General features: G+C 69.2%; 45 protein-coding genes and 6 pseudogenes (1 of these 51 running past the window's edge). 27 read left to right on the forward strand and 24 right to left on the reverse strand.

Annotated elements, in window-relative coordinates; genetic code table 11:
• Positions 1–45 precede the first annotated feature (45 nt).
• From ACIRQP_RS33700 to ACIRQP_RS33735, 8 genes are all read left to right on the forward strand, one after another.
• Positions 46–99, forward strand: a complete 54-nt coding sequence (locus tag ACIRQP_RS33700) for a hypothetical protein (RefSeq protein WP_403897247.1) — start codon at positions 46–48, stop codon at positions 97–99.
• 37 nt (positions 100–136) lie between these two features.
• On the forward strand, positions 137–298 hold the full coding sequence (locus ACIRQP_RS33705) for a class II lanthipeptide, LchA2/BrtA2 family (RefSeq protein ID WP_403897079.1): 162 nt from the start codon (positions 137–139) through the stop codon (positions 296–298).
• 110 nt (positions 299–408) lie between these two features.
• A complete protein-coding gene (locus ACIRQP_RS33710; protein WP_403897082.1) occupies positions 409–3426 on the forward strand; it encodes a type 2 lanthipeptide synthetase LanM family protein in 3018 nt (1005 codons plus the stop codon).
• A 2-nt stretch (positions 3427–3428) separates the two neighbouring features.
• On the forward strand, positions 3429–5621 hold the full coding sequence (locus tag ACIRQP_RS33715) for a peptidase domain-containing ABC transporter (RefSeq protein WP_403897085.1): 2193 nt from the start codon (positions 3429–3431) through the stop codon (positions 5619–5621).
• The gene (lanM, locus tag ACIRQP_RS33720) at positions 5618–8467 is read left to right on the forward strand and encodes a type 2 lanthipeptide synthetase LanM (protein WP_403897087.1); all 2850 of its coding nucleotides are present in this window, start codon (positions 5618–5620) and stop codon (positions 8465–8467) included. Before ACIRQP_RS33715 ends, lanM begins: the two co-directional genes overlap by 4 nt.
• Before the next feature lie 26 nt (positions 8468–8493).
• Positions 8494–8661 (forward strand): hypothetical protein, encoded by a 168-nt coding sequence (locus tag ACIRQP_RS33725; protein ID WP_403897089.1) that lies wholly within the window; start codon positions 8494–8496, stop codon positions 8659–8661.
• Positions 8662–8667: 6 nt separating this feature from the next.
• Positions 8668–9651: an LLM class flavin-dependent oxidoreductase gene (locus ACIRQP_RS33730; RefSeq protein ID WP_403897092.1), complete on the forward strand. Its 984-nt coding sequence runs from the start codon at positions 8668–8670 to the stop codon at positions 9649–9651.
• Positions 9652–9795: 144 nt separating this feature from the next.
• A complete protein-coding gene (locus ACIRQP_RS33735) occupies positions 9796–11127 on the forward strand; it encodes an NAD(P)/FAD-dependent oxidoreductase (RefSeq protein WP_403897094.1) in 1332 nt (443 codons plus the stop codon).
• A gap of 471 nt (positions 11128–11598) precedes the next feature.
• Here the strand turns inward: ACIRQP_RS33735 and ACIRQP_RS33740 are convergent, their stop codons facing one another.
• On the reverse strand, positions 11599–12552 hold the full coding sequence (locus ACIRQP_RS33740; protein WP_403897097.1) for a LuxR C-terminal-related transcriptional regulator: 954 nt from the start codon (positions 12550–12552) through the stop codon (positions 11599–11601).
• Positions 12553–13466: 914 nt separating this feature from the next.
• On the opposite strand from ACIRQP_RS33740, the gene ACIRQP_RS33745 reads away from it, so the two are divergent.
• Positions 13467–14432, forward strand: coding sequence for a BTAD domain-containing putative transcriptional regulator (locus ACIRQP_RS33745; RefSeq protein ID WP_403897250.1), 966 nt, complete (start codon positions 13467–13469; stop codon positions 14430–14432).
• Positions 14433–14687: 255 nt separating this feature from the next.
• Positions 14688–15656, forward strand: coding sequence for a cupin domain-containing protein (locus ACIRQP_RS33750; RefSeq protein ID WP_403897100.1), 969 nt, complete (start codon positions 14688–14690; stop codon positions 15654–15656).
• A gap of 1082 nt (positions 15657–16738) precedes the next feature.
• Here the strand turns inward: ACIRQP_RS33750 and ACIRQP_RS33755 are convergent.
• Positions 16739–17637 (reverse strand): annotated as a pseudogene (locus tag ACIRQP_RS33755) (helix-turn-helix transcriptional regulator).
• 103 nt (positions 17638–17740) lie between these two features.
• Between ACIRQP_RS33755 and ACIRQP_RS33760 the strand changes: the two are divergent.
• A complete protein-coding gene (locus tag ACIRQP_RS33760) occupies positions 17741–19267 on the forward strand; it encodes an MFS transporter (RefSeq protein ID WP_403897102.1) in 1527 nt (508 codons plus the stop codon).
• A 492-nt stretch (positions 19268–19759) separates the two neighbouring features.
• Here ACIRQP_RS33760 and ACIRQP_RS33765 read toward each other — a convergent pair whose 3' ends face one another.
• From ACIRQP_RS33765 to ACIRQP_RS33775, 3 genes are read right to left on the reverse strand one after another with little or no spacing between them, the layout of a single operon-like run.
• On the reverse strand, positions 19760–20533 hold the full coding sequence (locus tag ACIRQP_RS33765) for a copper homeostasis protein CutC (RefSeq protein ID WP_403897105.1): 774 nt from the start codon (positions 20531–20533) through the stop codon (positions 19760–19762).
• Entirely contained in the window at positions 20530–22053 is a 1524-nt protein-coding gene (locus ACIRQP_RS33770; protein WP_403897107.1) for a M81 family metallopeptidase, read from the reverse strand. The genes ACIRQP_RS33765 and ACIRQP_RS33770 overlap by 4 nt, the downstream gene beginning before the upstream one ends.
• A 23-nt stretch (positions 22054–22076) precedes the next feature.
• Complete coding sequence (locus tag ACIRQP_RS33775) at positions 22077–23309, reverse strand: ROK family protein (protein ID WP_403897109.1); 1233 nt, start codon at positions 23307–23309, stop codon at positions 22077–22079.
• Between the two features lie 304 nt (positions 23310–23613).
• On the opposite strand from ACIRQP_RS33775, the gene ACIRQP_RS33780 reads away from it, so the two are divergent.
• From ACIRQP_RS33780 to ACIRQP_RS33800, 5 genes are read left to right on the forward strand one after another with little or no spacing between them, the layout of a single operon-like run.
• Positions 23614–25431, forward strand: a complete 1818-nt coding sequence (locus ACIRQP_RS33780; protein ID WP_403897112.1) for a peptide ABC transporter substrate-binding protein — start codon at positions 23614–23616, stop codon at positions 25429–25431.
• Positions 25432–25481: 50 nt separating this feature from the next.
• On the forward strand, positions 25482–26441 hold the full coding sequence (locus ACIRQP_RS33785; RefSeq protein WP_403897115.1) for an ABC transporter permease: 960 nt from the start codon (positions 25482–25484) through the stop codon (positions 26439–26441).
• A complete protein-coding gene (locus tag ACIRQP_RS33790) occupies positions 26438–27337 on the forward strand; it encodes an ABC transporter permease (protein ID WP_403897117.1) in 900 nt (299 codons plus the stop codon). Before ACIRQP_RS33785 ends, ACIRQP_RS33790 begins: the two co-directional genes overlap by 4 nt.
• Positions 27334–29043, forward strand: a complete 1710-nt coding sequence (locus ACIRQP_RS33795) for a dipeptide ABC transporter ATP-binding protein (protein WP_403897120.1) — start codon at positions 27334–27336, stop codon at positions 29041–29043. Before ACIRQP_RS33790 ends, ACIRQP_RS33795 begins: the two co-directional genes overlap by 4 nt.
• Before the next feature lie 14 nt (positions 29044–29057).
• On the forward strand, positions 29058–29975 hold the full coding sequence (locus tag ACIRQP_RS33800; protein ID WP_403897252.1) for an ROK family protein: 918 nt from the start codon (positions 29058–29060) through the stop codon (positions 29973–29975).
• A gap of 500 nt (positions 29976–30475) precedes the next feature.
• Here ACIRQP_RS33800 and ACIRQP_RS33805 read toward each other — a convergent pair whose 3' ends face one another.
• A complete protein-coding gene (locus ACIRQP_RS33805) occupies positions 30476–31633 on the reverse strand; it encodes a Dyp-type peroxidase (RefSeq protein ID WP_403897122.1) in 1158 nt (385 codons plus the stop codon).
• An 88-nt stretch (positions 31634–31721) separates the two neighbouring features.
• On the opposite strand from ACIRQP_RS33805, the gene ACIRQP_RS33810 reads away from it, so the two are divergent.
• Positions 31722–33068 (forward strand): right-handed parallel beta-helix repeat-containing protein, encoded by a 1347-nt coding sequence (locus ACIRQP_RS33810; protein ID WP_403897125.1) that lies wholly within the window; start codon positions 31722–31724, stop codon positions 33066–33068.
• Between the two features lie 7 nt (positions 33069–33075).
• On the opposite strand, the gene ACIRQP_RS33815 is transcribed toward ACIRQP_RS33810, so the two are convergent.
• Positions 33076–33792, reverse strand: coding sequence for a hypothetical protein (locus ACIRQP_RS33815; protein ID WP_403897127.1), 717 nt, complete (start codon positions 33790–33792; stop codon positions 33076–33078).
• A 228-nt stretch (positions 33793–34020) separates the two neighbouring features.
• Between ACIRQP_RS33815 and ACIRQP_RS33820 the strand changes: the two genes are divergently transcribed.
• Positions 34021–36519, forward strand: coding sequence for an SdrD B-like domain-containing protein (locus ACIRQP_RS33820; RefSeq protein ID WP_403897130.1), 2499 nt, complete (start codon positions 34021–34023; stop codon positions 36517–36519).
• Between the two features lie 66 nt (positions 36520–36585).
• Here ACIRQP_RS33820 and ACIRQP_RS33825 read toward each other — a convergent pair whose 3' ends face one another.
• The 3 genes and pseudogenes from ACIRQP_RS33825 to ACIRQP_RS33835 form a co-directional block, all read right to left on the reverse strand.
• Positions 36586–36762 (reverse strand): hypothetical protein, encoded by a 177-nt coding sequence (locus ACIRQP_RS33825; protein WP_403897134.1) that lies wholly within the window; start codon positions 36760–36762, stop codon positions 36586–36588.
• Positions 36731–38962, reverse strand: coding sequence for a penicillin acylase family protein (locus tag ACIRQP_RS33830; RefSeq protein ID WP_403897137.1), 2232 nt, complete (start codon positions 38960–38962; stop codon positions 36731–36733). The genes ACIRQP_RS33825 and ACIRQP_RS33830 overlap by 32 nt, the downstream gene beginning before the upstream one ends.
• An 826-nt stretch (positions 38963–39788) precedes the next feature.
• Positions 39789–40127: pseudogene (locus tag ACIRQP_RS33835) on the reverse strand (DUF317 domain-containing protein); the annotation flags it as partial.
• Positions 40128–40524: 397 nt separating this feature from the next.
• On the opposite strand from ACIRQP_RS33835, the gene ACIRQP_RS33840 reads away from it, so the two are divergent.
• On the forward strand, positions 40525–40884 hold the full coding sequence (locus tag ACIRQP_RS33840) for a PadR family transcriptional regulator (RefSeq protein WP_403897139.1): 360 nt from the start codon (positions 40525–40527) through the stop codon (positions 40882–40884).
• Positions 40881–41924: a hypothetical protein gene (locus ACIRQP_RS33845; protein ID WP_403897262.1), complete on the forward strand. Its 1044-nt coding sequence runs from the start codon at positions 40881–40883 to the stop codon at positions 41922–41924. The genes ACIRQP_RS33840 and ACIRQP_RS33845 overlap by 4 nt, the downstream gene beginning before the upstream one ends.
• 263 nt (positions 41925–42187) lie before the next feature.
• Here the strand turns inward: ACIRQP_RS33845 and ACIRQP_RS33850 are convergent.
• Together ACIRQP_RS33850 and ACIRQP_RS33855 are read right to left on the reverse strand one after the other, a co-directional pair.
• Positions 42188–42301: pseudogene (locus tag ACIRQP_RS33850) on the reverse strand (alpha/beta hydrolase); the annotation flags it as partial.
• A gap of 613 nt (positions 42302–42914) precedes the next feature.
• Positions 42915–43361, reverse strand: coding sequence for an anthrone oxygenase family protein (locus ACIRQP_RS33855; protein ID WP_403897142.1), 447 nt, complete (start codon positions 43359–43361; stop codon positions 42915–42917).
• 91 nt (positions 43362–43452) lie between these two features.
• On the opposite strand from ACIRQP_RS33855, the gene ACIRQP_RS33860 reads away from it, so the two are divergent.
• The 3 genes and pseudogenes from ACIRQP_RS33860 (at position 43453) to ACIRQP_RS33870 (ending at position 44558) form a co-directional block, all read left to right on the forward strand.
• Positions 43453–44031 carry a TetR/AcrR family transcriptional regulator gene (locus ACIRQP_RS33860; RefSeq protein ID WP_403897144.1) on the forward strand — a complete coding sequence of 193 codons (579 nt, stop codon included), beginning with the start codon at positions 43453–43455 and terminating at the stop codon, positions 44029–44031.
• Positions 44028–44195: pseudogene (locus ACIRQP_RS33865) on the forward strand (hypothetical protein); the annotation flags it as partial. The gene ACIRQP_RS33860 and the pseudogene ACIRQP_RS33865, both read left to right, overlap by 4 nt.
• A 12-nt stretch (positions 44196–44207) precedes the next feature.
• Positions 44208–44558, forward strand: coding sequence for a hypothetical protein (locus ACIRQP_RS33870; protein ID WP_403897147.1), 351 nt, complete (start codon positions 44208–44210; stop codon positions 44556–44558).
• 115 nt (positions 44559–44673) lie between these two features.
• On the opposite strand, the gene ACIRQP_RS33875 is transcribed toward ACIRQP_RS33870, so the two are convergent.
• A complete protein-coding gene (locus tag ACIRQP_RS33875; protein ID WP_403897150.1) occupies positions 44674–45333 on the reverse strand; it encodes an RraA family protein in 660 nt (219 codons plus the stop codon).
• Between the two features lie 101 nt (positions 45334–45434).
• Between ACIRQP_RS33875 and ACIRQP_RS33880 the strand changes: the two are divergent.
• A pseudogene (locus ACIRQP_RS33880) lies at positions 45435–45644 on the forward strand (transposase); the annotation flags it as partial.
• A 3-nt stretch (positions 45645–45647) separates the two neighbouring features.
• Here the strand turns inward: ACIRQP_RS33880 and ACIRQP_RS33885 are convergent.
• Positions 45648–46013 (reverse strand): MerR family transcriptional regulator, encoded by a 366-nt coding sequence (locus tag ACIRQP_RS33885; RefSeq protein ID WP_403897153.1) that lies wholly within the window; start codon positions 46011–46013, stop codon positions 45648–45650.
• 146 nt (positions 46014–46159) lie between these two features.
• Between ACIRQP_RS33885 and ACIRQP_RS33890 the strand changes: the two genes are divergently transcribed.
• Positions 46160–47065: an NADP-dependent oxidoreductase gene (locus ACIRQP_RS33890; protein ID WP_403897155.1), complete on the forward strand. Its 906-nt coding sequence runs from the start codon at positions 46160–46162 to the stop codon at positions 47063–47065.
• 131 nt (positions 47066–47196) lie between these two features.
• On the opposite strand, the gene ACIRQP_RS33895 is transcribed toward ACIRQP_RS33890, so the two are convergent.
• The 4 genes and pseudogenes from ACIRQP_RS33895 to ACIRQP_RS33910 form a co-directional block, all read right to left on the reverse strand.
• Positions 47197–47517: a NifU family protein gene (locus ACIRQP_RS33895; RefSeq protein WP_403897158.1), complete on the reverse strand. Its 321-nt coding sequence runs from the start codon at positions 47515–47517 to the stop codon at positions 47197–47199.
• Positions 47518–47522: 5 nt separating this feature from the next.
• Complete coding sequence (locus ACIRQP_RS33900) at positions 47523–47891, reverse strand: amidohydrolase family protein (protein WP_403897255.1); 369 nt, start codon at positions 47889–47891, stop codon at positions 47523–47525.
• Positions 47883–48062, reverse strand: a pseudogene (locus tag ACIRQP_RS33905) (hypothetical protein); the annotation flags it as partial. The gene ACIRQP_RS33900 and the pseudogene ACIRQP_RS33905, both read right to left, overlap by 9 nt.
• 141 nt (positions 48063–48203) lie before the next feature.
• Positions 48204–49940, reverse strand: a complete 1737-nt coding sequence (locus ACIRQP_RS33910; protein WP_403897161.1) for an NACHT domain-containing protein — start codon at positions 49938–49940, stop codon at positions 48204–48206.
• A 134-nt stretch (positions 49941–50074) separates the two neighbouring features.
• Between ACIRQP_RS33910 and ACIRQP_RS33915 the strand changes: the two genes are divergently transcribed.
• The gene (locus tag ACIRQP_RS33915; protein WP_403897257.1) at positions 50075–50722 is read left to right on the forward strand and encodes an alpha/beta fold hydrolase; all 648 of its coding nucleotides are present in this window, start codon (positions 50075–50077) and stop codon (positions 50720–50722) included.
• Here the strand turns inward: ACIRQP_RS33915 and ACIRQP_RS33920 are convergent.
• The 3 genes from ACIRQP_RS33920 to ACIRQP_RS33930 all read right to left on the reverse strand — a co-directional run bounded on the left by ACIRQP_RS33920 (position 50647) and on the right by ACIRQP_RS33930 (position 52242).
• Complete coding sequence (locus ACIRQP_RS33920) at positions 50647–51009, reverse strand: hypothetical protein (RefSeq protein WP_403897164.1); 363 nt, start codon at positions 51007–51009, stop codon at positions 50647–50649. The genes ACIRQP_RS33915 and ACIRQP_RS33920 overlap by 76 nt on opposite strands.
• 225 nt (positions 51010–51234) lie before the next feature.
• Positions 51235–51798 carry a hypothetical protein gene (locus tag ACIRQP_RS33925; protein WP_403897166.1) on the reverse strand — a complete coding sequence of 188 codons (564 nt, stop codon included), beginning with the start codon at positions 51796–51798 and terminating at the stop codon, positions 51235–51237.
• A gap of 195 nt (positions 51799–51993) precedes the next feature.
• Positions 51994–52242 (reverse strand): hypothetical protein, encoded by a 249-nt coding sequence (locus tag ACIRQP_RS33930; RefSeq protein WP_403897169.1) that lies wholly within the window; start codon positions 52240–52242, stop codon positions 51994–51996.
• Positions 52243–52492: 250 nt separating this feature from the next.
• On the opposite strand from ACIRQP_RS33930, the gene ACIRQP_RS33935 reads away from it, so the two are divergent.
• Positions 52493–53128, forward strand: a complete 636-nt coding sequence (locus tag ACIRQP_RS33935; protein WP_403897172.1) for a TetR/AcrR family transcriptional regulator — start codon at positions 52493–52495, stop codon at positions 53126–53128.
• A gap of 67 nt (positions 53129–53195) precedes the next feature.
• On the opposite strand, the gene ACIRQP_RS33940 is transcribed toward ACIRQP_RS33935, so the two are convergent.
• The 3 genes in view from ACIRQP_RS33940 to ACIRQP_RS33950 are tightly spaced (each overlapping or abutting the next) and all read right to left on the reverse strand, a layout consistent with a single transcriptional unit that may run on beyond the window.
• The gene (locus ACIRQP_RS33940; protein ID WP_403897175.1) at positions 53196–54737 is read right to left on the reverse strand and encodes an aldehyde dehydrogenase family protein; all 1542 of its coding nucleotides are present in this window, start codon (positions 54735–54737) and stop codon (positions 53196–53198) included.
• A complete protein-coding gene (locus ACIRQP_RS33945; RefSeq protein ID WP_403897177.1) occupies positions 54730–55812 on the reverse strand; it encodes an amidohydrolase family protein in 1083 nt (360 codons plus the stop codon). The genes ACIRQP_RS33940 and ACIRQP_RS33945 overlap by 8 nt, the downstream gene beginning before the upstream one ends.
• Positions 55809–57087, reverse strand: the 3' portion of a protein-coding gene (locus ACIRQP_RS33950) for an amidohydrolase family protein (protein ID WP_403897180.1). It continues 197 nt past the right edge of the window; the window shows 1279 of its 1476 coding nt (coding positions 198–1476); its start codon lies beyond the right edge, outside the window — the gene reads right to left on this strand; the stop codon is at positions 55809–55811. The genes ACIRQP_RS33945 and ACIRQP_RS33950 overlap by 4 nt, the downstream gene beginning before the upstream one ends.

Genomic DNA, 57087 nt, shown 5'->3' on the forward strand with positions numbered 1-57087 from the left:
GCCGACGTCACCGGTGGTACCACGCCGGTCTCCATCGCAATAACGGTGGCGGCCAGCGTCGCCTTCTGCCCGACCACCAAGTGCACCAACGCCTGCTAGCCGACTGACTGCTGTCAGGGGTGGGGAAGGAACGATTGTGCGTAACGACAAGGACATCCTCGGGGAGTACGACGAGGCGGAGCTCATCGAGCTGAGCGAGGCCGACGTCACCGGTGGTACCACGCCGGTCTCCATCGCAATAACGGTGGCGGCCAGCGTCGCCTTCTGCCCGACCACCAAGTGCACCAACGCCTGCTGAGTGCTCGGTAGGTCGGTGTAAGCGGGCGGGGTGGAATGGATCGAAACCTTCAAAGGTCCATTCCGCCCCGCTTCTGGGGGCCCCTTCACATCGCGCGCAGAAGGACAGCAATGAGATCTGCGATCAACCTTTATCCGGAGTTCGACGACACGGAGATCGGTGAAACGATCACGCCGCTCGCATCATTCGACGACCACGTTCTTGCCGTGGTCGCCGGTGAGCCGCAGAAGCCTGCCGCGGCATTCGCGCGGCCCGGGGTCGTCAAGGACTGGCTGACGCGACCGGAGGAATACCCGTTCCAGCACGTAATCAGGGCGATCGCGGCGGGTGCCGCGGACGGAGATCCGCTGGCCGCCTTCCCCGGCCTGTTCGCCGACCCCGACGACGCACTGGTCGAACTGCTCGGCAGGGCGGAGATCCGCATCCGCGAGATGTACACCCGTCCGCTGGTGGCAGCCGTCAACCACGCCCGCGAGCAGGGACTTCTCGAGGGGGACAGCCCCCAGGAGCGCTACCTGTACTTCGTGGACGAGGCGATCCGCAGTTCGTTCGCCGCCGCCGGAGGCCTCAGCTTTCCCGTGCTGCGGGATCTCACGCCGGTGGTGCTGGCCGGCGCCGTCGATGCCGTCGTCGAACTCTGCTCAAGGCTGGTGGCCGACCGGGAGGTGCTCCGTGACAGCTTCGGTCTCGCACCGGACGACCGGCTGGTCTCCTTCGGCGCCCCCGAGGGCGACACCCACCATCATGGCCGGGCAGTCTGCGTCCTCACCTTCGAGTCCGGCGAACGCCTGGTCTACAAACCGCGCGACGTGTCCTGCGAGGCCGCCTTCGTCCGGCTCGCGGACGAACTCAACACGGCCTTCGGCACCCGTCTCGTCACCGCCGAGGCACTCGCCCGTGACGGCTACGGATATGTCGAGTACATCGAGGCCGAGGACGTCTCCGACATCTCCGAGCGTTTCATGCGCGACAGCGGTGAACTGGCCGCGGTCCTCTATGTGCTGAACGCGCGTGACATGCACTTCGAGAACATCGTGCCGACCCGCCGCGGTCCCGTCCCGGTGGATCTCGAGACCCTTCTCCATCCGGAGCGGGTACACGACGGGCCGGTTCCGGAAGCCGAGGGGAACGCGTACGCCACGATTGGGCAGTCGGTCTACGGGGTGGGGATCCTGCCGCTGGTGATGGCGGGGAGGAAGGAGAACCGGGGCGGACATGTGGACCTCGGATTCCTCGGCGGGCCGGGACGCGGCACATCTCCGTTCAAGCAGATGAGTTTCGATGCGCCATACACGGACCGGATCAGGCTCGCCCTCAAACCGCAGGCGGTGCAGGAACGCAAGACCGTCGTCGGCGAGCGGACCGAGGAGGAGATCCTCCGCCTGGGCCGGGAGATGGCGGACGGCTTCACCCGGACGTACCGTGCGATCCTCGCGGCACCCGGCACCTGGACCACGCTGCTGCGCACGATCGTCGACGGCCTGCGGATCCGCTATGTCCACAACCCCACAGCGCTCTACTCCCAGACCCTGCGCATGACCACGGGGCCGAGCGCGCTCGACGACCCGGCCACCTATCTCGCGCTGCTCAAGCGCATCGCCATAGCCAGCAAGACCTCGGCCCGGCCGCTGATCGTGTCGGAGCTCCGGCAGATGGCCGAGCGTGACGTCCCGTACTTCACCGTCAGCGCCACCGGCACCCGGATCTGCGACGGAGACGGCCGAGAAGTGGGCGCCGTGCTCAGCCGCTCCCCGCTGGAACTCGCCCTCGGCAAGGCAGCCAGCCTCGGCGAGACCGATCTCGTACAGCAACTGCGGCTCGTCCGGTCGGCGTTCACCGCTCAGTTCCCGGACAACCACCTGTCTCCCGCACGGCACGCGGAAGCCCCCGCGGCGGACGGCAGTGCCGGCTCCGGTGAGCGTCAGGACCTCGTCTCCCTCGCGCGGGAGCTCTGCGACGGCCTGGTCGAGACCTCCCTGCCCGACCGCTTCGCGCACCTGCCCAGGACCTGGATCGGGCCGCTGGCGTCCGCGGAGGCGGACCGCCCCTGGCCGCCCGGCGTGCTCGGCTACGATCTGTACACCGGCCGGACCGGAATCGCTCTCACCCTCTGCGCCGCCGGACGTGTCCTGGACGACGAACGTTACCTGAGTGCGTCACGGCAGGTCTTCTCGGCGACCGCCGACATCCTGCACTCGCACCGCTACGAGTCCCGCAGCCTCCAGCAGGCCGGTTACGGCGGCTACACCGGCATGGCGGGCGTCCTGTTCTGCCTCTCGGCGGCAGGCCGCCTGGCAGGTGAGGACGACTGGTCGCGCGCCGCCCGGGAAGCGGTACCCCTGGTCCTCGATCAGATCCGCGCCGAGCCGGCCGACGGGCTCCCGCTGGACGTCATCAGTGGTCTCGCGGGTGTGCTGAACTGCGTCACGGACATCGTGGGTCCCGACGCGCCCGAAACGGTCACCGAGGTGGCGCTCCTTCTCGCCCGGGCGATCCAGGGGGACGGGGCCTTCGCCCGGTCGGTCCTGGACCAGTCGGGGTTCGCCCATGGCATCAGCGGGGTCGTCCACGCCCTCGGCCGTGCCCATCCCCTGCTGCCGGCGGAACACAGGCCCCTGGTCGAGACGGTGCTGACCGCACTCGTCAAGCGGCTCGACGTGTTCTTCGACCCGGACGAGCGGAACTGGTCGTCCCGGGCCTCGGAGGAAGGAACCTTCGCGACAGGCTGGTGCCACGGCTCGACCAGTGTCGCACTAGCCCTGTCCACCTACGGGACCGTGCCCGGCAGCGAGGACGTCACGACCCTGCGGGACCAGGCGGTCAGCAATACGCTGCGTCTCGGTTTCGGCCGAAACCTGACCTGGTGCCACGGCGACCTGGGGAACCACGCGGCCCTGCGCTACGTAGCCGGCCCGGCCGGCACCCCGCTGCACGCCGAGGTGCGGGAGCAGGAACGCCGATGGCTCCGACCGGAGGTGTTCCGCCGCAAGATGGCCGACCCCGACAGCCGCTACGCGCACACCAACAGCCTCATGGTCGGCAGCGCCGGCCTGGCACTGCACCTGCTCAACCGGGTCGACCCGGACCTGCGCCTGTGCCCGCTCACCCTCACAGTGGGGGGGCGTTGATCATGACGACATCCCACCGGAAGAAGATCTCCACGGCACGCCGGGTACCGACCGTGACCCAGGTCGCGCAGACGGAGTGCGGTCTGTGTTCGTGCATCGCCCTGCTGCGGTACTACGGGCGCGCGGAGGAGATCGTCAGCGCCCGCGAGGTCATGGAAGCGGGACGGGACGGCCTGTCGGCCAGCCAGTTGGCGCAGTTCCTGGAATCACACGGCATGCGTGTCAAGCCGTACCGGGTCAGGAACGTGACCGCCCTCGAGAACTTCACCTCACCGGTGATCCTCTACTGGGAGAACTACCACTTCGTCGTCCTGGAAAGCTTTGACGGCCGGATGGCCGTCGTCATGGACCCCGCGGTCGGACGGCGCCGGATCAGCCGCGAGGAGCTGGAGAAGAGCTTCACCGAGATCGTCCTCGCCGCCGAGCCGGCCGAAGGGTTCGAGAAGAAGCGCGCCAGGCCGTTCTCCGAGTGGCGCAAGTTCCTGCTGCTCACGACGGACGCGAAGAAGCGCATAGGTCTGGTTGCTCTGCTGTCGCTCAGCGGGTACGGGACGGTTCTCGGCATTCCCGTCCTCACCCGATGGGCCGTCGACCGGTACGCCCATTGGAACGGACTCGGCGATTCGGCCGTCCTTTTGGGGGCCGTGCTGGCTGCCGCCCTGTGCTATTACGTGCTGCACTTGGCGAGGGTCATGCTGCTGTCCTCGTTGGTCGCCGTGCTCGGCAAGGACCTGATGAGTCAGACATTCACCAGGCTCCTCAACCTGCCGTTCAAGTTCTTCACCACACGGCCGCCCGGTGAACTGATCTACCGGCTCAACAGTGTGACGTCGGTACGCGACCTGATTTCGTCCCGGATGGCCCAGGGCGTGCTCGACGTGGGCACACTGATCTGCGTCACGGTGTACCTGCTGGTCACGGAGTGGCGCCTGGGCCTGGTCGCCGTCGGCCTCCTCCTGCTCAACGCTCTGTATCTGATGAAGACGCGGTACCGGGTCACCGAGGCGGTCGACTCGGAGATCGCGTATCTCTCCAAGAGCCAGGGAACCCAGCTCGACGCCATCGTGTCGATCCCGGCGATCAAAATGGGCGGCTACGCCGAGGAGTTCCTGACCGGCTGGAACGAGACGTACAGCAACTCGCTGGACGCGATGAAGACGCGGATGCGTCTCCAGCAGGGCCGCATAGCCGGACTGTCGACCACGACGCAGATGTTCGGGCCGCTGCTCCTGCTGCTGTACAGCCTCCACCTGGTCAGCCGCGGCGGCATCTCCCTCGGGGCCGCCGTATCGGTCCAGGCGATCTCCGCGACCTATTTCTCCCTGGCCAGTTCGGTGTTCCAGACGTACACCTCGTTCAACGAGGTGTCCCGGTACGTGTCCCGGCTGGCGGAAATCTCAGAAGAGGAGCCGGAGGTGCCCGGCGGCACCCGTACCGAGCTCGCCTCCTCGTCCATCAGCCTCAAGAACGTCAGCTTCCGGTTCACCAAGCACAGCGACCTGGTGGTCCGGGACGTCACGATGACGATCGGTGCGGGAGAACGCGTAGCCCTCGTCGGACCCTCGGGATCGGGAAAGAGCACCCTCGGCCGCATTATCTGCGGGCTCTACGGGGCCACGAGCGGAACGATCGAGTTCGGCGGCCACGACCTCGAGGAGTACGACAAGACCGCCCTGCGCCGCACCATCGGCTACATCCCCCAGGAGGTGCATATGCACAATCGCACCATTCTGGAGAACCTGACACTGGGTAAGGACCTGTCTGAGGAGTACGTCCGCGAGTTCTGCGACCGGCTGGGGATTCTCGACTTCGTCAACGACCTGCCCATGGGGTTCAACACCCTGGTCTCCGACATGGGAGCCAACTTCTCGGGCGGTCAACGCCAGCGGATCGCCATCGCCCGGGCCCTGCTGGGAAATCCGAAGATCCTGGTCATGGACGAGGCCACGGCGGCACTCGACAACATCAACGAACGCCGTGTCACGCGGGTCATCTCGGAGATCGGGGCCACTCAGGTCGTGATAGCGCACCGCCTGGCTACCGTGAAGTCGGCCGACCGGATCTACGTCCTCGACAAGGGTTCGATCACGGAAGCCGGAACCCACGAAGAACTTCTCGGCGAGGGTGACTTGTACGCGAATCTGTACGGTGAGGACCAGCGGGAGGAAACGCTGGTGGGGGGAGAACGCACGTGACCGACCCGCAGGTGGCAGTCATCGACTTCCTGCCGTTCTACAAGAACCGCATACCCCGTCAGGCAGTCGTGGACCGACTGCACGGCCCCCTGTCCCGGGTGTCCACGCCTGAGCACGAGGAAGAACTGACCGACCAGGTCTGGGAAGACCTTGTCACCAGCGTGGAGGGACACTCCCTTCGCGCGCTGATAGGGGAGTTCCACGAATTCCGGGGAGCGCGGGGGCTGCCCATGTCCGCGGAGAGCGACGAGGCGCTTCAGAAGTTTCACCGGCACCTGGACGACCCGAACAACTGCCGTGACATCCTGGCTCGTTACGAGGTGTTGCGCCGTCGGCTCACCGTGGTCCTGGACCACTTCCTCGACGCCTACGACGAGCTGTTCACGGCCTTTCACCAGGACCGGCCGCGGCTTGTGGCGGGCGGGTTGCTGGAGGACGAGAACGACACGCTCGTCTCTCTGATCACCACGGGCGGCGACCCCCACAACGACAACCGGCGCGTCGTGGGCGCGCGCCTCGCCGGCGGCGGAAAGCTGATCTTCAAGCCGCGCACCCTGGCGGCCGACGACCTCGTCCGGGACCTGTACGCCGCGGCCGAGCCGTATCTCGCCCACTCCCTCGACGGATGTGTGCCGGCATCGCTGACCGTCGGTGACCACGGATGGCAGCAGTTCGTCACCTCCCGCGCCATGACCGCGCCGGACCAGCCGGCCCGGTACTTCTACCGCTTCGGCGCGCTGTGCGCGCTCTTCGGCGCCATCGGCGCGTCCGATCTCCACGACGAGAACCTGCTGGCCGCCGGGGAGCACCCGTGCGCCATCGACACGGAGATGATGCTGCGGCCGGGCGCCGGGTCGGGGAACGACTCGCTGGAACACCGGCTGATCAACCACGTCGAGGTTTCCGTGGCGTCCACCATGCTGGTTCCGAACGTCAGACCCGAATCGCCGATCGATGTGATCATGGCGGGCGTCGGCGTCGGCGGCGAGCAGGTGTCCGGCAAACTGAAGAAGACCGTGATCCAGGACGGTGGCACGGACGCCGTCCGCCTGCGCTGGGAACCCGTTGTGTACCGGCACAAGGAGAACGTGCCGCGGCTCGGCGAGGAGAAACTGCCGGCCGTGCGGTACTACCGCGAGATCGTCGCCGGATACACCGACGCCCTGGGAGCCGTCCGGCAGCGCGAGGTGATCGAGGGCATCCTCGACCGGTACGCCGACCTGCCCGTACGCTGCCTGATCCGCTCGACGATGGTGTACGGCCGCTTCCTCGACGCGGCCACACAACCGCGGTACCTGCGCGACACCGGTGAGACCGAGCGCCTCCTGGGGCTGCTGAGGGAGTTTCCCCGGCATCTGACGCCCGAGGCCCGCGCGTTCGCGGGCGAGGCCGAGCGCACCGCGCTGGCCACCGGGAACGTGCCCTACTTCACGGCACGGGCCGGCTCCACCGAGCTGGCCACGAACACCTCCCGGCAGGAGAGGGCCCACCCGTCCTCACCGGCGGACTTCGCCCGGGCGGGCCTCGCGCTCCACGCCGGGCAGAGCGACGCCTACCACCGGTTCGTACTGGAGGAGTGCTTCGGCGAAATCGCCGAGGGGGCGCCGGACGTCATGTCCTCTCAGAGCGTCTTCGCCCCGGTCCTCCACACCGCCGCGGACGAGGCATGGTGGCCCCTCGTGGCCCGCACGCTTCAGGGCGTGCGGGTGACCCACCAGGACGAGCACGGTGCGCAGTGCGGCTGGATCGGCGGGGTGGGGCCCGACCGCGGGGTCCCCACCATCGTCCCGGGAAACTTCCTGTCGTTCCACGACAACGGAGGAATCGTCACCTTTCTCCAGGACGCCGCGCAGCACGACCCGGAGCTGGGAGAGCTGCACCTGAGTGCCGACCGCGGCCTGAGCGCACTTCTCGAGGTGTACGGGGAGGCGCTGCTGCGGGCCCCGGAGAGCGTGTTCACCGGGGCGGCCTCGCTGTTGCTCACCCGGCCTCGCCGACAGGACCGTGCCTGGGTGGCCCGGCTGCTGGAGCGAGTTCCGGAGCGGATCGAGGCCGGCACCCTGGAGACGGACCTGGTCAATGGTCCTGCCGGTTTCCTCATGGCCGTGCTGGCCCGTCTCGAAGCGGGCCAAGATCCCCTGATGGATGAGGCTCAGCTGACGCGTCTGTGCGACCTGGTGCTCGCACAGGCCGGGACGACGCTGGACCGCGCGTGGTTCGACGTGGCCCACGGCGACGTCGGCATGCGGTGGGCCGTGTCCCGGATCGGCCGGTACCTGGGTGACCCGACCCTGACCGACGCGGCCGCGGACTGGCTGACGGAACGCCTGGCCGACGGGGAGCTGCCGCCTGTACCGGGATGGTGCAACGGCAGCGCTGGGTTGCTGCTGGTCTCGGCGGAGATCCTGACGGCGGCGGGCCGGCCGCGGACACTCACCGACGGCCGCCTCGCGGAACTGGCGGACCGGGCCACGTCGCTGCGGGAGCAGAACCCGGTGGACCTGTCGGTGTGCCACGGCTCCAGCGGCGTGATTCAGTCGCTGATTGCGGCGAGCAGCCTGCTGGAGGACCCGTCCCTGCTCGAGCGAGCGGCCGACTACCGGGGCCGCGTGGCGCAGGCAGCCCGGGGCGAGCAGGGGTTCCACACGGGTTGTCCGGGGAGAACCTCGCTGCTGGGCTACATGTTCGGCTGGTCGGGCATCGGCCATACCGACCTCATGCTGAACAGGGCACTCGACGGCCATGCCCCGGCCTTCGTGCCGGTCGCGCTGACCGCCTCCGGCATGCCGGAGGCGTCGTTGCCGCGACCGCGCGGCGAGAGCGCCGTGACGGAAGTCCTGCGCTGACCACCAGAGACAAGGAAGAACCAGTTGTGAACCAGAACAAGCAGAACAGTATGGCGCCTGCGTTTCCCCTTTTCATCGGGGCTGTTGTCGCGGCCGTGGCCTTCAGCCAGGACAACTGGGGCGGTGCCGTGCTGGGTCTGGTAGCCGGCGCCGTCATCTCCCTGATCGTGTCGGTACGTCGACGGAAGCGGTAGCGCACGATGAAGTACTCGATATTGCTGCCGGTGGTACCGGCCCGTCCCGAGCAGGCGGTGCTGTTCGCGAACCTCGTGCAGTGGACCGTCGCCGAGCGCCTGTGGCAGGGGCAGTCGCTGGTCCTCGACTCCCACCACCTGGCCACCTGGCTCGCCGGAATCGGGGTGCGCGTCCCGACGGGGTTCGGGGTCTCCCTGATGCCGTTGCGGTCGCCCTACCAGGCGGCCTTCGAGGCGCGCTCGGTCGCACTCGCCACCGGGCACTCCGTGGTGGCCGGGTTCGGGCCGGGGCCCGTTTCCTTCCAGAGCGCTCTCCTGGGGCAGCCGTACGCCAGTCCACTGCGGGCCTCCCGGGAGTACGCGACGATCGTGCGCGCCCTGGTGTCGGGTGACGACGCCATGGTCGAGGGTGAGTACTTCTCGGTGGCCGCCCGGCTGCTGAAGCGTCCGGCGCCACCGGTGGAGGTGGGCCTCGGGGTGCTGCGCCCGAAGATGGCGGCCCTCGCGGGCGAGGTGGCCGACCGGGCCATCACCTGGCTTCTGCCGGCCGGTTACCTCGCCGAGACGCTGATCCCGGCGATGCACGGCGCCGACCGCAAGCTCGAGGAGCCCGTGCGAACCACGGCCATCGTGCCGCTGGCGGTCGCGCGCAAGGGCCGTGACGTCACCGCCCTGGTCGAAGCGACCTGCGGAAACCATCTGAAGGCACCCCACTACCAGGACGCACTGCGGAAGGCCGGAATCACCGTGTCCGACCAGGGCGACGCGCAGGATGCCGCGCGGGTCGTGGACGCGGGCGCCTTCCTGTACGGCACCGTGGAACAGATCCACGACCGGCTCGCCGAGTTCGCCGCTGCCGGGGTGGACGAGATCGTCCTCAACACGATCGGTGTCGCGCAGACGCACGGACCGAAAGCTGCTGCCCAGGACCTCCTGCAGATTCTCGGCAGCGCGACGGGTGTGTCGGCAGCCGATGTCGGACTGACCTGACGCGTGGCCGGCCGGGCGGCACCCCGCTCGCCCGGCGTGGCCCGCAGGAGCCGGTCCACCCGGCTGGGACGCGCGACCGAGCACGCGTCACCTTTTCCATGCTCTGATCACACAATTGTCCGTCAGCAGAGAGGGCGAAAGCGCATGTCCCGCACCGAGAACGTCGATGTCGTCGTCGTGGGAGGGGGCCCGGCCGGCTCCACGGTCGGAAGCCTGCTCGCCAAGGCCGGCCACACGGTACTCATCCTGGAACGGGAGACCTTCCCCCGTTACCACATCGGGGAGTCCATGGTGTCCGGCATGGCTCCGCTCATGGAGGAACTGGGCCTCGTAGAGGAGCTGGACGCGCGCTTCCGGCACAAGAGCGGGATCAGCCTGCGGTGGGGCAGGGACCCCGAGCCCTGGCGCAGCGACTTCTCCGCGGCCTTCTCCTCGACCGGCAGCCACTTCACCCACGCCTGGCACGTCACGCGGAGCGAGTTCGACGAGCTGATGCTCGACAACGCCCGGAAGCTCGGCGCCATGGTTCACGAGGCCGCCCAGGTCACGGAGATCCTTCGGGACGAGACCGGCAGAGTGACCGGGGTGGCGTACACGCAGGACGGTGAGACCCATCGGGCCACCGCCCGCTTCGTGGTGGACGCCTCCGGCCAAGGCCGCCTGCTGACCCGTCAGCTGACCCGGACCGAGTGGCAGGAGGACTTGCGCAACGTCGCGGTGTGGACCTACTTCGACTCCTACACGCCCATCGAGTACGAGGACGACATCCTTGTCGAGGCCATCCAGGGCGGCGGCTGGGTATGGGGCATTCCGCTCTCGGACACCAAGCTGAGCATGGGTTACGTGCTGTCCGCCGAGAAGCTCTCCGAACAGACCCGTGGCGGCCGTACTCAGCGGGATGTCTTCCTCGACTGCCTGAGGGGCAGTCACGTCGCGAAGACGATGGTCGACGTGGAGGCCCTCGGTGAACTGAGCACCACGCGCGACTGGTCCCATGTGTGCGACACGTTCCACGGCCCGGGCTGGGTCGCGGTGGGAGACGCCGCCGCGTTCATCGACCCCCTGTTCTCCTCCGGCGTGTGGCTGGGCACCTCCGGGGCCTGGCTGGCCGCCCGGGCGCTCGACGCCGCGTTGGGGGACGAGGAGCAGGAAGAGCAGGCTCTGGAGCGGTTCGACTCCCTCTACCGCCAGTTGTTCAAGGACATCCTGGCTTACGTGCGCTTCTTCATGGACCCGACCCGGCTGCGCGAGGAGTACGAGGAGCGGGCGCGGGAGATCGGGAACATGGTCACGCAGAGTTCGCGTGTCGGGTTCGTCTCGATGATCTCAGGCGTGAACGCCGTCGCGGATGTCGTGGACTTCGACCCGATGAGTGTCGAGGATGTCGAGGGCGTCATGCAGGAATGGGACGAGCAGACCATCACGAGCCAGGAAGCCGGCGAAGGTGACGTGAGCGGTCCCCTGCTCAGGAGGTGAACGCGTCCCAGGAGGCGTGCCCGGAGCCCTGACACCCCGGGGTGCCGCGCCGCCCACGCTCGGCACCCCGCTTCCCGTCCGATGAGAGGATCCAGCTTTGTCTGAAGAAGTCTGTCGGCCCGCCATCGTGGCTCCCCTCGTGACGGCGGCCATGTTCCTGTGTGCCGTGACCGCACAGGCCGAAGAGAGTGCCGGTCCTCCGGCGGAACCGGTCGCGTCGGACTTCACCTGGCCGAGTCCGCCGGGTGCGCCCTCGCCCGTCCTGGGGGACTGACACCGGGCGACAGCGCCCCCTGTGCGTCCGGCGCAAAGAGGGACGCAGGCATGGGTCGACCGGTCATGCGGATCGCACATGGCCGACCGACCCGTACCTGCGTTCCCGTGGTCCGGTTCGTCGGACAGCGGCGGGCATCACCGGGCGAGCGGCTCCCCGGCCGCCGGCACCGTGTGGGAGGACATCCGTCCGGTGCGTCAGATCCAGTGCCTGCGAGTCGCCTGCACGCCTGCCGCGAAACGGCTGGAGACGCCGAGCCGCTCCATCAGCGCGGCTAGTTTCCGTCGCTCCGTGCGCACGCTGATTCCCAGTGTCCGTGCCACCGCGCTGTCGGTGAGCCCTTCGGCCAGCAACTCGAGCAGCTTGCGTTCCTGGGGTGTGATCTCGTCGGGCATCCTCTCGAGGGAAGTGGCTCCCTGGCGAAACCAGTTCGCATGGTCCCAGTACGCCTCGAACAGGGCCCGCATGGCCAGGACCACCGGCCTGCTGCTGAAGAGCAGTGTCGAGCCCGAGCCCTGCCCGGGCAGCCCACTGACCACAGCGGCCGTCGTGTCCACGATCAGCAGCCGCATCGGCAGGGAAGGGGTGGTACGGACCTCGCAGTTGTGCTCGACCATCCACTGGGCGTGCGACCTGGTGACGCGATCGCGCATGATGCTGTCGATGTAGATCGAACGAAAACGCACGCCGCGGCCGAAGGCGCGCTCGTTCAGCTGCCTGGCGGCCTCCACCGACTCCTCGGTCAATCTCCCCGCGGGGTGGAAGGCCAGGCTTTCCTGCTGGCAGGACTCTGCCAGGGCCTCGATGCGTGTACGGATGTCGTCGATGTGGTGCAGTCGCTCGATGCCGTCACCATGGGCCGATTGCCCGGCAGCGGCGTATTCCGCGGCTACGGCGTTGAGCACCGTCGTGTTGTGCTTGATGCGGTGTTCTCGCCATGCGAGCTCCTGCTGCTCCCGCTGGAGCAGGACTCTCACCCCGCGCAACGGGTCCACGGCTCTCAGCCCTCCGGGCGAGTCCTTGGAGGGAGCGAGCAGCGACAGGTCGGTGAGCCGTGCGATGGCCGCCTTGACGCTGCCGTCGTCGCTGCTGCTCAGTTGGGCCAGCTCGTGCGCGTCCTGTTCGTTGTGGAACAAGAACGCGCGGTACACCCGGAGTGTCTCCTGGTCAAGAGTTAATATATCCGCCAAGTGTTTTTCCCCCTTTGAGTCGCCCTGGGCGCTAATGCGCGTAGACCACGCGCCCTGGACCGGGGACACCAGCTGGTGCGTTCCTGGTGGTTTTCCTGTCAACAGTCTGCATGATCGTCATGATAGCGACTGATGTCGTCCGGCGTGGCTCCCGGACGCCCCGTCACTTCCGTGCCTTGCGGTCCGGAAGGACAACGGGAGTTGGCCGAAAGGTACTTCCGCCGCCCGGCAGCGGGAGTTGGCCGAAAGGTACTTCCGCCGCCCGGCAGCCGTCGCGAGCGGTACCGGTTCGTCCTGTCATGTCCTGGCTCAAGGTGGCAGCAGGCTGCCTGGCAATTTGCTGACAGATCCTGGATGCGGACAGGCGGGATACCAGAATGATTTCCTCTCCTCGGTCGCCGGTGCCGCCGGAGGAAGGCGAAGCGGCCGGAGCGAAGGGGGCACCACCGGCTCGATGCCCTCCCAATGACCGTTGGAGACACACGAATTGGAGTCGAGCCATGTTCCTGGCAGGCGCGCTCACCGTGACCTTCACTCCGAGCTCCCCGTGACCGGTCGGGTCGCCGGCCGCCGGCCTTGGCCGTGCGCCTCGCACCGCCGGTGATCGCGGGCGACGACGTGAACACCGGCGCACGCCGCGCCTGCCCGTGCCGGTCCGCATCATGGCCGGCCAGGCCACCGGGGCCCGGACGGCCCGGCTCTCCGCAGGTCACGCCACGGGCAAACTGAACAGATCATCACATCGAGGAATTGTGGGGGACAATTATGGCCTCGTTCATGAGACGCTGCTCCGTTTTATTGACATTTCTTCCCGAGAGGAGGGCGTTGTCCACAGCCGCGTGCTGTCCGCTCCTATGAAACGGGTAGGTGGCGCGATGCTGTTCAGAATTCTGGGACACCTCCGAGTTGAGGAAGAGGTCGAGGTTCGTTCCCCCACGCGGCGGGCGATTCTCACGGCCCTGCTCCTGCGGTCCGGTCACCCCGTCGGAATGACGGAACTGGCCGAAATGCTGTGGGACGATCCGCCCTTGTCGGCCAGGGCGAACATTCGCAGTCACTTCACCGGACTGCGGCGCGATCTCGACCAGGCCCTGCCGGGGCTGAGCCACAGGATCAAGACATGCCGCGGCACCCAGAGTGGCTACAGGATCGAGGTCGGGCCGGGAGAGGTGGACCTGCCCACGTTCGTCCAGTCTTCCAGGCAGGGCCGCAACTACCTGGCACGGGGCGAGGTCGAGAGGGCCACTGCCGTCCTCGAGGATGCACTGGCCCTCTGGCGCGGTCCGTTCGGGCAGGATCTGCCGATGACGCGCTGGTTCGACGCACACGCGACGGGACTTCGCAACGGGCGCCTCGACACGTACGAGGACCTCTTCACCGCGTTGCTCATCGCGGGCCGGACCGAAATGCTGTCCTACCGCATCGAGACGATCATCGCGGAAGCGCCGTACCGGCAACGTCTGTGGGAGCTCCTGGCGGCCGTGTACTGCGTCCAGGGCGACTCGGCAGGGGCCTTGAGCGTCCTCAGGCGCTGCAGGACGGTCCTTGTCGAGGACCTGGGCCTCGACGTGCCTCCGAACGTCGAGGCCATGAGGGGGGCGGCGCTCACCTGGGACGGCGACGAGGCCCTGCGCCTGGTCGCAGGCGCCGCCTCGTGCCGGGCTCAGACCACGGGGCGCGGAGTGGGCCCGGGACGCGAGGAAGGCCGGGCACTTCCGTCGATGCCAGCCCAGGCTTCTTTGCCGGGAGTCGACAGGGTGAAATTCCCGACTGTGATCGGCCCGCCCGGTATTTCGTCCGCCGACTTCCCACGACGGAAAAGGGGGTTGACGCCCCTGTAAACGCTCGGCCTATGTTCTCGCTGTGACTTCGGCCCAAAAGTACTCCACCGCATAGAAGCGCTTTTCTGCACAGGGACTTCCATTGTCCCGAGGTGCCGAATGGAGAGCCGAGGGCCAGGCCGACGGGTGGGATGCTGCCGCTGCGGTCTTTTCGAAGTTTTCGAACATGGTGGCGCACGGCGCCGGTCCCATTTCCCGCAACAGTAGATACCGCAACCGGCCGGTCGTGCGCCGATGGTGAATCACGGAGGAGCCATGGAATACCCGAGAGACCTCTCGGATGCAATAGACGAATTCGTCTCCACGCTGATGGCCGACGACTTCCTGTCGAAGGTCTACCACCGCGAACACCGCGTGTTCCCCGGGGCCGCGGAGAAGATCAGGAGCCTCTTCGGCTGGGACGACCTGAACGAGATTCTGGAGACACATCAAGTCAGATCACCGCAGATGCGGTTGTCGCGGGACGGCAAACAGCTTCCCGAGGCCTCCTACATGGAGGCGCGCGTCGCCCGACGCGGACGCCGGCGAATCCGCGTCGATCCGGCAAAGCTGCGAGCGGCGTTGCACGCGGGCCACACGCTCGCGATGCGGTACGTGGACGAGATCCACCCCGGTCTGTCGCAGCTCTCCGAAGCCTTCGAGCGCAGGCTGCTCAGCGACTTCGAGTTCAACCTCTACGCCTCCTGGGCGCCCACCGGCGGTTTCAACGCCCACTGGGACAACCACGACGTGTTCGCCATCCAGCTCCACGGCAGTAAGCGGTGGCGCATCTTCGGGCGCAACGAATTCTCCATGCACCCGAGGGACTCGGCGATGGGTACGCCGCCCACCGAGGTCGTCGACGACCTGGTGCTCTCCCCCGGCGACGTGCTCTTCCTGCCACGGGGCTACTGGCACGATCCGGTGACCGAGGAGGGCCCCTCCCTCCACATCACCGGTTCGATCCCCTGCACCACCGGCCTGGACCTGGCCCGCTGGCTGCTGGACCAACTCCGCGAGGACGAGACCATGTGCGCCGAGCTGTTGCGCTTCGGTGACCCGGAAGGCCCGCGGGAGGTGCTGCGGAAGGTGCGGGAGCGGCTGGACGGGGCGCTCGGGGAGGAGGACCTGCTGAAGCGGTTCTTCGCCGTCCAGGACAGCGCACAGTTCGGGAGGTTCCAACTCGGCCTCCCGGACGTCGGCCCCCCGTCCGCCGCGCGGAGTGGTCCTCCGGCAGGGCTGTGACACCGGCGCACCCGTCCTGATTCTGGACCCTCGCTCGGTACTCCATGACACAGGTCGTAGAAACCGTCTTTGGGCGTCCAGCTGGTCCAGGACAGTCCTGAAAGCCCAGGTCAGGCTCCGCTCGGTCAGCGGAGCCTGACAGGACATCTCCGTGTCGCCCGACCAGACGATGTCCCCGTCGGGCTGGCAGCAACCCCTGGCACCGTAGGCGGTTGTTGTTCCGAGACACGTGGCGGACGCCGCAGCTCTGGCGCAGGCACGTTCCGATGTGAGGTGTGCGAGAGCAGCGGGAGGGAAGTCCAGACGTTCATTCAGGGCGTCAGGGAAGACCGGTTCTATGCTCCTCTTCTGCTTTCCCTCATGGGTTTGCGTCCGGGTGAAGTCTGCGGACTTCGATGGGAAGATGTCGGCTTGGAGGATGCCACGATGACCATTGCCAATGCGCTGACGATGATGGGCAATCGGTATGTGGTGGAGAAGGGAACTTAATTCCCGGCCGGAGAGCGCGATATTACTTGGACTCCGGGTACGTCGTGGTGCACGAGACCGGGGAACCTTTCAAGATCAAGCAACTCCGCAGATGCGCATACCGGCTCATGGAAATCCTTGGTCTCCGCCGAGTACGCCTGTACGACGCTCGCTCGTCCTGCCTCACATATCTCGCCAACAACGGCGTGCCGGATCACATCCCAAGCGTGAGTCAGGAGGCCGGGGGCGAATTTCCCAGCCGTATGAAAGCCACGTTCGAGGTGGATCCGGACACCGGCTGCTGGTCGATGAGACGCCAAAAGTATCTACTGCTGGCAGAAAGCAGCATCCTCATGGACAAGGATGCAGGAGGAGGAGGATGCGCTGCGGGAGTTCGCGGAGCAGCGACTGGCCTTGCCAGTTACTCCGCCGAGTCAGATGACCCAGCGGTTTCAGCGGCATGGGCATTCTGGTCGAGAAGTTGCCGACTCGACGGACGGGCACGGACGTTGTTGCGAAGCTCTTACCCCGGCTACAGTTGTTGCGGGACAGGACGTTCGCGACGCCCTGCTGGTGTGTAGACCCACCGCTTCCATGAGGGTGATAAGCGGCAGTCAGCCGTCCAGATGTCGGGGTGCCTCGGAGAGGGCGACCTCAGGTTCCTGTTGATCGGAAACTTGGTTGTACAACAGTCGTAGCGCGTCGGTCGAGGCGCTGTCGTTGGGTGTATAGACCTCAAGCCGGTGGTCCGGGCTGTCGGGCTGGAGCCACACCTGGTAGTCGACGTCGACCCCTCCGACGGTCGGGTGTTGCAGGCCCATAGTGCCCACGGTGCAATCCGCGACGTCGCCTTTGGCCCATAGCGTGGCGAAGTCGCGGCTCTGCGTGGCGAGTTCACCGATCAGTTCAGCCAATCGGGCGTCGGTGGGGTACCTGCCCGCGGTGAGCCGCAGGTAAGCGACATGGGTTCGAGCCAGTTCATCCCAGTTTCGGTGCAGGTCGCGGGTGAGAGAGTCGAGGAAGAACATCCGGGGATGGACGGCCGTCGCGCGAGATCGTGGGGCGCGTCGAAGGCGACGTGTTCTGCAACGAGGGCATTTCCAGTGCGGTTCCAGGCCAGCACGTCGCCGCGGCGACCAAGTACGACGGCCGGCGTGGTTCCACCCACGGACGCAAGGAGCGCCAGTACTCGTGGGTGCGGTCTTTCATGGCGGGGACGGACCAGGCGTGATGTGGTGGGCTGACGGGCGAGGTTGTGTAGGTGGGCTGTCTCGGCCGGATCGAGCTGGAGCGCGTTGGCGAGCGCGTCGAGGACCTGTTGGGAGGCTGTACCGGCCTGACCTTGTTCCAGCCGTGTGTAGTAGCCGGCGCTCACGCCGGCGAGCTGCGCGAGCTCCTCACGACGCAGGCCCGATACTCGGCGAGCGGTGCCGTAGGTGTGCAGTCCGACGTCGGCGGGCGTGACCCGGCCGCGGCGGCTCTTGAGATATGCCCCGAGGTTCTCCAGCTCCATGACTGCGAGCGTAGGCGCGACGGTCCCTGTCTGGGTGTCCCTGGGAGGTGTACCCATGACACGGGTCTGGTTGCCGAGCGGCCGGCGCCGCACCGTCAGCAGCATGAATGATCAGCGTGTTTCTCACTCACCCGGTCTGCGGGAGTGGCTCGGTCTGTTGGTGGTACTCGGGCCTGTACTGCTGGTCGCGATGGATGGTTCGGTCCTGTTCCTGGCCATGCCCAAGGTCGCCGAGGAACTGTCTCCGACTGCCGATCAGGCGTTGTGGATCCTGGACGTCTACGGATTCGCCGTCGGGTCGTTGCTCATCGCGTTCGGGAACATCGGCGACCGGTACGGTCGGCTGAAGTTGCTGATGACAGGCGCGGCGGCGTTCGGCGTCGGCTCGGTGGGAGCGGCGTTCGCAACCGGGCCGGAACTGCTGATCGCCTTCCGGGCGCTGATGGGCGTGGCAGGTGCCACTCTGCTGCCGTCGGCGCTGGCGGTACTCAGCGAACTGTTCACCGACCCACGTCGGCGAGCGCAGGCGATCGGGATCTTCGCAGCTACCTTCGCTGCCGGGTTCGCAATCGGCCCGGTCATCGGCGGACAACTGCTGAGCTGGTTCTGGTGGGGATCGGTCTTCCTGATCAATCTCCCTGTCGTCCTGCTGTTCCTGGTTCTTGCCCCGATCCTGCTCCGTGAGGTGCGCGCCACCCGAAGCGGCCGCATCGATGTCTTGAGCGTTCCGCTCTCCGCTGCGGGCATCCTGCTGACCGTCTACGCGATCAAGCATGCTGCCGTGGAGGGGCCGACCGCGACCGCGGTGGGCACGGGGATCGTCGGCATCGTCACCCTGGGTTGGTTCACCCGGCGGCAACTTCGCCTTGAGTTCCCGCTGATCGACTTCCGTCTCTTCCGCGACCGGGTGTTCACGATCGCGGCCATCACCGGGCTTCTGCCGCTGGCAGCATGGTCGGCAGTGGCCTACCTCGGCGGCATCTACCTCCAGTCCGTTCTTGGGCTGTCCGTCCTGGACGCGGCTCTGGTCGCGCTCCCCGGCGCCGCTGTGCTCACCGTCACCTGCATCGTCACACCGGCACTGGTCGCACGTATCGGCACACGCGCAGCGCTCATCACCTGCCACTTCTTCATCGCCGCAGGTCTTCTCCTGCTGTTGCCCACCAATGTCGCCGGCGGGATCGATTGGTACATAGCGTCCACCGTCATCGCCGGCATCGGCTACGGCATCTCCTTCAGCGTTGTCGCCGACACCGCCGTCGCCGCAGTTCCCGCAGAACGTGCCGGGTCCGCCGCAGCGATCGCCGAGACCAGCAACGAGATCGGCAACGCCCTCGGCATCGCACTCCTCGGCTCGCTGGCTGCCCTGATCTTCCGGCTCCAGGGACCTGACCTCGCCGACACCCTCAACGAGACACTCCGGATCCCCGGACTCGCGCCCGCCGTGATCGGAGACGCGAAGACCGCCTTCGTTACGGGTCTGCACGCCGCTGCCGTCATCGCAGGCATCCTCCACGGCGCACTCGGTGCATTTGCCCTGCGCCGGATACCGAGAACCCTCCTCGGCACAGGCGACGCCAGCACGGAGCCTTTGGCTCAGGACGCGGTCGATGGAAGCAGCGTTCGATGACCCATGCCAACTCCCCGCTCATGAGGGGCTCGGGGCTACTGGTCCGGCTCCGTGGGCGAATGGAGCGGCGTGTACAGCCATGCGGTCCCACCCGCCCACTCCTTCCAACCGTTGACGTGAATGCCCCGGAACGTCTCACGGTGGGTAGCCAGGTTCCCCCGCAGCCGGGCCCGGTCCGAAAAGTACGAACCGGGGCGCGCCCGGCGTGGACGGCGTGTCCGTCGACGCGGTGGCCGCTGCCGGGGTGGAAGAGTTCCTCCAGGGTCTGTCGGAGCGGTTGCGGACGCATACGTATCGTCCGTCGGTGCTGCGGCGGGTCCAGATTCCCAAGCCGTGGCGGCCGGGGGAGTTGCGGCCGCTTTCGACCCACCGTGGCGGACCGGGTGGTGATGACGGCCGCGAAACTGGTTCTCGAACCGGTCTTCGAGGCTGGGTTCACCGGCCGGCGCGGGCGGCATCGACCTGCCCGGCACCGTCTTGACCGATGCTTGCCTACCCTGGCGCAGGGCCCCGGCCCTCCCTTTCCACCGCCCGCCGTGCCTCGGCCACCACTTCGGGATCGGTGACGAAGTGGGTGTCCTGCTCGGCCGACGCGCCCCCGGCGCCGAGCGGTACCCAGCGGCCTCCCCGCCGGGGCAGCGCCCTGGTCTTGGCGGAGAGGTGGACGGCGGAGGCTCCGGCGGAGGTCAGGGCCGGGATGTCGGCGGGGCGAACCCCGCCGCCGGCCATCACCTGCACCCCGGCTGCGGCGGCGGCCATCGCGGCGATCGCCTCCAGCCCCTCGGCCGCGGTGGGGGCGCCGCCCGAGGTGAGGACCCGGGTGAGGCCGAGCGAGGGCAGCAGTGCGGCGGTGGCCACCGGGTCGGCGGACTGGTCGATGGCGCGGTGCAGTGTGATGTCCACCGGGCGGCCCGAGGCGCGGGCCGCTTCGGCGAGCCGGGCGACCGCCACGGTGTCCAGGGCGCCGTCGGCGGTCAGCGCGCCGATCACCACGCCACAGGCGCCGGAGGCGATGACGGACCGCACCTCGGCGGCCATCAGCGCGATTTCCTCCGCGTCATGGACGAAGTCGCCGGGCCGGCACCTGACCAGCACCTGCACCGGCAGCCCCTCCCGGGCGACCGCCTCCACCAGGGCTGCCGACGGGGTCAGGCCGCCCAGCTCCAGGGCGGCGCAGAGCTCGACCCGGTCGGCGCCGTTCTCCCGGGCGGCGCGGGCGCCGGCCGGTGAGGTGACGGCGATCTCCAGGGCGGGTCGTGTGGTCACTCGTCGTCCCCGCTCAGGGGCTGGTCGGAGGCGGGGATGAGGCGTGCCGACAAGTCGGGGTCGGTCATCTCGCGGTCGAAGGGGAACATCGGGCGGCGGATGCGGTGGTGGCCCAGGCGTACCAGGTCCTGGTCCACACCGCCGGGGGTGAGCGCCATCTTCCAGCCGACCGACATGTCGAAGAGCTCGGGCTCCAGGTAGCCGATCTTCACGATCACGATGTCGGCGCCGCGCGGGTCGAGGTCCAGGTCGGTGAAGTCGTGCTCGTGGTGGTAGGGCTTGCGGAGCTTGGTGAGGATCGCGTACACGCTGCCGACACGGATGACGACCTCGGTCCCGGCGTCGCGGTCGCCGTGCCGGATGGCGTGCACCACACCGGTCAGGGTGACCGGGCCCGCGTGCCGGTCGTCCACCTCGGCACCGGCGGTGACCGTGACGGTGGCGCCGGCACCGGCGGCGACGGCGGTCTCGATGGCGGCCGGTCCTGGCACCGAGGCGTAGATGACGGTCGGGCCGTCGTCCTTCTGGAACTCCGGGCGGGTCAGCAGCCGGGTCAGGCCCCAGGTCACGTCGCCGGCGCCGCCGGCGGTCGGGTTGTCCCCGGTGTCGCTGATGAAGTACGGGCGCTGGTCACAGGCCAGGGCCTCGTCCAGGATGCCGTCGAAGGTGCCGGTGGGGGCGACGAAGTCGAAGTCGTCGCGGGCCTTCCAGAAGCCCTGGGCCAGGCGCTCGGCACCGGCCGACACGGCGGCCTGATCGGTGCCGGTGACCACCACCACGGCGCGGTTGCGCGGTTCGTCGGCCCAGGCGTAGCCGACCCATATCGCGGCGTCGATCACGCCGTCCATGGCCTCGGCCTCGGCCACGGCCGCGTACACGCTCCTGGCCGGCTCGATCCGGGTGGAGGTCTGCTCGCCGGCCAGCAGCACCGGCAGCGGCACCCAGGCCTTGACCGGGCGGGGCGCGTCGGAGACCAGCAAGTCCACCAGGTTGCGGACGGCCCGCTCCTTGGTCTCCATGTGGTCCTCGTGCGGGGCCATCCGGTAGCAGGTGATCAGGTCGCTGCCGTGGACGAGTTCGCGGGAGACGTTGCCGTGCAGGTCCATCGAGGTGGAGATGATCACGTCGGGGCCCACGGTGGCGCGGATGCGTTCCAGCAGCACCGCCTCGGCGTCGTCGATGCCCTCCACTGTCATGGCGCCGTGGATGTCGTACCAGAGGCCGTCCGGCTTGGGCAGCGCGGCGAGCCGCTCGATCAGCTCGTCGGTCAGCTCGGCCCAGGCGGCGGCGGTGACGGTGCCGCCCGGCAGCGACTTGCCGACCAGGGCGCCGTGCCAGTCGGCTGCCTCGCGCAGTTCCTCACCGGGGGCCAGGAAGGGGTATCGGTCCAGCACCTCGGCGCCGCGCGAGGGGTGGAAGGCGGGGGCCTGGGTGCGAGCGGGAGAGAAGGTGGACGACTCGATGCCGAGTCCGGCGATGGCGATGACCGGGCGGGCTGCGGCGGTGCGGGATTGCGGCATGGCTCCTCGTAGGGGGTGGGGCGTCAGGAGTGGCGGGGCGCCGGGGCGCGGAACCGGTCGGTGGCCAGCTCGGTGCCGCCGACCTCGCGCAGGGCGTGGGCCAGGGCGCGCTGCAGGGCGAACTGTCCGGCGCCGACCAGTCCGGCGTCGGCGCCCAGGCTGGCCCGCTCGATGGTGAGGTGTTCGGTGACCAGAGGGTGACAGCTCTCGTAGAGCCGGCTGCGCACGGCGGCGACGAACGGTTCCAGGGTGGAGAGGATGCCGCCGAGGTAGACGGCGTCCGGGTTGAAGAAGTTGACGTTGGCCGCGAGCACCTGGCCGAGGTAGTCGCCGGCCCTGCGGACCGCGCGCGTTGCCTCCGGGTCGGCGTCGATGGCCAGCCGGGCCACGTCCTCGGGGCGGCTGATGTCGGCCCCGCGCTCGCGCAGGATGCGGACCAGGGCGGCGCCGGACGCCACGGTTTCCAGGCAGCCGGTGTTGCCGCAGGAGCAGGGGATGTCGCCGCCGCCGTCGATCCGGAAGTGGGTGATGTCACCGGCCGCGCCGGTGGCGCCCCGGTAGAGACGTCCGTCGACGATGACCCCGGCGCCGATCGCGGAGCCGATCTTCACCATGATCGTCTTCCGGTGCTCGGCGGGCCGTACGGTGTGCTCGCCGACCGCCATGCAGTTGGCGTCGTTGTCCACGGCGGCCGGGACGCCGAAGCGTTCCTCCAGCCAGGCGGTGACGGGGAAACGGTTCCAGCCGGGCATCCGGGACGGCAGGACGACAGAGCCCGACGCGATGTCCACCGGTCCGGGCAGCGAGAGCCCGACCCCGCGCAGTCGGCCCCGTCCGCGCTGCTCGGCCAGCGCCTCCAGGGTCTCGGCGAGCCGGGGTAGGGCCGCCTCGGGGCCGTCGGCGATCAAGAAGGGGACGGTCGAGACATCGGTCAGGCGGCCGCCGGGCAGCACCACACCGATCCGGGCGTGCCGGCCGCCGAGGTCGGCGGCGACGGCGAACTCGTCGTTGCTTCCCAGTCTCAGCACTTTGCGGGGGCGCCCGCCGGTGGAGGACTGGGTGCCCTCCTCGGCGATCAGCCCGCGCTCCACCAGTTGGGCCACGGTGTGGGAGATGGTGGAGGCGGAGACGCCGAGCAGTCCGGCGAGTTCGGCGCGTGACGAGGCCTGGCCCGATGCGACGAGTTCCAGGACCCGCGCGGCGAGGGCTGAGGTGCCTTTCGCGGCCTTGCGGTCCCAAGCACTTATTCCAGTCATGTACGAAGTAACTTCCGCAACGGTGTGTGTGGCGACGACAGTACGCCCGCCCTTCGCGCAAGGGAACAGTCCAGTGAAGGAAGTGAGCCGTCCCTGAACTCCATCAAATCGACCTAAATGCGCTCATAATTGAGGGGCGATCGAGGCGAGAGAACTTTCGTCGGATTCGCAGTAACTTACTTGTTACTCATTCTTGTTTGTTTCTTCGGCGTGTCCGGCGTTAGCTGTCGTGAACGCAGTGCCGGTCCTGCGGCGCCCGCCCGTCTCTGGGACACATACGGGCCCTTTCACCCTGAGGAGAATCATGTTCCCTGCTCACACGGCGAACAGCCGCCGCTGGGCCCTCGTCGCGGGCGCCGCTGCCACCGCGGGCGCTCTGCTGACCGGCTGTTCCGGCGGCGGCACCTCGTCGTCCGCCTCCGGCTCGTCGGACACCATCAACTACGCGCTGCCGGCCAACTTCACGCCGAACTGGATCCTCCCGGTCGGCACTGCCGCGCACCTGAACACCAACAACTCCTCCATATCCCAGTCCCTCTGGGAGCCGCTGATCGCATACGACGGCTCCACCGGCACGGTCGGCTGGAACAAGGACAACTCGCTGGCCACCGCCGCCGACTTCGCCAAGGACAGCAAGAGCGTCACGATCACGCTCGGCGACCGGCACTGGAGCGACGGCAAGCAGATCACCTCCCGCGACATGGAGTTCTGGTTCAACCTGGTCAAGGCCAACAAGGCCGACTGGGCCAGCTACAGCCCGGGCAAGGCGCCGGACAACTGGACCTCGCTGAAGATCGTCGACGACACGCACTTCACCATCACCTTCGACCAGGCGTACAACCAGCAGTGGATGCTCGCCAACGAGCTGAGCATGATCCGCCCGATGCCGCAGCACGTCTGGGACAAGACCAGCGACTCGGGCGCCGTGTCGGACCTCGACCGCACCGCCGCGGGCGCCAAGAAGGTCTGGACGTACCTGAACAACGTCGCCAAGAAGATCTCCGGCTACGCCACCGACCCGCTCTGGAAGACGGTCAGCGGCCCGTACACCATCAAGTCGTTCTCCACGGCCGGCAAGGTCGAGCTGACGGCCAACGCCAAGTACGACGGCGGCGGCAAGGCCAACATCAAGAACGTGAACCTGCTGCCGTTCACCACCACGGACGCCGAGAAGAACGCGCTCCGGGCGGGCACGGTCGACTACGGTTACATCAACGCCACCGACCTCGGCCAGGAGTCGTCCTTCGCTTCCAAGGGCTATACGGTGAAGCCGTGGTCCGGCTGGGCCATTACCTACATGCCCTACAACTTCAACAACCCCACCATGGGTCCGGTCTTCAAGCAGCTCTACGCCCGCCAGGCGATCCAGATGTCGGTGGATCAGACCACGCTCTCCAAGGTCGTCTTCAACGGCACCGCGGTCTCCACCTACGGCCCGATCCCGCAGGGCCAGAGCTCGTCCTTCGTCTCGTCGGAGCAGAAGAACAACCCGTACCCGTTCTCCACCACCAAGGCGAAGCAGCTGCTGACCGGCCACGGCTGGACCGAGCAGAACGGCACCATGGTATGCACCGCGCCGGGCACCGGCGACAACCAGTGCGGCGCCGGCGTGGACAAGGGCACCAAGTTCCAGATGCAGGTGCTCTCGCAGTCCGGTTCGACCGTGACCGACAACATGATGAGCGCCCTGCAGTCGTCGTTCGCCAAGACCGGCATCGACTTCACCATCAAGACCGCCCCGGTCAACTCGGTCCTCTCGCAGGCCGGCCAGTGCACGGCCGACCAGGCGGGCTGCAAGTGGCAGCTGTCGTTCTTCGGCACCGCGGGCAGCTGGTACTTCCCGGCCTACCCGAGCGGTGACTCGCTCTTCGCCACCGGCGGCGGCTCCAACTTCGGCAGCTACTCCAACTCCGCCGTGGACCAGCTGGTCACCCAGACCACCACCTCCTCCTCCGACGAGGCGGTGCAGAAGTACAGCGCGGCCCTGGCCAAGGACCTCCCGGTCGTCTGGCTGCCGGAGCCGGACTACCAAGTCTCCGTGGTCAAGAAGGGCCTGGGCGGCTTCGCCCAGGACTCGCTCGCCAACTTCCACCCCGCCATGTGGAAGTGGACGACCAAGTGAGCCCGGTCGGTGACCACGCGTACCACTGAGCCGAAGCGACCGGAAAACACATGACCACTTCCTCGTACCTGATCAGGCGAGTCCTCCAAGCCGTCGTGGTGATCGTCATCGTGACGATCGTGGTCTTCGGTCTGCTGCACGCCCTGCCCGGGGGTCCCGCTCGCGGGATCCTCGGCCCGCAGGCCACCGCGCAGCAGATCGCGTCCTTCAACCACGAGCAGGGCCTCGACAAGCCACTTCCCGTGCAGTACTTCTACTACCTGAACCAGCTGCTGCACGGCGACCTCGGAACCTCGTACACCCTCAATGAGCCGGTCTCCCAGCTCATCACCGAGCGGCTGGCCAAGACCCTGCTCCTCACCGCCCTGTCGGCCATCGTCGGCCTCGTGCTGGCCATCCCGCTGGGCATGTGGCAGGCCGTCCGGCGCAACAAGCCGGTCGACTACGTCATCACCACGCTGAGCTTCATCGCCTACTCCACGCCCGTGTACTTCCTCGGGCTGATCCTGGTGCTGGTGTTCAGCCAGGCGCTGCCGTGGTTCCCGTCCCAGGCCCCGCAGGGGGACACGCTCGCCCAGGTGTTCTCCGAACCGCAGGCGCTGGTGCTGCCGGTCATCGCCGGTGCCGCCTCGATGATCGCGGTGTTCAGCCGCTACATGCGGGCGGCCACCCTGGAGAACCTCTCCGAGGACTACGTCAGGACGGCGCGGGCCGGCGGTTCCCGCTCCCGCGCCATCCTGTGGCGGCACGTGTTCCGCAACTCGCTGACGCCTGTGGTCGCCATGCTCGGCTACTACGTGCCGGTGCTGTTCGGCGGCGCCCTGGTGGTCGAACAGCTCTTCAACTACCCCGGCATGGGCCTGCTCTTCTGGACCGCCGCGCAGTCCTCCGACTACCCGGTGCTGCTGGGCTGTGTGCTGGTCATCGCGATCGCCACGGTGGTCGGCACGCTGCTCGCCGACATCGTCCAGCGGATCATCGACCCCCGAGTGAAGGCAGGCCGGGCATGAGCGCCGTCATCCAGCCGGGCCAGGCGCCCGGCACGGCCACCGCCGCCGCCACGGCGTCCGGCTCCCGGCTCGCCGTCCGGCGCTTCCTGCGCAACCGGCTCGCCGTGGTCGGGCTCGGCGTCGTGGTCTTCTTCTTCCTGCTCTGCTTCGCCGGTCCGCTGGTGTACTCCACCGACCAGACCCACACGATGCTCCAGCAGGTCAACCTCGGCCCCAGCGGATCGCACTGGCTCGGCACCGACGCGGTCGGCCACGACGAGCTGGGCCGGTTGATGTACGGCGGCAAGGTGTCGCTGATCGTCGGCCTCGCCGCAGGCATCCTGGCCACCGTGATCGGCACCCTGTGGGGCGCCGCCGCCGGCTACGCGGGCGGCTGGGTCGACGCGGTCATGATGCGGATCGTGGACGCGGGGATCGCCATCCCGGCGCTCTTCATCCTGCTGGTGGTTTCTGCCATCACCACCCCGGGCCTGACCGGACTGATCGTCATCCTGGGCTTCGTCTCCTGGCTGGTGCCGTCCCGGCTGATCAGGGCCGAGACGCTCACCCTGAAGAACCGCGACTACGTCCTGACCCTGCGGGCCATCGGCGGGACGCACGCCCGGGCGATCACCCGGCACATCCTGCCGAACTCGGTCTCGACCATCATCGTCGCGGCCACCTTCCAGATCGCCGACGCCATCCTGCTGGTCGCCTACGTCTCCTACCTGGGCCTGGGCGTCCAGCCGCCGGCCACTGACTGGGGCGGCATGCTCTCGGCCGGTCTCACCGCCGCCTACTCCGGCTACTGGTGGCTCATCCTGCCGCCGGGCCTGGCCATCATCCTGGTGGTGTGGGCGTTCAACGCGATCGGGGACGGACTCCGCGACGCATTCGACGTGAGGGGACGCGGATGACCGCCACCCAGGGCTCCGCCGCCCCGCAGGCCGGGCCGATTCTCGAACTCGACGACCTCGGCGTCGTCTTCACCACCGAGACCGGCGAGGTGCCGGCCGTCCGGGGTATCTCCCTGCACGTCCGCCCCGGCGAGACGCTCGCCCTGGTCGGCGAGTCGGGTTCCGGCAAGTCGACCATCGCGCTGGCCGCGATGGGCCTGCTGGCCGGCAACGCCCGTGCCACCGGCAGCGCCACCATCGCCGGCAACCAGGTGGTCGGTGCCCGTGAGGCCGACCTGGCGGCGCTGCGCGGCAGGACCGTCGCCATGGTGTTCCAGGAGCCGGCCACCGCGCTGGACCCGCTGACCCGGATCGGCAAGCAGATCGCCGAGGTGATCCGCAACCACCGCGAGGTGTCCGCCAGGGACGCCGCCGCCGAGGCCGTCGAACTCCTCCGCAAGGTCGGCATCCCCGAGCCGGAGAAGCGGGCCACTGCCTACCCCTTCCAGCTCTCCGGCGGACAGCGCCAGCGGGTGGTCATCGCCATGGCCATCGCCAACGAGCCCGCCCTGCTGATCGCCGACGAGCCGACCACCGCGCTGGACGTCACGGTGCAGGCCGAGATCCTCGACCTGCTGCGCCGGCTCGCCGTCGAGACCGGCACCGGCGTCCTGCTGGTCACCCACAACATGGGCGTGGTCGCGGACTTCGCCGACCGGGTCGCCGTGATGTACCACGGCGAGATCGTGGAGACCGGTCCGGTCGAGGACGTGCTGCTCCGCCCGTTCCACGACTACACCAAGCGGCTGCTGGCCGCAGTGCCCCGGCTGTCGGTCGCCGAGGCGGGCCAGCCGGCGCCGTCGGCCGCCGCCACCCGCCCGGACACCGAGTCGGTGGTCGAACTCCGCGACATCTCGGTGGTGTTCGGCCATGGCAAGGGCGCCGTGCGGGCTCTGGACGGGGTTTCGCTCGCCGTCCACGCCGGGGAAACCCTGGGCCTGGTGGGCGAGTCGGGCTCCGGCAAGTCCACCGCCTCCCGGGTCGCGCTCGGTCTGATCCCGCCGAATTCCGGCACCGTCTCGCTGTTCGGCACCGACCTGGCCGGCACCCGGTCCCGGGCCCGCCGGGCGCTGCGGGCCGGTATCGGCGTGGTTCTCCAGGACCCGGTGGCCTCGCTGGATGCCCGTATGACGGTCGGCGAGTGCATCGCCGAGCCGCTCAGGGTGCACCGCCGCGGGCTCTCCGCCAAGGACCGCCAGGCCAAGGTCGCCGCCGTCCTCGACCGGGTCCGGCTGTCGCGTGATCTCGCCCGGCGTGCCCCCCGGGAGCTGTCCGGCGGTCAGCGCCAGCGGGTCAGCCTGGCCCGCGCCTTGGTCCTGGAGCCCCGGCTGCTGGTCGCCGACGAGCCCACCAGCGCGCTCGACGTGAGCGTGCAGGAGGCGGTGCTCGAAGTGATCTCCGAACTCCAGGACGAGCTGGGCTTCGCCTGTCTCTTCGTCTCCCACGACCTGGCCGTCGTACAGCACTTCGCCCAGCGCGTCGTGGTGATGCGGGCCGGCCAGATCGAGGAGCAGGGCGCCACCGGCGCGACCCTGCTGCACCCGGAGACCGACTACACCCGCCGGTTGCTGGCCGCCGTGCCGGTGCCCGACCCGGTGATCCAGCGCGGCCGCAGAGCCGAACGCCTGGCCACCCTCGCGGCCGGCCGGACGGAGGTCCAAGGGTGAGTTCTCATGACCGTATGCTCTTCGCCGGAGTGGACATCGGCGGCACCACCACCCAGGTGGTGCTCTGCGCCGAGGACCTGACCGTGCTGGACCGCGCCGAGGTGGCGACCCCGGCGACCGACGGCGGCCAGGCCATGATCGGCGCGGCCTTGGGCGCGCTGGCCCCGCTGCTGAAGCGCACCCCCGGCCGCCTCGCCGGTAGCGGGGTCGGCGCAGCCGGCGTAGTGGACTCCGCCACCGGCCGCATCCTGGTGGCCAGCGACTCCTTCACCGGCTGGGCCGGCTTCGCGGTGACGGACGCCGTCAAGGAGGCGCTGGGCGTCCCGGCTTTCCTGGACAACGACGTCAACGCCTTCCTCTACGGGGAGGTGTCCGGCGGCGCCGTGCGCGGCGAGTTGGACGTCCTCGGGATGACCCTGGGCACCGGGGTCGGCGGCGCCCTGTGGACCGGCGGCGCGCTGTTCGCCGGGCCGCACGGCGCGGCCGGCGAGATCGGGCACATCCCCGGCTTCGGCGATCTGCTCTGCACGTGCGGCGGCCGGGGCCATCTGGAGACCCTGGCCTCCGGCCGTTCCATCGGGGCTCGTTACGCGGACCGCACCGGCCGCCGGCTGACCGCCCGCGAGGTCGCTGAGGCTGCCGGCCACGGTGACCAGGACGCCCTCGCGGTGTACCGGGCCGCCGGTGCCGGGATCGCCCGGGCGATCGTGATGACGGCGGGCGTCGTGGACATCACCACGGTGGTGGTCGGCGGCGGGGTCAGCCGCGCCTGGCCCCTGCTGGAACCCCTCATCATGGCGTCGCTGGCCGCCGACCCGCCGGTCAGCGGCCACCCGGTCCGGCTGGTCAGGGCAGCCCTGGCTGCCGACGCGGTACCGGTCGGCGCTGCGGCCCGGGCCCGGCGGGAGCTGACGGCGAAGGTCGGGGTCTGAGGAAGCCCGGTCGCAGGCGCCACGAGCGAGCGCGCTCCGGTGCTACGAACCTACGTGTGTCGTAGCACCGGAGCAGGCTCTTCGCCACCCCTCCTCCGACGCCGGATGATCACCGTGTCATCCAGGAGACCGAGGCCTCCAGGATCGTGCCGCCGTGGAGTGAGGTGGGCCCCACCGCCGTGATGGCCGCGCCGAACCCGCTCCAGGGTCCCGCCTACCGCGAGCCGCAGACGCTGTCCTCGATCGCCCTACGGAGCGAAGGACGCCGTCGGCAGGACCATGGTGATCGCCGACGGCGGCTACCGGGGGCACCGGCCTGGTTGCCGTCGCGGTCGCGCAGCAGGAAGACGTGTTGAGCCCGGCGCCGGCCGTCATTGCGCGTGTGCTGGGACTGGTGGCCGCCGGCAGCCAGGCTCGGAAGTCCGTACCACAACCGCGCCGGAAGGCGAGGGGAACACCGGGGAACCACGGTGAAAGCAGCCCAGCCCGGCACGGCGGGATCAGCCGAACAGGCGGGAACCGAGCGGGTGCTGTTGGTCGAAGCCGGGGAGGATCAGGAAGGTCGCACTGGCGGTCGTGGTGGTGAAGGGCAGCAGTGCGTCGGAGGTGTCCATGCGGGTGAGCGTGGCCGTGAAGGTCCGCAGGTCGTTCTGGAAGCTGATGAAGAGCAGGCCGGGGGCGGGCTCGTCGGTGCTGTAAGAACGGCGGAGCATGAGGCCGACGCCGACCACGGTGGGGTTCGCCCTGCGCACGTGGGCGTCCACGGGTACGAGATAGCGTCCGTCGGGCGTCTTGGCGCCGAGTTCCGGACCCGAGGCGACGGTGCCGCCGGAGAGGGGTATGCCGCTGGCCCGGCGCCGCCCGAAGACCGCCTCCTGCTCGGCGACGGACAGGGCGGCGAACCGTGTCAGGTCGAGTTCCATGCGCCGCAGTACAGCCAGGGTGCCGCCGGCGACGGCAGGGGGCCCGGCCAGCCACAGGTCACGTCCTTGCTCGGCGGTCGTGTTCGGGCCCACGATGCCGTCGATGAAACCGAGCAGGTTGCGCGGTGCGGTGAGGCCCTTGGCGACGGACACGTTCGTACCGCGGCGTCCGGACTGCCGCCAGCGTTCGCGGATGCGGTCGCCGGCCTGGTCAAGGAGCGCGGCGGCGGCGACCGGTACGAGCAGCGCGTCGCTGGCGCAGATCTGTATCAGCAGATCACCGCCGCGTGCCTGCGAGGCGATCCGCTCGCGGGAGAACCGCGGGAGGTCGGCCGCGCCGGGCAGTGAAGCACCGGCCGTCCGCACCAGCCGCGGACCCACGCCGACGGTCACGGTCAGGTCACCCGGGGACAGGCCCAGCAGCCGCGGGTCGGACCCGGCGGTGAGGGTGCGGATGGCCTCGCCGAGTTCGGCCAGTAGCGGGCCGGGCGCCACCGCGGTGCCGAGGTCGGCCACCACGGCCAGCAGGTTGCGCTGGGCCGACTGGGGAAGCGTGACGCCCGCCTGATGCCGGCCTGTCGCCGGAACCGGCGTGGGCGTGGCCGCCGCGGCAGGGGCGGGCCGGTCCGGCTGGGCGGAGTCCCATGAGCACCCGGCGGTGAGACCGGCGGCCACCGTGGCGCCGGTGACATCGAGGAACGCGCGGCGTGACGGGTGGCGATCGGCGCGGTGCATGATGTGCAGGGTAGCCACACCCGCCTCGCGTCTGCCGCTCAACCTCCCCATTCCAGCGGGGAATTCGCCGTCGTGCCAGACTGGGATCATGTCTCGATCAGCTCTTCGCGTGATGGCGGCGGTACTGGGCGCACTGACGCTGGTGTCCGGCTGCAGTGGTGGCGGCGACGGCGACGACGGATCGGGCAAGGGCCGGCGGCCGGAGGGTGCACAGGTGACGATCCGTGTGCCCGGCGACGCCCCGACGATCTCGGATGCGGTGTCCCTGGCCCACTCCGGTGACCTGGTGCTGGTGGCTCCGGGTGTGTACCACGAGTCGGTGAAGATCGACACGGCTCGCATCACGCTGCGGGGCGAGTCCCGGGACAAGGTGGTCATCGACGGGCAGTTGCAGCGGCCGAACGGGGTGGTCGTCACGGCGCCCGGGGTGGCCCTGGAGAACCTGACCGTGCAGCACAACACGCAGAACGGGGTGCTGGTCACCGGATCGGCGGCAGCGGTCGCCGGGCTGCCGGGGAGCGGCGGCTACGACACCGGCGATGAACCCGTCAGCTTCCTGAAGTCGTTCCTGGTCTCGCATGTGACGGCGACCCGTAACGGTCTGTACGGCATCTACGCGTTCTCCGCGCAGAACGGTGTCATCGAGCACTCCTACACATCGGGCGGGGCGGACTCGGGGATCTATGTCGGCCAGTGCAAGCCGTGTCGGATCGTGGTGCGGAACAACGTCTCCGAACTCAACGCGGTCGGTTACGAAGGCACCAACGCCGGCGGCGACATGTATGTGGTCGGCAATCGTCTGGTCGGCAACCGCGTCGGACTGACCAACAACTCCGACCACCAGGAGAAACTGCTTCCGCAGCGCGACGCCGTCGTCGCCGGCAACCTGATCGCCGACAACCAGCAGACGCGGACCCCCGAACAGGCCGACGGCGGCTGGGGCATCGGTATCGGCGTCGACGGCGGCAGCGACAACCAGTTCATCCGCAACCGGATCACCGGCCACACCAACGCCGGGTTCGTGATCACCGCGACCGCCGACCTGACGGCGGACCGCAACCGGATCACGGACAACAACTTTACCGCCAACGGCGTCGACATCGGCTGGACGTTCCCCACCGCCACCCGCGGTCAGGGCAACTGCCTGCAAGGGAACGCGCTTCGGAGGACCGTACCCGCAGGGCTCGCGGACACCGCGTCCTGCCCGGTTCCCGCCACGTCACCCACGTCCTCCGGCAGCTGGGCGCGTCCGACGGCGCCCGCGGGCATCCCGTTCACCGACGTGGCCGCGCCAGGCCCGCAGCCGGAGTTCCCGCATGCCACCACCACAGGTGCCACCGTCGTGCCGGACGTTCCGGCGCTGCCGGACATCGCGGACATCGCGCTGCCGTCGGCGTCGCTGCTCGCCGCCGGTGCGCGGGTGCGGACCTCGTGAGCGGCGACTACGGCGCCGGCGTGACCGCGGGTACTGGCTGGACGGGGACGTACGTCTGGGTGTCGAAGTCGAAGACCACCGGCTGCGACTCGGAGGCGATACTGGCCTGAACCCGGTACATGGTGCCGTCCGAGTCGAGCCAGTAGCGCACGGTCTGTGACGTACTGGCTTTGGTATCGGCGTCCGGCCCGTCCATGATGTCCGTCTGATGGCCGTGCACCTTGCCCTGCCCGACCCATGCGGCGCCGTTCTGCGGCAGCAGTGCGGCGTTGTCCGGCCGGTCGTTGCCGAGGCGGAGCGCGATGGCCAGCGAGGTATCCAGGGTCATGCCGGATGTCTGCAGCTGACGGCTGTACCAACCGGACGCGGGCGGCGACGCCGGTGCGGCTGCCGGGGGGTCTGTCATGGGGTGGACGCGGACGGTGGTGGCCGTCCACTGGATCAGCCCGTCGCTGGACGTGTCGCGCCCGGTCCCGCGCACCACCCCGTAACCGGTGTGGGTGCGGTAATCGATGGATCCGGTGATCACCAGCCCGCCGGTGGCGTTCGGCACGGTGATCGTCACCGCCCGGCCTCCCGCCTGGTAGTTGAGGAACCGCGTGATCGCCAGCCGGTTCACCTCGTCCGAGGTCAACGCCCGCGGGGCGGTGGGGCCACCGCTGTTGCCGAGGAGGACGAAGGCGCTGATCGCGGCAGCCGTGATGCCGATGACGGCGGCTGCCATCCATCGTCGTCTTGGCCACCGGCGGCGCCGGCCCGCCTCGCGCCCAAGGAGACCCTGCTTGATGTCGATGCTCCGCGTTCTGATGCTCCGCACGCGGCGCGACTGTAACAGGTCTCCGCCGAGACATCATCAAACTCTGCGCTTGCCGGACATGACGTTCCGTAACTTGTAAACTCGCGCTGGAATTTGCCGAGTTGGCGTCAGTGTAGGACGAGGTAAAGGAATGCCATGCCATTACGTGGAGTGGTGCGGTTAGGGCTGTCCGGCCTCTTATTGGTGGGGGGCGGCACAGGTACGATCTTGAGCGGCGCAGGGCAGGCCAGCGCTTCGGCCTCTGACGGCACCCTGACCGTCGAGGTACTGCGGGACTTCTTCGGCACCGGCGTGATCAACTCGACCATGGACGTGCCGCAGCGGGGAATGAAGGTCGATGTCGCCGACCTCGCCGGCCATCACGTCACCGGTGTCACGGATGCCACCGGAAAGGTCATCGTGCCGCCGTCGAGCGAGCTGACCGGCGGCCGGTACCGGGTCGATGTCACCGTCCCGGCACCCTACAGCGACTATCTGCGGGCGGCGCCCGCCTCGACCGCGCCGAACCACTTCGACAGCTTCACCACGTTCGTGGACGTCTCGGACGGCAAGGACGACTCGGTGATCACCGGGGTCTGGGACCCGGCCGACTACGCACTGCCCGATTCCCGCTATTTCGTGCCGATCCAGAGCGGCGCCGGCGGGACGGACTCCCGGGCACTGGTGGCGTTCGGGACGGACGCCCGCGGTAACTGTCCCGACCAGCAGGCATGCCCGGAGGTGCTCAACACCCAGGACCAGGTGGGCACGACCTACGGGCTGGCCTACGACAAGTACCGCGACCAGCTGTTCCAGTCGGCGTTCGCCCGGCGGTACACCGAGTACGGGCCGGACGGCGGTGACGCGATCTACACCGTGCCGGCCGACGGCGGGGGCGCCCCGAAGCTGTTCGCGAAGGTGCCGGGCGCCACGGAGACGCCGCACGACACCGACAATCTGATCAAGGACGCCGGATTCACCGACGCACCGGGCAAGGAGAGCATCGGCGGCCTGACCCTGTCGGACGACGGCTCGACCCTGTACGCGGTGAACCTGCTCACCCGCAGTCTGGTCAGCTTCGACGCGACCGGGCCCACGGCCTCGGCGCCCGAGGCGACCGTGCCGATCCCCGACCCGGGCTGCGCGTCGGCCGAGGACTGGCGTCCGTTCAGCGTGGCCATCCACAACAACACCCTGCACGTCGGGGGTGTGTGCAGCGCGGAGAGCACACAGGAACGCACGGACCTGAAGGCCGTCGTTGCCACCTATGACGGCAAGCGGTTCACCACCGTGCTGTCCCAGCCGCTGACCGCCGAGCGCGGGAGCGTGTTCACCGGCAACTCCGGCAACGACCAGGTCAACCACTGGAACCCGTGGAACACCGACCTGGAGGACTGGGACACCTTCAACGTGAACGGCGCGATGATCGATCCGCAGCCGGAGCTGGCGAGTATGGCCTTCGCCCGGGACGGCTCGATGATCCTCGGCTTCCGCGACAGGTTCATGGACGTCGTGAGCTGGGGCGGGCTGGACCCGAGGCCGGGCAACAACACCCCGCAGAACGGCATGTCCGGCGGCGACATCAGCATGGCCTGCGCCACGCCCACCGGCGGGTACGAGTGGGAAGGCACCGGAAACTGCCCCGACCACGCCACGGACCCGACCGTTGACGGGGTCCAGCCCAGCAGCGTCGTCGAGTACTTCCCGGGTGACTTCTTCCCGAACGGCGGCTCCGCGACCCAGCCCGGGCCGCACCAGGAGTCCTCGCTGGGATCGGTCGCCTACATCCCGCAGCAGCAGTGGGTCGTCAGCACGCAGATGGACCCGACCGGCCAGGTCATCACCAACGGAACCGGCTACTACGACGTCGCCACCGGCCTCGGCCCCGGCAACGACCCGGCCGCCAACGCCTACCAGTTCATCGGTCCGAACGAGAACGGGTTCGGCAAGGCCGGTGGCCTCGGCGACATCGCGTACGCCGCGGCGAACGCACCGATCCAGATCGGCAACGTGGTGTGGTACGACGGCGACCACAACGGCATCCAGGACCCCGGGCATGTGCTGCTGCCGGATGCGACGATCAACCTGCTGGACGCCGATGGCAAGAAGGTCGCCACGACCACGACCGATGCCGCCGGCGAGTACTACTTCGGTGGTGTCGGCGCGGACTACGAGCTGACACCGGGCGCCAAGTACACCGTCCAGTTCGACGTGTGCACGGCGGACACCAGCGAGGTGCCGGGCCGGCCGGCCGCCACCGACCTGCGGTTCACCCTGCCGCGGGTCGGCGACGACCGGGTACATGACTCCAATGTGACCCCGCCGACCACCGGCCGACTGTGCAATGGGTACGCCCCGGTCACCGCACCGACCACGCCAGGAGGGGTTGATCACACGATCGACGCCGGCGTGTACATCCCGCAGGCGGCATCGCCGACACCCACGCCACCCGCATCCACGTCCCCGACACCGACACCGGTGCCGCCGACGGGCCCGGCGCCCAACACCCCGGCACCGGCCGGCCGGACACCGGGTTCACTCGCAAACACCGGTATGTCCGACCTGGGAGAGGTTCTCGCCCTCGTCGCCCTGCTGCTCGGTGCGGGTGCGGCAGTCGTCCTCGTCAGCCGTAAGCGGCGCGCCAGGCACCGCTGACACCCGAAACCCCCGACGGGCCGGTGCGATGCACCGGCCCGTCGGCATGACCGGCTCGATCGAGCGTCAGGGTGCCGGTGCCGCCCAGACCGCCTGGGCCTCCTCGCGCCGCTCGCCGAACGCCGCCTGTTCGAGGGGACGTTCGGCGAGCCGGCCGTTCGCGAACCTCGCGTCGGCGCGGACGAGGCGCCGGCGCCAGGGCTCGCGCCCGTCACCTGCCGGGCCGGTACCTCCGCTCGACATGGCCCTTGAGGTCGTCGGGGTAGAAGTAGACGGGTCGCAGATCCCCGTTCGCGTAGCGCTCGGCCTGGTCGTCGAAGTGCGGCGAGTCGGGGTGCCCGCTCACCCCTCCCGCCGTCACCGCCCAGGCGCGCAGTCGCGGCCCGAACTCCACCACCGCCACGAAACTGTTGCCGCTGGTGCCGTAGTAGCGCTTCGTTCCCGGGTACGCCTTGGCTCCGAACGAGGCGAGGGAGCCCCATCGCGACGAGGCGAAGGGCACGGGGATGCTCGGCTTGGCGTCGCTGAACTCCTGGACGATCGCACCGTCGTTGCGCTGGTAGCGGTTGATCTCGCCCCACGGCACCTGCCAGCTGCCGAAGTCCCGCCGCAGCCGGTTCGTCGCTGTCTCCAGCGCCCCGAGCCGCTGCGCGTCCGTGGCGCGGTCGGCGATGTAGTCCCAGCCCGACATCCCGGCCGCTGCCGCCGCCTGGGATGTGAGTGCCCACATGTCCTCACCCCAGAACACGGCCACCGACGTCGCCGTCGACTTCGCGGACCAGCGGTGGTTCCAGTCACGGAGCAGGCCGATCGGACCGGTCAGCTTCTCCTTCCGCCCGTCGTGCTTCGGCAGTTCGTCCCACGCGGCGACGAGCCCCGGCAACAGACGTGCGAAGGCGGTGAGGTACGGATCGAACGCCGCCTCGATCAGCGTGCGCGGGGTGAAGTCGTCGCGCGCGGTCAGTACACGGACCGCCTGCGGACCGCGTGGATTCTCGCCGACTCGGTCGAAGTAGCGTGGATAGTCGGCCGCGTCGGGACTGTCCGCGCCGGCGGCGGTCCAGGGCCAGTTGTTGGTGTTGAACGCCCAGCCGTTCTTCGGGTTCACCGCCTGGGGCATGCTGTCCAGGCTGTGCGCGCCCCGCCAGTCGGTCGCCGGATCACTGCCGTCGACCGGCTTGAGATAGTTGAACCGGTCGTCTCTCACCGGCATGAACTGCGGCATCAGGAAGGCGATGTCGCCCTTCGAGTCCGCGAAGAGTGTGTTGTTCGAGCTGTTCGCCTTCAGTCCCGCGACTTTCAGATACTGCCCGTAGTCGCGCGTCGTGGTGCGCAGGAAGCTCTGGGTGAGGGCCTCGACGGGCTTGTTCATCAGCGCGCACGCGATCCACTTGCCGTCCGCCTCACGCACGATCGGGCCGTGATGTGTGGCCAACGTGGTGAAGCCGCGCTTCTCCTGACCGCCCTGCGCGGTACGGAAGGACAAGGTGACCGTCTTCGAGGTGAGGGGGCGTAGTTCGTCGCCGTAGCGGTAGGAACGCGCACCGTCGGAGCCCGTCACGATCGTCTCGGCGAACTCGTCGATGTTGTCGACGCCACTCGTCGTGTGCATCCAGCCCGTGTGCGCGTTGAAGCCCTGGTAGATGAAGAACTGCCCCCAGGTGGCGGCGCCGTAGACATTGAGCCCCGCGCCGCTCGTCACATGCTGCTCCGCACGGAAGAAGAAGCTGGTGTGCGGGTTGATCAGCAGCAGGGCGTGGCCGTTCCGGGTGTGGCTCGGCGCGATCGCGATGCCGTTTGACCCCGTGGGTTCACGCAGCACCAGCCCGCGCTCCTCGTCGGTGATCGGCACGTCCCGCTCGCCGTAGAAGGCTTCGAGCTGGGAGAGCATCACCGACTCGATGTCGCCGCCGATGCTGCCCTCCGAGAAGCTCAACGGCATCCACGGCTCGAACCGGTTGAGCACGCGTGGACGCACCTCGGGGTGTATCGCGAGGTAGTAGTTGAGTCCGTCCGCCCACGCCCGCATCAGCTCCCGCAGCCACGCCGGGCACTTCGCGTAGTCCTTCTTCAGCTCCTCGGGGTCGAGGAACAGCCGCTGACGCAGGTCCTGCCAGATCGCAGTCTCGCCCTCGGCCTCGGCGAGACGGCCCAGGGCGACGAGGTAGTTCTGCTCGATGCGGTTGAAGTCGTCCTCGGCCTGGGCGTACATCATCCCGAACACCGCGTCGGCATCGGTCTCGCCCACCACGTGCGGAACGCCCCAGTCGTCCCGTGTGATCGTCACCCGGGCGGCGTGTCCGCGCCAGCGGGCCTCGTCGGCCGAAGACGACACCGACCCCGCGAACGCCGTGCCGGACGGCAGCCCCGCGGCTACGGCCAGCCCGGCCGCTCCGCCCAGGACGCGGCGTCGGCTTGGCCCGAAGTTCTGCGGATGGCTCATGAGCGGGTCCTTCTTCCTTCGAGAATCAGGGGATCGTGCGGCATTACGCGGGCTTGTGGGCGATCGCGGCTCACGGCGGCTCACGGCCGGAGGCGTTCGCGCCTTGGGTGGCTCGGATGCGGAACGGCCCGTCGCGCTCGGCGTCTTCGGGGTGAGCGGAGGGGGCGCCGTCCACGGTCACGGAGGCAGGGCGCGGTCGGGACACCTGCGGTCGTTTCGCCGAGATGACGCCGGATGACCGGCGACGCACGCTCATCACCCTGATCGTCACCTCCACGATGCGTCCGGCAACCATGAGTAGGTGCCCCCGGACCCCGCACTGGAGTTCGGGTGATCACCTACGCGCACAGTCCTACCGAGGAAGACGCGCCCTGACAAGGACCTCGCCCTCCGCGAACGGAAGCTGCTCAGGGCCCTGCCGGGTTTCCCGGCCCGGCCCCCGGCGCGCACCGCCAGGACGCGCGACGAGCCCGTGATAGACGCGTGGCCCGGCGCGATCGCCCGGGCCGATCATCGTGGGATGGTCCCGATTCCCCCGACGGCCGCCCCGGCATCGGCGCCGCCCTGATGAGACGTCTGATCGCCGCGCAGTTCCCCCCCGGTGGAGCGGGCTGTCCGGTCGGAAGCCCACGTCCGGAGCGGGTTGACGTGAAATTGGTGGGGCCTTGCGTGGAACAAAGGGGTTTTCACCCCGGTGCGTTGTCCGGGGCTGGTCTGTCTGCTGCGGACGGGACGACCCGGTGCCGGTGACGGGCGGTGCCATGGGTGTCGCGGGGCGGCTGGCTTCGTGTCCGTGGCTAGGGTCTTTCGTTTGGATCAGGCCGGATCAGGGAGCGGGGGCTGGTGCCGTGGATCGCGAGGCGGAGGTGGGAGCCGACGCGGAGGGGGCACCTCCCACGCCCTTGAGGCTGTGGGGGAGTCGGCGACTGACGACAACGTGGCGAGGCATGGTGCCAGGGCTCGCGAGCCCGGCCTGATCCAAACGAGAGGCCCTAGGCGCCGTCGGCGGGTGTGCTGTTCGTGCAGAGTGGGTGAGAGCGAGTTCGTAGGTGAGGTCCTGCAGTACGGCGGCCGGCGCGTGGGCGGAGAATTCCAGGGTCCACGCGGGTTGTTCGGCGGTGTTGCCGCCCCAGACGGTCCAGACGCTCCCGGAGTGGCTGGAGGGAGCGCCGGCGCGGCGACGTCGAGGCGGAGACCTGTTTCACCGTCGGGCGCGGGCCAGTTGATGTCGTGTCCGTTGATGGTCTGTGTCCAGCTGAATTCGGTCAGCGGGCGGGTGACCGTCGTCAGGGTGCGTTCGGTGAGGGGCTCGCTGGTCCGGTCGGTCCATGCGGCGGCGGTGTCGAGGCTCTTGAGGAGGGTCTCGATCATGTCGGTGGGGGTACCGGCGGTGGCGGTGGCGTGCCAGGTGCGTACGCCGACGGGCGATTCGTAGGAGGCGATGGTCCGGGCGACGTCCCGGGCGCGGGCCCCGGCGTAATCGGTGCCGCCCGAGACCATCTAGTCTATTCTCGTACTAGTTCCAGTTCAGTAATACTCGGGATCCCTATCTAGGGGGTGGGATGACAGACGCAACGACTGACTGGCAGACGGGGTGGCTGCGGGGAGCTCTCGAACTCGCTCTCGCCGCGGTCCTGGCCGAGGGAGCCGGACATGGCTATGCACTGGCGCAGCGCCTGGCCGAGCACGGTTTCGGTCAGGTGCGGGGAGGCGCTCTGTATCCGGTGCTGGGGCGGATGGAGCGCGACGGGGTGGTGAGTGCCACGTGGAAACCAGGCGAGAACGGGCCAGGACGAAAGGTCTACGCGCTCACCGAGACGGGGCTCGACAGGCTCCGGGGCCAGCGGGCGCAGTGGGCCCGGTTCTCGGTCCTGATGGACGGCCTGCTGGGGACGGATCGAATCAACGAGGGGGACGGATGACTGCACAGCAAAGTGAGACGAGTGAGAAGTGGGCGGCGCGTCTGGAGCTGCGGTTGGCCCTGCAGCCGGGCATGGACCGGGCCGCGGTGGAGGATGTGATCGGAGAGGTCGCCGAGCACTGCGCGGAGACGGGCGAACACCCGAGGGACGCTTTCGGGGATCCGAACGAATACGCCTTACGGGTCGCCCGGGAGCGCGACCCGGTCGGTGAGCGGGCCGGGCGGGACTGGGCCGGTCTTCGTCCGGCCGATCATCTACGCGTAGGCGTGCATGGAGTTGCCCTCTCGCTGGTGGTCGGGTCTGGGCTGGCGCTGGTCCGCGGTGAGGGGTGGGTGAAGCTCACGTTCGCGGGCGTCGCCGGGTCCGTCCTGGTCATGGCCGCGATGGTGGCAACTGGCTCGGTCCTTGCTTTGCGTACCGCCGGGCGGCTCAAGGCCGCGGCCTCCGCCGCGGTAGGCGTCCTGGTCCTGGTCATGGCTGGTGCCGTTGCCTTCCTCGGACTGTCGCGCGAGACCATGGGGCAGCTACCGGCGTGGGCGTTCGCCGTGGGCGGGGCATCACTCGCTCTCTTTGGCTGGTGGCTGGAACCCTCGGCCGGCTCGCGGCGCAGAGCCACGAGCGCGCCCGGCCAAGAGTCGGGCAGCATGGAATCTGCGGTCTCCGGAGCCGACGCGTCAGAGACTGATCGGTGGCTCGGTCACCTCGCCGGCCTGCTGTCCGGCAGGCATGGCATCCCCCGCCGTCGCGTGCGGCAACTGCTCGCCGAGACCCGGCTTCACCTCGATGCCACCGGGCGCGCCCCGGCTGAGGAGTTCGGCCCTGTGGAGGTCTACGCACTGGAGTTGGCCGACCAGTCAGGTCGGCGGGCCTGGTGGACACGCGAAGGTGGGTATCTCGCGCTGCTCGGCGTGCTGTTCGCGGGCCACGGGCTGGACCGCGCCGTCAACAGCGACTTCGGCTGGGCTTTGTGGGTCTGTCTCGCGGCCCTGACCCTGATCCTGCTGCGGCTGGCCGCGTCCCTTTCAAAAACCCGTACCTGAAAGATTGTGACGGACCTGGAATTCGGCACACTCGGGCTCTCCTTGACCTCATCGCGGGTCGGCGACCCACAGCAGCGGCGGGGCCCAGCATGGCCGCTCCAGGGCCTCTCGTTTGGATCATGCCGGGCTCGCGTGCCCTGGCACCATGCCTCGCCACGGCGGCAGGCATCGCGTCGGCTCGCGTCACGGCCCGACTGGGAGGAGCGTGGGTCGTGAGGCGCTGTCCGAGCGCACCGCGAACTCCACGACCTGGGCACGGCGGGTGGCAGCGAAGCCGGTGCGGGTCCAGGCGTCCACAGGACGCCGGGGATCTCGCCGAGGGTGAATTCGCGTTCGAGGACGCCGTCGTCGAGGCGCTGTTCGGAAGTGCATCGCATGGTCGTGCCTTTCGGGAGTGCCGACGATGCCGCCGCCATGAGCCTCCGTGGTGGGCCCGGCGCGCCCCTGGCTCCCGTTTACAACGGGCCTCCGCCACCAAGCAGTCCAGCAGCACCGCCCGGGGCCGGGCGGGTTTGGCGTGGGTGCCGTCGTACTCCGAGCGGCTACGGCCGGACGCCCAGGCGACCGTGGCCGCGCTCACCGAATTGACCGGCCGCACCCCGGTCCTGCTGACCGGCGACAACGAACGTGCCGCCCGTCGCCTGGCCGCCGAGGCCGGCATCACCGACGTCCGCGCCTCACTTCCCGGCCGTGGTGATGGCGGTGGCGTGGTGTTCACCTTTGCCAACGTCCAGGCCGAGGAAGGCGTCTGTGTCGCTGGTGTCGATAACGTCGTGGTTCCTTGGGTGCTGTTCACCGGCCTCGCCATGGCGCCGATCGCCACAGAACGGTCCCAATGTCTTTCGGTACACGCGAGTCACCCTGGCGGGGGTGCTCATCAGGTCGAAGACCGGCTGGCGCGTCCCATGGAGGGAGCGGGATTTCGGTGGTCCGCTACCGCCCGCGGATTAGGGGAAGTGCGCGCCACCCGCGCGGTCTCGGCCCGCGGGCTCAGACGAGGGCGGCGACCAGCAGGGCGAAGGCGGCGATGATGACGGCGACGCGGACGTAGTGGAAGCGATCCCAGCGGTTCATCTGCTGCTTCCAGTCGGCCGGCAGGCCGTCGGCGGTCCACGTCTTGACCCGGTTGTTGATCGGGACGAGCAGCAGGATCGACATGACCACGCTGAGGATCAGCAGCGCGGCGGCGGTGACGACGAGGCCGGCGCCGTGGTGGTGCCATCCGGCGACAGCCCAGATTGCGGCGAGGACGAGCGAGCCGATGTACCAGAACGGCATCACGGCGCCGAGCAGCCGGGCCCCGTGGGTGCGGCCGCGCAGGCCGTTGTCGCCGGGGAGGCCGTCGAGGATCGGGTTGACGAAGAAGGCGACGGAGAACTCCACCCCCACCATCACGCCGACGGCCACGGTGGTGAAGACCTCGAGTGCATTGAGCATGATGACCCCTCCTGGGATCTAGCGTTGCTAGATGACGAGGCGACGCTAGCACTGCTGTCGCTCGATTGTCTAGCGGTGCTAGGATCGAATCATGTCGGTAAAGGAACGCAAGGAGCGCGAACGGGCGGGCCGCGAACGTCTCATCGTGGCGACGGCCCGCGAACTCGCCGAGCAGCAGGGCTGGGACGCGGTCACCACCCGCCGGCTCGCCGAGCGCATCGAGTACAGCCAGCCCGTCCTCTACAGCCACTTTCGCGGCAAGCGCGAGATCATCGGTGCTGTCGCCCTCGAGGGCGCCGCCGAGATGGCCGCGGCGGTGCGGGCCGCGGCCTCCGCCGTGGACGGCCCGCGCGCCCGGGTCACCACCCTCGCCCGCGCCTACCTCGACTTCGCCGAACGTAACCCGGCGGTCTACGACGCCATGTTCCAGCTCGACGGCGGCCTGGCGTTCGCGAGGGAGGACACCCCCGAGCCTCTGAAGGACGCCTTCGCCGCCCTGTTGGAGAGCCTCGGTGAGGTCGCCGGGGACGGCGTCCACCCGGCGCTGTTCACCGAGGTGTTCTGGGCGGCCCTGCACGGGCTGGCGACCCTGACCCGGGCGGGACGGCTGCCGCCGGGGGACGCCGAGCGGAGGGTGGAGCTGCTGGTGGACCGGCTCGCCATGGTCTGACGCACCGTCCGGGCGGGCAGCCGGGGGCTTGCGGCCCGGCCGCCGGCCCACGGCATCGCTTCTGGCCACTTGCGCCCACGCGGCGGAGCCGCAACGCCCAGCGTGCGCACGCGCAGCTGATCATGGTCGGGGACTCAGCACAGGCGATCTACGGATGGCGCGGCGCCCGCGACGTCATGACCGGCTTCGACGGGCGGCAGTTGACGCTGTCGCAGTCTTTTTGGTTCGGGCGGCGCCTGGCTGACGAGGCGAACCGGTGGCTCTCGATCGTCGAGTCACCCCCGCAGCTGCGTGGCACGCCCACCATCGACACCTGCATCGGCCCCCTGGGCACGGTGGACGCGCTGCTGTGCCGGACGAACGGCGGCGCGATCGCCGAGATTTTTCACGCTGCTGTACGAGGGCACAAGGGTCGCTCCGGTCAACGGGAAGATGGCGCTCACCGAACTGGCGAAGGCCGCTGGTGCGTTGAACTCGGGCCTGCGCGCGTCACACCCCGATCTCGTCCTCTTCCGGAACGGGGGTGAGCACGTTGAGTACGCGGAGGACGACCCCGACTGGGCGGACGTGCTGCCCTTGGTGGAGATCATCGAGAAGCACGGGGGCGAGAAGGTCTTGGCGGCGATGGAGCAGCCACCGGTCTCATCGGACGTCCGCCTGTCCGGATGTGCCGACGCCCCTGCTCCATCGGTCTGCCAGGGCGGCCTCCTCCCGTACCGTCCGCTCGGCGTCCTGGAGCACGTCGAGTGCCTGGTCCCGCGGGATGACCGCCGCGCTCGAACCCTGTGCGAACACGTAGTCACCTGGCCTGACCGCGACCCCGTCCAGTACCACGGGCCGGTTGGCCTCGAAGGGCGTGATGGTGGCGCCTCCCCACGCGACGGCCTCGCCCCCGCAGTAGACCGCGAGCTCCGTGTGGGCCAACTCGCCGAAATCGCGGATCCGTCCATCGGCCAGAACGCCGACTACACCCGTGCCCCTCAGCAGGGAAAGCTTCGTCCCGCCAGCCATCGAGGTACCGGGATATCCATTGCTCGCCATCACCAGGACGCGGCCGGCGCCCCCTTCGCGGACCGCCTCGCCGAACAGGGCGGAGAAATTGAACTTCTCCGCGGGAAGCGCGGCCTCACACGAAGGGAAGAAGGAGATCGTCACCGCAGGGCCGAACAGCAGCCGGTCGGGCGCGGGACTTGCCAGATCGACCAGGTGACTGCGATGTCGATGCAGCCGCCCCAGGGCGTCCACGACGTCGGCCGTTCCCACGCGCTGCGCGAGGTCGATCAGGCGTTCGCCGGTTTCCATTCCTGGGCCTCCTCGTTCGCGAAAAGTATGCATAAGCACACAATATGGTGCATTACGCCACGAACTTCGCATGGCTCGGAGCCGCGGAGGTCTGGGCTCTCGGCGTGAAACCATTGATCGCCCGCCGCGGCACCGAGCACGGCTCCGGCCTGGGTACCCGGCGCTCGGTCGTCGAGCACGCCTTCGCCCACCTGCACTGGTTCCGCCGCCTACGCATCCGCTGGGAGACACGCGACGACATCCACGAAGCCTTCCTCACCCTCGGACGCGCACTCATCTGCCGGCGACGTCTGAAGTCGTTGCGGCAGTAACCTTCACCGCACGTGAGAGCAGTCGGAATCAGGGTCCCGCGTGATAGCGATCACGTCGTCGAGCCGGCCGCGCACAGCGAGCAGGTCGGTGATCCGCTGGTCGATGCGGACACGCTCGGCCGTCAGCTGGTCCAGGAGCGCCGGGGGCGTTTCACCCGAGTCCACGCACGGCAGCACCTCGCGGACCACTCTGCTCGGGAGGCCCGCAGCATACAGCTGTTGGATCAGCCGGACTCGGGGGACGGCGGTGTCGGGGTAATGCCGCTGGCCGCCGGGGCTGCGGCACGCCTGGAGCAGATCCTGTTCCTCGTAGTACCGCAGCGCCCGGACGCTCACTCCCGCCTTGTCGGCGACCTCACCGATGCGCACCGGTCCTCCTCTGTTCGGGCGGCCCGCCCGACTTGCACCTGACGCCAACGTCAGGTTTTAGCGTAATGGTTGTCGGCGCTCGCCGAACATTCACCCCACTGATCTCACGAACGGCCGGTTCAGGCCGCGTGGAAAGGCAGAACGTCATGCGCGCAGTCCGTTATCACGAGTACGGCGGTGTGGAGACCCTGGTGGTCGAGCAGGTGCCGGACCCGCATCCCGGGCCCGGCGAGATCCGCGTCCGCGTCGCGGCGGCCGGCGTCAATCCCGTCGACTGGAAGGTGCGTTCCGGTGCAGTGCGCGAGGTGCTCCCCGTGGACCTGCCCGCGATTCCTGGGCGTGATGCCGCCGGCGTGGTCGACGAGATCGGTGCGGGCGTGCAGGGGATGAGCATCGGCGACCGTGTCTTCGGGCTGGGCGGCGTCACCGGCGCGACAGCGGAGCTGGCCGTGCTCTCGGCCTGGGCCCACGCGCCTACCACGTGGACCGACGAGGAGGCCGCCGGCGCCGGTCTGGCATCCGTGACCGCGATGGGCGGGCTGAAGGCGCTCGGTCCCCTGCGGGGGCGCACCCTTCTCGTCGAGGGCGCCGCCGGAGGCGTGGGCAGTGTCGCGGTCGAGATCGCGGTGGCTCAGGGCGCCACCGTGATCGGGACGGCCAGCGAACGCAACCACGAGTTCCTCACCTCTCTCGGAGCCGTTCCGACCACCTACGGCACCGGCCTCGCCGAGCGCCTCGCCACTCTCGCTCCGGACGGTGTCGACATCGCGCTCGACACTGCGGCCTCCGGGTCCCTGGCCGATCTCATCGCGATCGTGGGCGACCCTGCTCGCGTGTCGACGATCGCCGACTACGCCAACGCGCATCGACTCGGTGTGCATCTGGCCAACGCGGAGAACGACTCCACGCTCCTCGCCGAAGCGGGCGAACTCGGCCGGCAAGGCCGCTACACACCGCGCATCGAGCGGACCTACCCGCTCGAACGGATCGCGGAAGCGCACGCATACGCCGAGCGCGGACACACGCGGGGGAAGATCGTGGTCCGCATCTGAGCTTGTCCCACCGTTCGGGGCCTCCCGCGGCTTCGGCCGCGGGAAGCCCACGCCTCGGTAGCCGGTTGCGAAGTGCTGTGCCGGTTTGCCGGTCCGACTCCGACGCTGTCGAGGCGGTGCCCGCGGCAGCATCATTCCGCTGCGTCTTCGGCGGGCCAGATCGGGATGCCGGTCCTATGCCCCCGCAGGTTCGCGGCGACCCGTCGTTCAGCCTGTTCGGAGACGCGGCTGCCTACGACGGTCACCGACGTCACGCCGTCGATTTCCATGAGGGCGGGCCGTACGGTCGCGGCCATCGTCACCGGTCGGTACGGACATCCTGTGCACATGCCGGTGAACTGCACTTGCACCTCGCCGTCGTCGGTGATGTGCCTCAGCTCAAGGCCGCCGGCGTGCATGCGGATGTAGGCCGACACCTGGCGGACGCGTTCGGCCAGTACGGATCGTTCCATCGCTTTCACCGCCCTGCTTTGTCCAACTGCTCCAGCTTGCCGGGCACGTCGATGCCCAGCAGTCCGGCCATGTTCCCGCCGAGGATCATCCGCTTGTCCTCGCGGGTGATCTGCGGGTAGCCCCAGCCGTCGCACAGTTCCTCGGGTAGCGTCAGCTCGGCGAAGTTCTTGAGAAACGGCGCGGGCGGCCCGGTCATCGCTGCCTCGGAACCCCAGATGAGCTTGTGCGGGCCGACATCGCGCAGCACCTTCCCCAACTGGTGATGCACTTCGGTCGGCGCGATACGCAGATAGTTCAGCACTCCGGAAAGTGCCAGGTAGACGTTGGGGAACCGGGCCGCGATCGACACGGCCTCGTCGAGGAGGGCCGGCACCCACCGGTCCGCGCGCCGGTCGGCGCGCAGCTGGGCGAGCAGTTCGGCCGGAGCTCCCGGGGCGGGGGCGTAGGGGGTGACGGAGGCGTGGTCGGGCTGCCGTGGAAGAGCCAGGCGCCCGGCGTGTCCAGCAGCCTGTGGCCGCGTCGGGTCGGCGATCGGATTCTCCATCAGGGCGAAGCCCTGCTGGGCGAGTTCCTCGACGCGCACCGCTCCGGGGTGTTGCCCTCGGCCTCCGCGCCGTTCAATGAGGACGGCGGTGTCGGCAGACTCTGGGATGCTCACCAGCCTTGCTCGCCGGACTGAAGTCGATCACGGGCATTCATGGAGTCTGTGAGTGCCGCTGCCCGGGGGGCGCGCTCGGAAGCGTTGCAGGATGCCGGACCTGGCCCGTCCCTCCGGCCTATCCCTGCCCTCGTGTCGTACCGAGACCCGGTTGTCAGGGAGAGCGTCGAGGCAATGGACTTTACCGGCGTCCACGAGGGTGACGTCGGCCTCTCCCCGCAATACGTTTCGCAGCGGGGACAGGTCGACGGACGCCTGGTATCTCTGGCAGGTCAGGCGCAGGGTCAGGGAGCTGAGCGAAGGGAAGGCATCGGCAAGGTCCGGGATCTGTTCACCCGTCAGGACACCCTCCAAGTTGTGTGAGGTGACCTGGGGCAGCGGCAGCGTGGGGAGTGGAACGCCATGCGAGGAGGACAGTCTCAGAGACTTCAGGTTCGCGGCCCGGGTGAGGAAGGCGAGGTTCGCGCCGTCGGGCAGCCGGTGCAGGACGAGTTCCTCGGCCGGGCTGTCAGCGAGCGCGGTCAGGTCTGTGATGACGTCGCACGACTCGACAGCGAGACGGCGCAGCCCGCTCAGCGGGGCAAGGGACGGCAGTGTGACCGATACCGCGCTGGACGGAGCGATTGACAGAGAGTGGACCTCCAGCGGCGCGACGGCGTCGACGAGGTTGGCCGACAGCATCTGGCCCCGCAGGGACAGGTGCGGAATGCGGTCGAGCGCGTCCAGGCAGGCAATCTGCTCGGGGCCGGACAGGTGCAGGGTCAGGTCGTCGACCGGAAGCCCGACCAGAATCTCCTCGGCGAAGGAGCGGGCGTCGAAGTAGGGCCAGGGCAGGGCGACTTCCTGACGTACGCTGCGGTCGGCGACGCGCTTGAAACGGGCCAGCTGATCGAGCGCGGCCTCTCCCCCGATCCGGGCGATGGTCATCACTGTCGCCCGGGCCTGTTCCGGCGTCAGTTGCTCGGGGCCGGGCCGCAGGCCGAGGACGATATCCCCAGCGGTGGCCAGCTGTTCCCCGTCGGCCGGGGTGTCGGGTGGGATCAGGGTTGACGCCCGAAGCGTGACCGCAGCGCGGACGGCCGGGTCAAGGGTCGTCGCGTGTTCGAGGGCGGCGGCAGCGAGCAGGTGGTAGCGGCGGCGCAACGGCAGGTCGACGGTCTGGTCACCCAACTGGACCAACTTGCGTAGAAGGTAGGCGCGTTCACCGTCCCGGGCGTGACCGATGGTGAGCCGGATCACGTCCTCCCATTGGTCATCACGGCCCGACTCGGCAAGCAGGTCGAGGTCCTCGGCCTCAACGGCGGCCTTTGCCCCCAGGTAGTCCTGGAAGGTGCGGTGAATGAAGTCCACCATGCCGGCGGACGGTTCCCGGAGCAGCCCGCTGCGCAGCAGCAGATAGGCAAAGACATCCTCGGCATGGTCGGGCGGCGCCATTTGCGGCATGGTCGGGAGCTTTTCGCGGATGATGCGCACCGCGGTCGTCTGGACCGCCTCAGAGCGTCCGTTGCGGATCAGCCAGTACGCGATCCTCTGGAGCAGCTGGACCTGCGCCTCCTCCGTGGGCGCGAGCCCTGTCGGCACGGGGATCTCACGCTCCTTGTCGCGGCGCACGAGCAGCATGTTGAGTGCGGCGGCGTACAACTCCATGCGACGCTCGGGAAGATGTGTGAGCCGGTCGCGGTGCAAGGCGCAGATGAGTGCGCACATCAGCGGATTGGTAGCCAGGCGATACAGGTCGTGCTTCTGCCGCAGATTGCTCCGCAAGGCGTCTCGGCAGCGTTCCACCGCTTGGCGTTCCTCGGGCTCGTCGGCCGTGGTGAGAACAGCGTTGTGCCAGCGGTGGACTGCGCCTCATCGCCCCGGATCGCCCCGGCATCGGGGGCACCGACGCCCGTTGCCTGCCGCGGGTCGTGGACTGGGCCGCGGAAGCCACCCTGGTCCTTGACGCGTTGGACGTCGGCTCGGTGGCGCTGCTCGGCGTCTCGGGTGGCGGAGCGTTCGCGGCCGCATGCGCGTCCGAGCTGCCTGACCGCGTCCGCAGCCTGCTGCTCATCGCGCCCGTTGGCCCGCCTGCCTGGCCCACCCGCGGGATGGCAGCCGGGCAGCGCGCGTCCTTGCAGATCGCCCGGCACGCTCCGGCCCTCGGTGGCTGGTCTCTGGGCCGCCTGGCCACGCTGGCGCGCCGGGCACCAGGGCTGTTCCTTCGTCTGGCGACCAGCGAGATGCCCGCCGGCGACCGGCGTGCTCTCGCCCGGTCGGACGCGCGCGCGGCCTTCCTGACCAACTACCTGCGAGCGTTCCACCGCGGCAGCTGGGGAGTCGGGCAGGATCTGCGCGTGCTGACCCGACCCTGGGGTTTCGACCTCAAGTCGATCAGGGTGCCCACGTCGATCCACCAGGGGGACGCCGACACTACCGTCCCGCTCCAGCACGCCCGCCGCTTCGCCGCGGCGATACCGGGCGCACGCCTTCACATCCATCCCGGCCAAGGCCACTTCTCGATCCTCACCGCACCCGAGCAGACCCTGGCGACACTCGCCGCATAGCCGGTCGAGGTTGTCGGCCGGAGATCACGGCGACGGCGCGTCCGGAGCAACCGGCCGACGTCGCCCCAGCCGTCGGGCAGGTACGCCGGGCCGGCGGCGATGCCCGACAGGGGGTTGCCCAGGAAGAGCATCAGGGTGGCTCCGAGGCCGAGTCCGGCCGGCCCGAGCAGCGCCGCGAACCCGAGGAACGGCAGTGAGATGGCGGCCATGCCGAGCGAAAGCCCCAGCGCGGCAGGCCAGTAGGCGCCGTCGATGGTGCCGAAACCGTACTGGAGCACCACTGCCACCGCGGCAGCTCCGGTAGGACGAGGGCTCTCATCACACCAACTCGCCACTACCCGGAGCTCCATTGTTGGTCGAGTCTGACATGGCTGTCGCCTCGCTGTCCGCTTTCGCGGATTGGTGTCGGCATTGGTGTTAGCAGAGCTGCCGACGCGGGCGACACCGCATGCGCTGAGGGGCTGCTGAGGCGGTTACTGCTCCGGCAGGTGACCCTTGAGGAGCAGTCGAGGTCATGCCCCGTTGCGCGCCGAGCGGTTCAGGCGGAACGCGGAGATGAGGAAGAAGACGCCGCCGAGGAAGGAGTAGCCGGCGAGGACTCCCAGCGAGGGGTTCTCGCTGCCGGCCTGCGCGAAGAACGACGCACCGGCGAAAGCGGAGATGGCGCCGCTGATGATCATCGCCCACTGGCCGCCCAGTTTCCGGCGGACGGCGCCCGCGACGAGTTGGACGATTCCCGAGGTGACGGCCCAGACTCCCCAGACCCGCAGCACGGCCGGGATGCCGGACGTGGCGGCGACGGCCAGGGCGATGGCTGCCAGCGAGCTGATCGCGATGTTCACGTACAGGGCAGGAGCCGTGGTGCCGTTCGTCCTGGCGGACCGGACGTCGACGATCGCGGCCGCCACGTCGAACAGGGGGTAGATCACCAGCAGCGTCACACTGAGCGGGCCGAGTGTGCCGGCGGTCGCGAACAGCAGGGCGGCCCACACGGCGGCGAACGCGAAGCGCAGGAAGTACAGCTTCCGCAACGTCACGGGAACGCTGGAGGGGGCGGTGCTCACGAGGGTGTCCATGGGGGTGCCTTTCAGTGGTGGTGTAGTGAGGTGAGACGGGTGGGTCATCGCGTGCCGTGGTCCGCTTCTTCGATCAAGTGCATGAGGCCGTCCGCGGCGGCGGTGGGAACCGGCGTGAGGAGCAGTTCGGGCAGCGGGTGCGCCACGGGCTGGGCCAGTTGCCCAGGCGTTCGCCCGTGTCGGGGGCGAGTGCCTTCACGTCGCTGTCGCCGGCCGCGGCGTTGCTGATGACCGCGCCGCCGCAGGAGTGTCCGGCCAGGACGACCGGGCCGTCGAGCTGTGGAGGACGTCCTTGAGGGCGGCGGTGTCCGTCGGCAGGCCGCGCAACGGATTGGCGGCGGCACGCACCCGGTAGGCGTCGTGCCGGAGCCGCTGGTTCACGCCGTTCCAGCTGGAGGAGTCGGCGTAGGCGCCCATGCACCAGCACCACGGTCGGCTTGTCACCAGCAGGCTTCCCCTGGTGTGTGGCGGGCTCGGGGGCCGGGGACGGCTGGGAGACGGCGGCCGGCAGGGTCACGAAGCCGGCCACAGCGGCCAGGGCCACACCCGGGAAAACGATGTCGCGACGGAGAGCCATGAAGGCACTACCAATCAGGATGGAGAACGTTCTGTCTTGTCGCGAGATTTAACGGGACCGGCGTAGCCACTGTCAAGACCGAACGTTCTACTTCATCGGCTTGGTACGCTGTACCGCATGAGTAGGAGCCCAGACGGCGGCAGCGCATCCGCAGCGCGAGCGCGGCTGCTCAACAAAGCAACCGAGATCTTCTACGCAGAGGGGATCCACTCCGTCGGCATCGACCGGATCACCGCGGAGGCGCAGGTGACCCGGGCCACGCTGTACCGGCACTTCTCCGGTAAGGAAGAACTCGTCCTCGCGTATCTCGGCCAGGCCGACCAGGGAATCCGGGGACAGATCGCCGCGGCGCAGGCAAGCAGCCAGTCGGTGGTCGATAAGGTCCGGGCCGTCTGCAGGTCCATCGCCGACGGCATCCAGTCCACCGGTTTCCGCGGCTGCGCCTTCCTCAACGCGGCGGCCGAGTATCCCGATCCCGACCACCCGATCCACCAGGCCGTCCTGGCCCACCGGCAATGGTTCCTGAACACCGTCACGGACCTGCTGGCACAGACCGGCGACGCACCCGCCGACGCAGCCGGCCGGCACCTCGTCATGCTCAGGGACGGCGCCATGGCGGCCGGCTGCCTCTTCGACCCCGAACTGGTCTCCGAAACCTTCCTGCAGGGCGTCGAAGGGATCCTGCAGGCGCGCACCGCCTCAGCGCCTGCGCCAGGCCCGGCCACCTCCGACACCACAGGCGTGGCTCCCTGAGCTCTCGCGTCACCGCCGTTGACAGGCAAGACGCTCATGGCGCGTCGCTAAATGCCGGGACGGTCGATCACCTCGGCGAGGGTGCGCAGGCCGGATGCCGGACGCCGCCACGGCTCGGCGCCGGAGACACGACGTGAGCAGCGAGGATCTCGGCGAGGGCGGGCCAGCGCGGGACGGGTGCCTGGCCGTTGGGGAGTCGGACGGCCTTGGTGTAGCCGAACTCACGCAGGGTCTCGGCAGCGTGTTCGCGGCCGTAGCCGCTGGCCTTGGTACCGCCGAAGGGGCTGTCGAGGGCGGCGCGGTTGTAGTTGTTGACCAGGACGACGCCGGCCTCGACGCTCCGGCCGACCCGCAGGGCGCGCTCGGAGTCGGCCGTGAAAACCGCACACAGCAGGCCGAAGTCGGTGCCGTTGGCGATGCGGACGGCTTCTGCTTCGTCCTCGAAGGGGATGACCGCGACCACGGGGCCGAAGATCTCCTCGCGGGCGATGCGCATGTCCGGGTTCACCTCGGTGAACAGGGTGGGTGCCACGTAGAAGCCGTCGGCGAGGACGGGGTCCGTGGGGAGGGGCGCCTGGGCCGCGAGCTTCGCGCCTTCCCGTACGCCGATGTCAATGTAGTCGCGGACGCGGCGCTGGTGAGCGGCGGTGACCAAGGGGCCTACGTGGGTGCGGGGGTCGGCGCCGTCACCGACCTTCAGCCGGGGTACCGCCTCGGTCATGCGGGCGACCATCTCGTCGTGGACCGGGCGCTGTACGAGCAGCCGGGAGGCGGCGGTACAGGCTTCGCCCTGGTTGAAGTAGCCGCCCTCCACAGCCGCGGCGAGGGCGGCGTCCAGGTCGGCGTCGGCGAAAACGATCAGCGGGTTCTTGCCTCCCAGCTCCATGATCGTCGGCGTGAGGTTCTCGGCGGCAGACTTGATCACGGCCGTGCCGGTGGCAGGGGCGCCGGTGAAAGACACCTTTCGCACCAGCGGGTGGCTGGTGAGGGCTGCTCCGGCGTCGGGGCCCCCGGGCACGACGTGGACCACGTCGTCGGGGAGCACCTCGCGCAGGAGCTCGACGATCCGCATGATGGTCAGCGGTGCCTCCTCCGGCGGCTTGATGACGACCGCGTTGCCGACGGCGAGAGCGGGGGCGGTCTTGCCCGCGGTGTGGATGGGCGGCCAGTTGAAGGGGACGATCGCGCCGATCACTCCGTAGGGCTGGAGCGTGGTGATGTCGAGGGCGAAGCCGACGTCGCGGGCGCCGCCGGGGAGCTCCTCGGCCAGCGAGGCGAAGAAGTCGAAGACGCCGACGCACGCCTGCAGATCGAACGTGCGGGCCTGACTGTAAGGCTTGCCGACCTCGCTGCATTCCAGGGCGGCCAGCTCGTCGGCATGGGCGCGGACCAGCTCCGCGGCCTTGCGCAGGTACGTGCCGCGCTCGCGCGGCGTGCGGCGGCTCCAGGACAGGAAGCCCTCGTGCGCGGCGCGGACCGCGGCGTCGATCTCGGTCGTGCCGCCGCCCTGGACGATGGTCAGGAGTTCACCGGTTGCGGGGTTGTGCACGGGGAATCGCTCGTCGGGGCGGCTGGAGGACCAACGGGAGAGGGTGACGGGCTCAGGCACGGTCGTGCTCCTTTCGTGGCGGTGATGCGGGGGTGGGCAGCAGGTTCAGGCGGCGGGCGTTGCCGCTCGCCACGTCCCGCTGCTGCTCGGGGGACAGGGCGGCGGCCTTCAGCTGTCCGAGGGGGTCGGGTTCGCCCATGTCGAAGGGGTGGTCGGTACCCAGCAGCACGCGGTCGGATCCCAACTGGTCGACCAGAGAGCGGAGTTGGGTCGGGGAGTGGACGAGCGAGTCGACGTGGACGTCGCGCGGGTAGCTGCTCGGTGGCCGCTCGCAGGTGGCCGCGTCGGGGCGGACCCGCCAGGCGTGGTCGCCGCGTCCGAGGTAGGCGGGCAGGTAGCCGCCGCCGTGCGCGGCCAGGAGCCGCAGCGCGGGGTGGCGGTCCAGGACCCCGGCGAAGATGAGATGGGAGAGCGCGATGGCGTGCTCCAGGGGCTGGCCGATGGTGTTGGCCAGGTTCCAGCGGTCCAGGCGTGTGCCGAGTTCGCAGCCGAAGGGGTGGAGGAAGATGAGCGCTTCCAGTTCCTGCGCCCGCTGCCACAACGGCTCCAGCCGGGGGTCCGACAGCTCGATGAGTCCGTCGCCTGTGGGATCGGGGGCGTAGGTGGAGATCTCGACGCCCTTCAGGCCGCAGTCCCGTACCGCGTGTTCCAGTGCGGCGACGGCGAGTTCGGGGTGTTGCAGCGGCACGACGCCCAGCCCGGCGAGTTGGCCGGGCCGCTGCGCGCAGTGCGCGGCGATCCCCTCGTTGACGGCCTGGCTCAGGTCCATGGCCTGGTCGGGTCCGGCCCAGTAGTGGAACTGGGCCGGGGTGACCGATACCAACTGCACATCGATCCCCGTACGGGCCATGTCGGCCAGCCGGACCTCGGCGTCGACGAGGCTGGGGATCCGCTCCCGGACCATGCGGACCGACACCTCGGCCGACTCCTGCCCCTGGCACCGCAGTTCCACCTGCCGCCGCCGGTCGAGCGCGGGGCTGCCCGCCACCATCGCCTCGATCCGCGGAAGCAGGGCGTGCGCGTGGACATCGACGGACGGCTCATCGCCGGGGTTCCCGGTGAAGCCCCCACTCATGACACGCTGCCCTCGGCAGACTCCGACGCCCAGGCCGGCGCGTTGGCCACCGCGGCCTGCGCCATCTGTCGCAGCAGTCCCTCCGGCTTCTCCGGCAGCCGACCGCCGCGCGCCTCGATACGGGGCTCCAGCCGCTCCCAGGCACCCTCGACTTCGCGCACCGCCTGCGCGGACCGCTCTCCCGTGAGGCGTCCGCGCTCCTTGACCATCGCGCCGCCGACCAGGACCGTGTCGATGTCCGAGGCCCGCGAATGGAGCACGATCGTCGCCATCGGGTCGAGGACCGGCCGCTGGTGCACCCCGTCGGTGCGCAGCAGCACGAGGTCGGCGGCCTTGCCCGGCTCCAGCGAGCCTGTGACCGACCCGAGTCCTAGCACCTCGGCGCCGCCGAGTGTCGCGTGGTGGAGCACGTCACGCGGGCTCAGGTGCGGGGCGCCGAGCGCGCCGGTGCCGTACGGCGAGTCCAGCGCCGCCCGGTGGCGGTGGGCGTTCTCGGTGTGCAGGGCCACCCGCATCCAGGCGAAGGGATCGGCGGCGTTGTTGGCCTGGATGTCGGTGCCGAGACCGGAGGGGATGCCCAGTTCGGCGGCACGGGCGAAGACGGGAAGGCCCAGGCCCATCTGGAGTTCGGTCTCCGGGGTGCTGGACACCCCGGCGCCGCTGTCGGCGAGCAGCTTCAGCTCCGCGTCGGACGCGGCGTTGACGTGCGCGTGGATGTGGCCCGGACCGAGCAGCCCGTCCCGGTGGAGCCACTCGATCTCCGGCGCGCGCACGGCGCCCCATATCGAGTCGGTGTGCGCGGTCACCGTCAGCCCGAGCTCACGGGCGAGCAGGAACTCGGCGCGGGTCGCGTCCCAGGGGACGCCGCCGATGTCGTTGACGGCGACTCCGAGCCGTACGAGGGAACGGGCGTCGTCCGCCGCGAAGCGCTCCGCGCGCAGGGCCCGCAGGTCGGCGAGGCGTGCCTCGTGGGAGGCGAAGTACGGCCTGGGGGAAGGGGCGTCCGTCAGGCCGTAGCACCACAGGGCGCGGATACCGGCGTCCGTGACGGCCCGTATCCCCTCGCGGGCGTGGTCGGGGGTGTTCACGGCGTGCGCGAAGTCGATGGTCGTCGTGATACCGGCCTCAAGGGCCGCGACGGCGCCCGCGTACGTACCGGCGTAGACGTCCTCGGGCTTCTGGGCCCCCGCGTGGTGGAAGCGGACGCCCCAGGCGAAGTCGATGATGTTCCACTCGGCGGTCATGCCGCGCAGAACCGTCTCCCACAGGTGGTGG

The sequence above is a fragment of the Streptomyces sp. NPDC102274 genome (genome assembly GCF_044766385.1).
GTDB lineage: Bacteria > Actinomycetota > Actinomycetes > Streptomycetales > Streptomycetaceae > Streptomyces.

Excerpts from the sequence above, each read along its gene's own strand:
- ACIRQP_RS33710 (WP_403897082.1), top strand. The coding sequence starts at position 409 with ATGAGATCTGCGATCAACCTTTATCCGGAGTTCGACGACACGGAGATC.
- ACIRQP_RS33715 (WP_403897085.1), top strand. The coding sequence starts at position 3,429 with ATGACGACATCCCACCGGAAGAAGATCTCCACGGCACGCCGGGTACCG.
- ACIRQP_RS33730 (WP_403897092.1), top strand. The coding sequence starts at position 8,668 with ATGAAGTACTCGATATTGCTGCCGGTGGTACCGGCCCGTCCCGAGCAG.
- ACIRQP_RS33735 (WP_403897094.1), top strand. The coding sequence starts at position 9,796 with ATGTCCCGCACCGAGAACGTCGATGTCGTCGTCGTGGGAGGGGGCCCG.
- ACIRQP_RS33745 (WP_403897250.1), top strand. The coding sequence starts at position 13,467 with ATGCTGTTCAGAATTCTGGGACACCTCCGAGTTGAGGAAGAGGTCGAG.
- ACIRQP_RS33750 (WP_403897100.1), top strand. The coding sequence starts at position 14,688 with ATGGAATACCCGAGAGACCTCTCGGATGCAATAGACGAATTCGTCTCC.
- ACIRQP_RS33760 (WP_403897102.1), top strand. The coding sequence starts at position 17,741 with ATGAATGATCAGCGTGTTTCTCACTCACCCGGTCTGCGGGAGTGGCTC.
- ACIRQP_RS33770 (WP_403897107.1), bottom strand. The coding sequence starts at position 22,053 with ATGCCGCAATCCCGCACCGCCGCAGCCCGCCCGGTCATCGCCATCGCC.
- ACIRQP_RS33775 (WP_403897109.1), bottom strand. The coding sequence starts at position 23,309 with ATGACTGGAATAAGTGCTTGGGACCGCAAGGCCGCGAAAGGCACCTCA.
- ACIRQP_RS33780 (WP_403897112.1), top strand. The coding sequence starts at position 23,614 with ATGTTCCCTGCTCACACGGCGAACAGCCGCCGCTGGGCCCTCGTCGCG.
- ACIRQP_RS33785 (WP_403897115.1), top strand. The coding sequence starts at position 25,482 with ATGACCACTTCCTCGTACCTGATCAGGCGAGTCCTCCAAGCCGTCGTG.
- ACIRQP_RS33790 (WP_403897117.1), top strand. The coding sequence starts at position 26,438 with ATGAGCGCCGTCATCCAGCCGGGCCAGGCGCCCGGCACGGCCACCGCC.
- ACIRQP_RS33795 (WP_403897120.1), top strand. The coding sequence starts at position 27,334 with ATGACCGCCACCCAGGGCTCCGCCGCCCCGCAGGCCGGGCCGATTCTC.
- ACIRQP_RS33800 (WP_403897252.1), top strand. The coding sequence starts at position 29,058 with ATGCTCTTCGCCGGAGTGGACATCGGCGGCACCACCACCCAGGTGGTG.
- ACIRQP_RS33805 (WP_403897122.1), bottom strand. The coding sequence starts at position 31,633 with ATGCACCGCGCCGATCGCCACCCGTCACGCCGCGCGTTCCTCGATGTC.
- ACIRQP_RS33810 (WP_403897125.1), top strand. The coding sequence starts at position 31,722 with ATGTCTCGATCAGCTCTTCGCGTGATGGCGGCGGTACTGGGCGCACTG.
- ACIRQP_RS33815 (WP_403897127.1), bottom strand. The coding sequence starts at position 33,792 with ATGGCAGCCGCCGTCATCGGCATCACGGCTGCCGCGATCAGCGCCTTC.
- ACIRQP_RS33820 (WP_403897130.1), top strand. The coding sequence starts at position 34,021 with ATGCCATTACGTGGAGTGGTGCGGTTAGGGCTGTCCGGCCTCTTATTG.
- ACIRQP_RS33825 (WP_403897134.1), bottom strand. The coding sequence starts at position 36,762 with ATGTCGAGCGGAGGTACCGGCCCGGCAGGTGACGGGCGCGAGCCCTGG.
- ACIRQP_RS33830 (WP_403897137.1), bottom strand. The coding sequence starts at position 38,962 with ATGAGCCATCCGCAGAACTTCGGGCCAAGCCGACGCCGCGTCCTGGGC.
- ACIRQP_RS33840 (WP_403897139.1), top strand. The coding sequence starts at position 40,525 with ATGACAGACGCAACGACTGACTGGCAGACGGGGTGGCTGCGGGGAGCT.
- ACIRQP_RS33845 (WP_403897262.1), top strand. The coding sequence starts at position 40,881 with ATGACTGCACAGCAAAGTGAGACGAGTGAGAAGTGGGCGGCGCGTCTG.
- ACIRQP_RS33855 (WP_403897142.1), bottom strand. The coding sequence starts at position 43,361 with ATGCTCAATGCACTCGAGGTCTTCACCACCGTGGCCGTCGGCGTGATG.
- ACIRQP_RS33860 (WP_403897144.1), top strand. The coding sequence starts at position 43,453 with ATGTCGGTAAAGGAACGCAAGGAGCGCGAACGGGCGGGCCGCGAACGT.
- ACIRQP_RS33870 (WP_403897147.1), top strand. The coding sequence starts at position 44,208 with ATGACCGGCTTCGACGGGCGGCAGTTGACGCTGTCGCAGTCTTTTTGG.
- ACIRQP_RS33875 (WP_403897150.1), bottom strand. The coding sequence starts at position 45,333 with ATGGAAACCGGCGAACGCCTGATCGACCTCGCGCAGCGCGTGGGAACG.
- ACIRQP_RS33890 (WP_403897155.1), top strand. The coding sequence starts at position 46,160 with ATGCGCGCAGTCCGTTATCACGAGTACGGCGGTGTGGAGACCCTGGTG.
- ACIRQP_RS33895 (WP_403897158.1), bottom strand. The coding sequence starts at position 47,517 with ATGGAACGATCCGTACTGGCCGAACGCGTCCGCCAGGTGTCGGCCTAC.
- ACIRQP_RS33925 (WP_403897166.1), bottom strand. The coding sequence starts at position 51,798 with ATGGACACCCTCGTGAGCACCGCCCCCTCCAGCGTTCCCGTGACGTTG.
- ACIRQP_RS33935 (WP_403897172.1), top strand. The coding sequence starts at position 52,493 with ATGAGTAGGAGCCCAGACGGCGGCAGCGCATCCGCAGCGCGAGCGCGG.
- ACIRQP_RS33945 (WP_403897177.1), bottom strand. The coding sequence starts at position 55,812 with ATGAGTGGGGGCTTCACCGGGAACCCCGGCGATGAGCCGTCCGTCGAT.